Genomic DNA, 55,727 nt, shown 5'->3' on the forward strand with positions numbered 1-55,727 from the left:
TACCTGAAATCTATGACATGCAGGCGCGCGCCATTTTCGAGGCCACGATCGAGGCCAGCCGCGAGGGTGCGCCGGTCGAGCCCGAGATCATGATCCCGCTGGTCAGCGCCCGCCGCGAGGTCGAGTTGGTCAAGTCGCGCATCGATGCGGTGGCCGCCGCCGTGCGGGCCGAGAAGGGGCGCGACTTCGTCTACCAGCTGGGTGTCATGGTCGAGACACCGCGCGCCGCGCTGCGCGCCGGCGAGATCGCGCAGCATGTCTCGTTCCTCAGTTTCGGCACCAACGACCTGACCCAGATGACCTATGGCCTGTCGCGCGACGATGCCGGGCGCTTCATGTCGGCCTATGTGCAGAAGGGCGTCTTTCCCGAAGATCCGTTCCACGTTCTGGATATCGATGGTGTGGGCGAATTGCTGAAACTGGGCGCCGAACGGGGGCGCGCGGCGCACCCGGGCGTCACGCTTGGAATCTGCGGTGAGCACGGGGGGAATCCCGAATCGATTTCCTTCTGCCGCGAGGCCGGATTCGACTATGTCTCCTGCTCGCCGTTCCGGGTTCCGGTGGCCCGCCTGGCGGCCGCCCAACTGGCAATTTCGCACCAGATTGGCCAGAAAACCGTCGCAAAATAACATCATCTAGACGTCAACCCGCAAGGCCGTTTTTTGGTAAAACCGGCGGATAGTTTCTCATTTCGCCATGAATTTGGGCGAAACTGGACGTATCCGAACCTTTCGGTTATGTGTCCCGGGGTTTCCGCCATGGGGGTGGGGAAACACGCTGCCAAGTTTGCAAGATACGAGGTCACCATGTTGAGAGCCGTTCGCGTGCTCGCATGCATCCTGGGTTTGAGCCCAGTCGTCGCCTTTGCGGCCGATGCTGAATTGAAAGCCCTGATGAACCAGGAGCGCACCCGCCTCATGGCGCTGCCCACGGGCCATGTCGCCGGGCTGGTCTCCGCTCCTGGCGGCGGAGCTGCAACCGCCAAGGGCCGCGCCGCGCGCAACGGATTGTCCGACGTTCAGTCCGTCGAATTCTCGCGCAACTGGGTCGATGCGCTGCCCGAAGCCGACGGCGGCAAGGACTGGGCCTGCCTGTCCGAGGCGCTGTATTTCGAGGCCCGCGGCGAGACCGTGAAGGGCCAGTTCGCGGTGGCCGAGGTGATCCTGAACCGCGTCGAGAGCGGCCGCTTTCCGAACAGCGTCTGCGGCGTCATCCACCAGGGCACGGGCAAGCGCTACCAATGCCAGTTCACCTATACCTGCGATGGCCGGGCCGAGCATATCGCCGAACCCGCCGCCTATGACCGGGTCGCCAAGGTCGCGCGGCTGATCCTCGACGGCAAGAGCCAGGCGCTGACCGATGGCGCAACGCATTATCACACGACAAACGTGAATCCGCGCTGGGCGCGCGTCTACAAGCGCACCGCGAAGATCGGCGTTCACCTGTTCTACCGCGACAACTACCGGACCGCCGACAACAGCTGAGGCTGGGCGTGGCGCCGCGAGGAAACCGCCGGCCGGCTGGAATTTGCCGGTCAGCGCTTCCCCCGAAGGGGCGTCCCTGTTAACTGATCTCAACCCGCGCCGGGGCCCGGCGCGGGTCTCGCTTTACCTGCAGGATCGCATGAGCTCAGACATCCATCTCGCCTTCGCCTCGCTTGCGGAACGCGCAGCGGCCTCTGCCACGGACGGCCCGGCCGACCGGATTTCGGTCCGCGACCATGTTGTCGAGGTCGAGATCGGCGCCTTTCAGGCCGAACGCGGCGCCACCCAGAGGGTGCGCTTCAACGTGGTGGTCGAAGTCGAACCGGTCACCGTTGCCGTGGATGACGACGTGGATCGCATCCTGTCCTACGACCGCATCACCGAGGCAATCGACGAGAGCCTCGCCGAAGAGCGGCTGAACCTTCTCGAAACCCTGGCCGAACGGGTGGCCGAACGGGTGCTGGCCGCGCCGCGCGCCGCCCGGGTCTTTGTCCGGATCGAAAAGCTCGACCGCGGGCCCGGCGCCCTGGGCGTCGAGATCGTGCGCGACCGCAGCTGGCATCCGGGCGAGGCGCGGGCCGAGGGGCGGCCGCAACCGCGGCTGGTCTACCTCTCGGACGCTGCCATCGCCGCGCCGCACCTGCCGCACTGGATCGACACGCTGCAGGCGCAGGGGCGGCCGGTGATCTTCTGCGTCGGCGCGGGCGCGGGGCCGGTGCCGCAGACCGGTCACCGCATGACCCAGCGCCGGATCGACCTGCTGGCGATCGAACAATCCGCCTGGCGGCTCGCCGCGCGCGATGACCGCTGCGTCGTCGTCTCGACCCGGACAGAGCTCGACTGGGCCATGCGCCACGGCCAGATCTGCGTCTGGGCGCCGTCCAAGATTGTGCTGGACACGGTGAACGGACCGCCTGTCGCGGCCGGGGACACGGTGGCGCTGGCCGTCTGGTTCGCCGAGCTGGTCGAGGCCGAGGACCTTCTGGTGGTCGCGGCCGACCTGCCCGAGGGCGAAGACGCCGGCGTCCGCCTGCACGCCATGTCGGCCGAGGAACGCGATATTCCATGACAGACCTACTGTACCGGCCGATCGTCCGGGCCGACGGGCCCCGGTCCGAGGATGCCTTGCCCCTTGCCGGGGGGCCTTTCTGGTTCTCCGAAGCGCTCTGTCTGCCGCGCCACGGTGCGCCAAGCCGCATCGCGGCCCGGGACCTGCCCGAGGCGACGCGCGACCGCCTCTCCGGGCCCCGCGCGCCCGTGGCCGGGCTGACGATGGATCGGCCCCAGATCATGGGCATCCTGAACGTCACACCTGACAGTTTCTCGGACGGCGGGGCGCATTTCGACCCCACAACTGCCATCTCGACGGTAGGAGCGATGCTGGAGGCCGGCGCCACGCTGATCGACATCGGCGGGGAGTCCACGCGGCCCGGCGCGGTGCTGGTCCCGGCCGAGGAAGAGGCCGCGCGGATCCTGCCCGTGATCGAAGGATTGCAACAGGTTACAGGCGCCGTGATCTCTGTCGACACCCGAAAGGCCGCCGTGGCGCGGCCGGCGCTGGCGGCCGGGGCGCACCTGATCAACGATGTCTCGGGCTTTGCCTTCGATCCCGATCTCGCGCCGCTCTGCGCCGAGACGGGCGTGCCGGTCTGTGTCATGCACAGCCAGGGCGATCCGGAAACGATGCAGAACAATCCCAGCTATGACAGCGTCTTGCACGATGTCTTTGACGCGCTGGACGAACGGATCCGCCTGCTGGAAGCCGCCGGTATCCCGCGGTCGCGCATCATCGCCGATCCGGGGATCGGCTTCGGCAAGACGCTGGAGCACAACGTGGCGCTGTTGCGCGATATCTCGGTCTTTCACGGGCTGGGCTGCGCCATCCTTCTGGGCGTGTCGCGCAAGGGCTTCATCGGCCGGATTGGCAAGGAACCGCGTGCCGATGCGCGGGCGCCGGGCTCGATCGCCGTTGGGCTTGCCGCATTGGGCCAGGGTGTGCACATTCTCAGGGTACATGACGTGGCCGAGACGGCCCAGGCGGTGCGGCTCTGGCAGGCCGTCCAACACCCCGCCTGATCCCGTCGGAGAACCGCGAAAACAGCAGGCCGGGCGCCGGAACCCTCCGCGCCGGGCGTGCATAACGGGCGACAGACCAAGGGGCGCAGGAGCAGCATGCGGAAGCTATTCGGAACCGATGGCGTGCGGGGCACGGCGAATACCCACCCGATGACGGCGGAAATGGCGCTGAAGATCGGCGCGGCCGTGGGCCATTACTTTGGCCGCGACGCCCACGGGGTGCACCGGGTGGTGATCGGCAAGGACACGCGGCTGTCCGGCTACATGCTGGAAAACGCGTTGACGGCGGGGCTGACCTCGACCGGCATGTCCGTGCTGCTGATGGGTCCGGTGCCGACCCCGGCGGTGGGGCTGCTGACGCGGTCGATGCGCGCCGACCTGGGCGTGATGATCTCGGCCAGCCACAATCCGGCCGAGGACAACGGCATCAAGTTCTTCGGCCCCGACGGGTTCAAGCTGTCGGACCAGGTGGAAAGCGAGATCGAGGCGCTGATCGAAAGCGGCGTGGACCTTGCGCCCGCCGGCCAGATCGGCCGCGCCAAGCGGATCGACGACGCGCGCTTCCGCTATGGCGAACGGATCAAGGCCTCGCTCCCCCGGCAGATCCGGCTGGACGGGCTGAAAGTGGTGGTCGATTGCGCCAACGGCGCCGCCTACCGCGCCGCGCCCGAGATCCTGTGGGAACTGGGCGCCGACGTGGTGCCGGTGGGAACCTCGCCCAATGGGTACAACATCAACGACGGCTGCGGGTCGACCAACCCGCGCGTGGCGGCCGAGGCCGTCGTCGCGCATGGCGCCGACCTCGGGATCTGCCTTGACGGCGATGCCGACCGGGTGATCCTGATCGACGAGGCCGGGACCGTGGCCGACGGCGACCAGATCATGGCCCTGTTCGCCAGCCGCTGGGCGGCCGAGGACCGGCTGGCCAAGGACACGCTGGTGGCGACGGTCATGTCGAACCTCGGGCTGGAGCATTTCCTGCAGGGCCACGGGCTGAGCCTGGAGCGCACCAAGGTCGGCGACCGCTACGTGGTCGAGCGGATGCGCGAGGGCGGCTTCAACCTGGGCGGCGAGCAATCGGGCCATATCGTGATGAGCGATTTCGGCACCACCGGCGACGGGCTGATGGCCGGGCTGAACTTCGTGGCCGAGATGATCCGCTCGGGCGAGCCGGCCAGCGCGCTGGCGCGGCAGTTCGAACGGGTGCCCCAGCTGCTGAAGAACGTCCGCTACGACGCCGGGCAGGAGCCGCTGAGCGCCGCGCCGGTGAAGGCCGCGATTGCCGAGGCCGAGGCCTCGCTGAACGGCTCGGGCCGGCTGCTGATCCGCAAGTCGGGGACCGAACCGCTGATCCGCGTGATGGCCGAATGTACCGACGAGGCGCTGCTGGGCCAGGTCGTCGACGGGATCGTGGCCGAGATCGAATCCGCCCGCGTTCCGGCCTGACCCTGCACTTCGGACAGGCCGGCCTGTCCGTCCGGATTAACCCTTTGTTCATGTTCACCGCTGGGCGTGCCGTCGGTCTGCTAGGATTCGCGTGATTCACATGCGAGTTCTGGGAGATCCGGCGAATGCCCCGGCGAATGATCCTGTTTTTGGCCATGGTTGTGGCGCTTCTGGTCCTGGGCGTTCCGCTGTTCGCGGGCGGCCTGAAGGTGGAGCTGATGGAGCCCTGGAACGGCCGGCGCATCCCCGAGGGCCAGCAATGCCGGCTGTTCGGCGGCGACGGATGGACGCCGCCGATGCAGGTCGGGAACATCCCGCCCGGCACGGTCTGGATCGTCGCGCATTTCAACAACAAGTCCTACAAGCCGCTCTCGCGCGAGGGCGGGCTGGGCCAGATCGCCTGGCCGGCGAAATGGCCGGTGACCTATCTTTACCCGATCCCGGGCATGGCCGGCCTGCCGAAGTGGGGCGCCTTCGTGGTGCGCCCGGCGCGCACGCTGGAAGGCTATGCCTCGCCCGGTTACCTGCCGCCCTGTTCCGGCGGACAGCGGCACAAGTACAGCGTCGATATCATGGCCGTGGACGAGAACGGCGAGGTTCTGGCCCGGCGGCGCAACGTGAAGCTGGGCAAATACTAGGGCGCGAGAGACCCGCAGAATAAAGGCGGCCCGGTGCGGGGCCGCCTTTGCTGTTTCAGGGATCCGTCGCGGACCGGTGTCAGACCTTGTCGCGGCCCATGGCCAGGATGCAGGCCATGGTGATGGCGGCGGCGGCAAGCATGTAATAGCCCACGTGCGCCATGCCATAGGTCGCCTGCAGCCAGGTCGCGATATAGGGCGCCAGCGAGGCGCCGAAGATGCCGGCGAAGTTGAAGGTCAGCGAGGACCCGGTATAGCGCACCTCGGTCGGGAAGGGGGCGGCCAGGGCCGCGCCGATCACGCCATAGGTCAGGCCCATCAGGAACATGCCCAGCGTGACGAAGGTATAGATCCCGCCGATCCCGCCTTGCAGCAGCGGCGACAGGCTGAACGAGAACAGGCCGATCAGCGCCGTGAGCACGATCAGGAAACCATAGCGCCCGACCCGGTCGGCCACGCGGCCGGCGATCACGATCGCGATGGCGAAGATCACCGAGCCGTAGATCTGGATGCGCAGCGCCTCGAGGAAGGGGATCTCGATCACCTTCACATTGTAGGACAAGAGCCAGGCCGAGCAGATGTAGAACAGCACGAAGGTGACCAGCGCCACGAAGGTGCCAAGCGCCAGGCTGCGCTTGTGATGGCGGAAGATCTCGGCTGCGGGGACCTTGACGCGTTCCTTCTTGGTGACGGTCCTGGCGAATTCCGGGGTCTCCGAGATCGACAGCCGGACCCAGAGGCCAAGGCCGATCAGCACGATGGACACCAGGAACGGCAGGCGCCAGCCCCAGGTCAGCAGCGCGTCCTGGTCGATGAAATGCAGCAGGATCCAGAAGACGCCCGACGACAGGAACAGGCCCACGGGCGCGCCCAGCTGCGGGAACATGCCGTACCAGGACCGCTTGCCCGGAGGCGCGTTTTCCGTGGCCAGCAGCACCGCGCCACCCCATTCACCGCCCAGGCCAAAGCCCTGGCCGAACCGGCAGAGCGCCAGCAGCAGCGGAGCGAAGACGCCGATTTGCGCATGCGTCGGCAGCAGGCCGATGATGACGGTCGACACGCCCATGGTCAGCAGCGCCGCGACCAGCGTCGCCTTGCGGCCGATCCGGTCTCCGAAATGGCCGAAGACCAGCGCGCCCAGGGGCCGCGCGAAGAAGGCGATCGAGAAGGTGGCGAAGGAAGCCAGCAGGGCCGTCATCGGATCGGCGCCGGGGAAGAACAGCGTCGGAAAGACCAGAACGGCGGCGGTGGCGTAGATGTAGAAATCGTAGAATTCGATCGTCGTGCCGATCAGGCTGGCGAGCAGGACGCGGTGCGGCTTGTTCAGGGGCCGGTGGGCCGCCGCGGCGGGGTCGAGTGTGGAGGAGGCATCGGTCATGGGAGAGTTCGGGTAATTTTCTTTCGTGATTGCGCCCATAGTTGCGCGGAGTGTTGCGTGGGGTTCGGTATGCCTTTGCCATTCCGGTGGAAAGGTCCGGTTGGGGCCTGATTGACGGGGTTGCGGAATGTGCATGGCTGGACGCTTGAACGCAAACGAGCGGCCCCGGGGGCCGCTCGTCCTACCTGGTGTCACCATCTCCCCGGCGCGGGGCCGGGGCGTGGTGCCTGTCCGGATCGGATCAGTTCTTGGCCTTGTCGACCATCTTGCCGGCCGAGATCCACGGCATCATGCCGCGCAGGGTCTCGCCCACAGCTTCGATCTGGTGCGCGTCGTTGTTGCGGCGGGTCGCCTTGAACGACGGCTGGCCGACGGCGCATTCCTGCATCCAGTCGCGCACGAAGCGCCCCTGCTGGATGTCGTCCAGAACGGCTTTCATGCGTGCCTTGGTCTCGTCGTAGGGCAGGATGCGCGGGCCCGAGACGTATTCGCCGTATTCCGCGGTGTTCGAGATCGAGTAGTTCATGTTCGCGATGCCGCCTTCGTAGATCAGGTCTACGATCAGCTTCACCTCGTGCAGGCACTCGAAATAGGCCATTTCCGGCGCGTAGCCGGCTTCGACCAGAGTTTCGAAACCCATGCGGATCAGCTCGACCAGGCCACCGCAAAGAACCGCCTGCTCGCCGAAGAGGTCGGTTTCGCATTCTTCCTGGAAGTCGGTTTCGATGATGCCCGAGCGGCCGCCGCCGATGGCAGAGCAATAGGACAGGCCGATTTCCAGCGCCTTGCCCGACGCGTCGTTGTTGACGGCCACGAGGCAGGGCACGCCGCCGCCCTTGACGTATTCGCCGCGCACGGTGTGGCCGGGGCCCTTGGGCGCCATCATGATGACGTCGACGCCGGGCTTGGGTTCGATCAGGCCGAAATGCACGTTCAGGCCGTGAGCGAAGGCGATCGCGGCGCCGTCCTTCAGGTTGTCATGCACGTATTTCTTGTAGGTCTCGGCCTGAAGTTCATCGGGCATGGTGAACATGATCAGGTCGCACCAGGCGGCCGCCTCGGCGATGCCCATGACCTGCAGGCCTTCGCCTTCGGCCTTCGCGGCCGAGGCCGAGCCTTCGCGCAGGGCGACGACGATGTTCTTGGCGCCAGAGTCGCGCAGGTTCAGCGCATGGGCATGCCCCTGGGAGCCGTAGCCCAGGATGGCGACCTTCTTGTCCTTGATCAGGTTGATGTCGCAATCGCGGTCATAATAAACGCGCATCTTCGTATCTCCTTCCGGTCTTGTTGTTATGGCGCGGTTCTACCAACCGCCGTGCGGATTGTGATTGCAGCGATTTGAGGTATTTTCCCCAAAGATGAAGAATCATTCGCGAGAAGTTCGTTGAGCGAGAAGATCATTCTGGATGACCTGGATCGGCGCATCCTTCGCCAGTACCAGGCCGATCCAGAGGCCGGCACGGCCGAGCTGGCGGAGCGCTGCGGCGCGACCTCGGCCACGGTCTGGCGGCGGCTGGAGCGGATGCGCGAAGGCGGGATCCTGAAGGGCGTCGAGGCGGTGATCGACTGGCAGGCGCTGGGATACGCGGTCGAAGTGTCGCTGCGGGTGACCCTGGACAAGACGGTGGCGCGGGCCTACGACGATTTCCTGATCGCGGCGCGCATGGTGCCGGAAGTGCTTGAAATCCAGACCTTCCTCGGCCGGGTCGACGTGCGGTTGTCGGTGATCGCGCGGGACCTGGCGCATTACCAGGTGCTTTACCGCGATCGCATCCTGACCCTGCCGCATATCGCCGATATCGAGACGCTGATGCATATCGCCCGGGTCAAGAGCGAGGAGGCGCTGCCGCTGTGATCGAACTGGACGCCATCGACCGCCAGCTGCTGCGCGCGCTGACCCAGGACGCGACGCAAAGCGCGGGGGCGCTGGGCCGCCGCTTTGGACTGTCGCAGCCTGCCACCTGGCGCCGGATCCGGCGACTGACCGAGGCCGGGGTGCTGAAAGGCCGGCGGCTGCGGCTGGATGCCGAGGCGCTGGGGTTCACCGTCAGGGTCTTTCTGGGGGTAAAGCTGTCGCGCAAGGGACAACTGAGCCTGGAGGATTTCGAACGCGCGGTCAGCGCCATCCCCGAGGTGCAGTCGGTCGAACATGTGCTCGGCCTGTTCGACTATCGCCTGCGCGTGGTGGCGCGGGACCTGCCGGATTTCGAACGGGTCCTGCGGCGCCGGATCATGACCCTGCCCGGAGTGGGCGAGGTGGAGGCAAACGTGCTGCTGAGCGAAGAGCGTCGCCCGGGCCCGCTGGGGGCCGAGGCCGATCCCGTCAGGCCGTGAGCAGCCGCGCCTCGTACTGCTTCAGGCAGCGGCGGGCGGCAACCGGGTCCTGCTCGTGCATCCGAGCGAGTTGCGGAAAGAGCTCGAGCAGTTCGGCGAGGCTCTCGGCCTGGTCCTCATCGTTCACCTCGGCCCCGGGAAAGAGGCTTTCGGAAATCATGCCATTGGCCCAGATCAGCTCATGCTGGTCGAAGAGGATGTGGATGTATTCCACCGTCCCGCCGCTCTGGATCGTGACATTGCGGTTGTCGACCAGGTGTTTGGCGGCGACGAGGACCTCGGTCTCTTCGAAGAGCATCTCGATCGCGGCGCCTTGGCGCAGTACGCGGTGGTTGGGTGACACCACCAGACGGTCATGATCCCCGAAGGTTCCGGCGGCGATGACCACCGGGGCAAAACGGCCGTTGGCCGCGACCCGGCGCCGCCCGATCCAGCGGATCACCTGTGGCCCGTGATCCAGCGTCAGGACACGGTCGCCGTGGACCAGGTCCTCGATCGGACGCTCGCCCGACGGCGTGCGGATCATGGTGCCCCGGGTGAAACAGATGACCGGCGTGGTGTAGTCGCCCGCGTAGAACTTTCCGTTGGCCTTTTCGAGCGGGTCGCAGGTGTCCCCGTCGCCGTTCAGGTCCATGTCCTGGTAATGGTTCACCGTGATACCGCCCGGCTGATGCGCGGTATCGGCAAGGTCGGTGCCCGGTGCCACGAAAAGCCGGTTGGTATAGGGCCCGCCATCGGTCGGAACCAGCACGTTGGAGTTGAAGCCGACATAGCCGTCGCCCAGCCCGCTGATATCGCTTTGCACGGTCGCGGTCTGGCCCGGGTTCATCGGCTTGTAATTGTACTTGACGATACCGGCCTCGTAATCGGCGCGGCTGTCGTAGACGGTCATTCCGCTGATCGCGCTGCCCTGGGTGATTTCGCCCTCGTGGGTGGTGTCGACCGCGGAGAACACGATCACGTCGTCATCGTCGAAGGGCTGCGATCCGCCGGTCACCGTCGCGGTGCCCTCACCTTCGTAGCCAGCCGTGGAATTGGTCGAGACGGCCGGCGCATCCAGCACGTCGATTCCAAAGACGATGAAGTCATGTGTAAGCATGGGGGCACCCCTTAAGTTTGCACACGGCCGTACCACGACCTGCGCATTGCATGATTCCCCCCAAGCCCCTTCGGAGGAAGTGCCCTTCTGGCAGGGACTTAACGGTATGTGAATGCCGGTTTTCCGAAAATGGTTTACCGGCCGTCGGGAAAGGCTGTGACGCTGCGTCAGGCCGTCCCGGGACACTGCCTGCTGCCTGGCGGGCAGGCAGCTTTCGCGGCGCGGGCGATGGGGCTATGACTTCGGCGCGCGGAGGGGTATGTCCGCGCCGGGAGAGACCGAAGGAGACCATGATGACCGCTACAGCCGCCGCCACCCCCGCCCAGCCGGTCGATCCCGGCGGGCTCGACGAATTTTCGGTGGTCTTCACGGACCGCTCGCTCAACCACATGTCGGCCGCCTTCCAGGCGGTGATGCGCGACATCTCGGGCATGCTGCGCGAGGTCTATGGCGCGGACGGCGTGGCGCTGGTGCCCGGTGGCGGCACCTATGCGATGGAGGCCGTCGCCCGGCAGCTGGCGCAGGGCGCCGACGTGCTGGTGGTGCGCAACGGCTGGTTCTCCTACCGGTGGAGCCAGATCTTCGAGGCGGGCGGGATCGCCGCCAGCGCCGAGGTCATGAAGGCGCGCCAGACGGGCAACGAGAGCCCCGCGCCCTTCACGCCCGCGCCGATCGAGGACGTGGTCGCGCGGATCCGCGATCTGAAACCCCAGGTGGTCTTTGCGCCGCATGTCGAAACCTCGGCCGGGGTGATCCTGCCGGACGATTACGTGACGGCGATGGCCACGGCCGCGCATGAGGTCGGGGCGCTGATGGTGCTGGATTGCATCGCCTCGGGCTGTGCCTGGGTCGACATGAAGGCCACCGGCGTCGACGTGCTGATCTCGGCCCCGCAGAAGGGCTGGAGCGCGTCGCCCTCGGCCGGGCTGGTGATGCTGTCGGACCGCGCGCTGGCCCGGGTGGCCGAGACGACGTCGGACAGTTTCGCGATCGACCTGAAGAAGTGGCTGACGATCATGCAGGCCTATGAGAACGGCGGCCATGCCTACCACGCGACGATGCCGACGGATGCGCTGCGCGCCTTCCGCGACACGATGCTGGAGACGAAGGATTACGGCTTTGAACGTCTGCGCGAACGGCAATGGGCCCTGGGCAACGCCGTGCGGCAGATGCTGCGGGACAAGGGCGTCGTTTCGGTCGCGGCCGACGGGTTCGGTGCGCCGGGCGTGGTGGTGAGCTATACCGACGATCCGGAAATCCAGTCTGGCAAGAAGTTCCTGGAGCAGGGGATGCAGATCGCCGCCGGCGTGCCGCTGCAATGCGACGAGCCGGCCGATTTCCGCACCTTCCGGCTTGGGCTTTTCGGGCTGGACAAGCTCTATGACGTGGACGGGACCGTGGCGCGTCTCAAGCGCGTGATCGACGCGGTTCTCTGAGATCGGTCCGGGGCGGCGGCGCGCCTCCCGCCCCGGCCAATCCCTGTTCTGGCTGCGGATGTTGCGCGGCCCACCCCCGGCCCGCCGCCGCCCCTCAGCGCAGGCCCAGGCCAAGCTCCATCAGGGCCCGGCGGATCGGCGTGATGTCATGCAGCGCTTCGACGCCCCTGGCGCGCAGGTCCTTCAGCGGCTGGAACGGCAGCATGGAGGCGCGGTTCAGCAGATCGACCCCGGTGATGCGCAGGCTGATGTCCATGTGGCGCCTGCGGGCATAGGTATCCAGCATGGTCTGGTTGCCAAGCGTCTCGGGCGCGGCTGTCGCAAGGTCGAGCAGGCATTGCAGGTCGCCCAGCGACATGTTCAGCCCCTGAGCCCCGATCGGCGGGATCACATGCGCGGCCTCGGCCATCAGGGCCAGGCGCTGCGCGGTCAGATGCCCGGCCCGCAGGGCGATGATCGGCCAGGCCTGTCGTTTGCTGGCCAGCCGCAGGGGCCCCAGGATCCCGGCGGAGCGGTCGGTCATCGCCGCCTCGAACGCGGCGGCTTCCAGCGCCATCAGCTCACGCGCGCGGCGACCATCTTCCATCCAGACGACGGCCGAGGACGGCTCGCTATCCTGATCGGGCAGGGGGACAAGGGTGAAGGGTCCGCCCGATCGGTGCACCTCGGTCGAGACGTTCTGATGCGGGATCGCGTGGGTGACGGCAAAGACCATGGCGGTCTGGCCATAGCGCCGCGTCTGCACGTCGATCCCTGCGGCCTGGCGCATGGGCGAATTGCGCCCGTCCGCCGCGACCACCAGCCGGGCGCGGACCTGTGTGCCGTCGGTCAGGCCGACGCGGGCCTCGGCCTCGCGCGTGAGAAGGGTGCGGGTGCCGGTGCCGGGGCGGAAGTCGACAGTCGGCAGTTCGGACAGCCGCGCGACCATCTCGCGCCGCAAAAGCCAGTTGGGCAGGTTCCAGCCAAAGGGCTGGTCCGAGATATCGGCGGCGTCGAAGTCGCGGATCACCCTTGCGTCGCCCTCGGGCCCGCCGGCATCGACGATGCGCATGACCTGCAGCGGCATGGCGAAGGGCGCGAGATGCGCCCAGAGCCCGGCGGTTTCCATCAGCGCCCGGCCCGGCTGCAGGATCGCGGTGGTGCGCAGGTCGGCGCCCTCGGCGTCGCGGTCGGACACCGGCAGCGCGGGATCGACACAGATCACCTGGAAGCCGGCGCTGCCGAAGGCCGCCGCGGCGGTCAGCCCGGCGACACCGCCGCCGGATACCAGGATGTCGCAGGTCTCGGCCATTGTGCCTCTCCTTGGCGCGTCGGTTGGGGTGGAAAATCGCATGCCCACTGCCGCTCAAGGTAGGGCGCGCGGTGTGCGGAGGCCAGAGCCCGCGGCGTCTTGCGTCACTCTGTCAGAAGCCGCAGGAATTCCGTCAGGTCGTCGGTATGGTGGTGGATGTGATCGGCATCAAGCTTCTCGGGCGCGACATGAACCGTGCGCATTCCCATCTCGTGCGGCGCGGCCAGGTTGCGCGGATCGTCCTCGAACATCGCGCCGATGCTGGTGTCGAGCCCGTCGAGGGTGAAGACCGTGTCGAAGGCTTCGCGCCGGGGCTTGGGGTGAAAGCCCGCATGTTCGACGCCGTAGATCGCGTCGAAGAGCCCGGCGAGGCCGCGCGCCTCGAGCACGCGTTCGGCATAGGGCGCCGTGCCGTTGGTATAGACGATCCGGCGGCCCGGCAGCTCGGTGATCCGGGCCGCAAGGACGGCATCGGGCTCCAGCGGGTGGAAGGAGATGTCGTGCACATGGGTCAGATAGGGGTCGGGATCGACGCCGTGGAGCTCCATCAGCCCGGCCAGGGTGGTGCCATAATCGGCCCAGTACTGCTTGCGCAGGCGGTTGGCTTCCTCGGCCGTGACGCCCAGGGAGTCCTGGACATAGGCGGTCATCCGGACCTCGATCTGGTCGAAGAGCCGGGCCTGCGGCGGGTAGAGCGTGTTGTCCAGGTCAAACACCCAGGCGCGCACGTGATCGAAGGATTGCTTTACCATGCTTTCCTCCTAGGCCCCGGGGCTGCATCGTGCAACCAATGGCGCACTTGATTGGCCCTGCACGGCCTCGATAAATTCCGCGGATGGGGGACAGCAGCCGATGAGCCAGACCAGGACGACACAGACGGATGCCTACAGCCTGATCCTCGAGGCGATCGACGTGGGCATCTACAAGCCCGGCGACCGGCTGGTGGAAAGCGACCTGGCCGAGCGGTTCGGCGTGTCGCGGACACCGATCCGCGAGGCGTTGCAGCGGCTTGAGACGCAGTCGCTGTTGGAACGCGACGGGCGGTCTCTGATCGTGGCGTCGCTGGATCACAACCAGATGGCGGAGCTCTATGTCGTCCGGCGCGAGCTGGAGGGGCTGGCCGCGCGGCTGGCGGCGCGTCATGCGACCGAGGAGGAGATCCGGGTGCTGCGCGACATGGTCACGGCGGATGATGCGCTGGTGAACGATCCGGCGGCGCTGTCGCGGGCGAACCGGCGGTTTCACAAGCAGATCCACCTGGCCTCGCACAACCGCTACCTGGTGCAGCAGCTGGACCTTGTGCACCGGACCATGGCGTTGATGGCGACCACGTCGCTGGCCGCGCAGGGCCGGGGGGAGATTGCGCAGAGCGAGCATGACGGGATCGTCCGCGCGATCGAGGCGCGGGACGAGGACGGGGCGGGCAAGGCGCTGCAGGAGCATATCTCCATCGCCTTCATGACGCGGCTGAAGCAGGATGCCGGGCGGCGGGAGCGGAGCTAGGGCGCCGGCGGGCGGTTCGGACCGTTTCCGGGGGCGTCGGGGTCCGGGTCGGCGGTGTCTTTGGTCCGCGGGGCGTGTTCCTCGGCATCGGGGTTTTGATCTTCGTTCGCTGAGTGGTCGGAGAGGCCTTCGGCCTCTGCGTCTTCGTTGCCTGGCGCTGGGTCAAGGGCGGTGTCGTGAGGCGGGTCCGGTTCCGTGATGTTCCGGGTTTCGACGTTGTTCGGGCTCATTTCTGCGCTGTCGCTGGTCTCTTGAGCGTCAGGCTCGGTCGTGCTCAACTCATTGGTTGGCGGTGTTTTTTCAGGTCCGGCGCGGCCCCGGGGCTTTGCGCCGGGCTCAAGGTCTGTCCGCGTCGCCGCGCGGGATGTCTTTCGCGGTTTGTCCCGGGGGGCCCGTCGCCTGCCTTTGCAGGCAGTCTCCGTCGGGGCGGGCGCAGGGCGACGTGGGGCATCCCGGGGCGCATTTGATCGAGGGGCCGGATCCAGGTCCCGCGTGGGGACGTCCCGGTCGTCCGTTCCTTCGGCCTGTGCGCTCCTGTCCTCCGGCTGCGCCTCTGCCCAGTCCAGATCGTCGCGCGCCGCCGACCACCTCTCCTGCGGCTCCGCAAAGCCGAGGCCCGCCCCGGCGACCGGCCCGGCAAACCGGTGCTCCGCCGTCCTGACCGGCCTTGCCTCGCCGGTCTTCGCCTGCGGATCGACGCCATGCTCGGTCTTGTCCCAGAAATAGGGATCCGTCGCCAGTTCCCACAGCGCCTTGTAAGAGGCGACGGCTGCCAGCGGGTAGTAGAAGATCATGCTGGGCACCCAGGCCGTCAGGTGCCGGTGCGCGCGACCCTGCACGGCGACGAACCCGGTGCCCACGTTGATCGTCCCGGCATAGAGCAGCAGCGCCAGAACCGCCGCCGTGCTGTCGGCGGGTAGCACCGTTTCGACCGGGTGCGGCAGCCCGAAGGTCAGCACCCAGAAGGACCACAGCACCGGCGCCATCACGAATTGCGACACCGTCCCAAGGAAGAACGCCTGCACGCTGAAGAACCGCGTCGGCCCCAGGTCGCGCCACAGCCGGCGCGGGTAGCGCATGTGGACCAGGTAGGTGACCATGAACCCCTTCAGCCAGCGCGAGCGCTGCTTGATCCAGGGCCAGAGGCGGTAATTCGCCTCTTCCCGCGTGACGGTCGGCATGATCTCGGTCGTGTAGCCGAAGCGGACGAGGCGCACGCCCAGGTCGGCGTCCTCGGTCACGTTATGCGCGTCCCACGCGCCGACCCGTTCCAGCGCGGAGCGCCGCACGAACATCGTGGTCCCGCCCAGCGGCACCACCAGCCCCATCCGCGCGATGCCGGGCAGGGTGACGCGGAACCAGCTGGCGTATTCCACGGTGAAACACCGCGCCAGCCAGTTGCTGCGTGGGTTGTAGAAATCCAGCACCCCCTGCAGGCAGGCCACGTGCCGCGGCGCACGGGCAAAGCGGTAGGCGACCTGTTCCAGCTGGTCGGGGGAGGGCGCGTCCTCGGCATCCCAGACGCCGATGATGTCGCCGTCGCAGAAATCCAGCGCGAAGTTCATCGCCCGCGGCTTGGTCGTCAGCCCGCCGTAGGCCGGCACCGTGACGACCCGCATCCAGGGCGGCAGCTCGGCCCGGGCGAGGGTGGCGCGGGTGACGGTGTCATGTTCCTCGAGCACCAGCAGGACCTGCAGCAGCGCCTTGGGATAGCTCAGCTCCTTCAGGCGGGCGATCAGCGTTTCGGCGACCGCCTCCTCGCGGTAGAGCGGCACGAGGACCGAGAAGCGCGGCCGGTGCCGGTTGTCGCCCGGCATCGGGATCCGCGCCGGGCGGTCCAGCCCGCTACGGCCCAGGCGCCGCCGTTCGCGATGCGGGGTGGTGACATAGGCCATCAGGCCGATCGTCTTCAGCAGCGCGATCAGTGTCAGCGAGGCGATGGCGACCAGGCTGAGCGCGGCCGCCGCCTGGTGCGGCATGGCCAGGAAGACGCCGAGCGCGGCAAGCGTCAGCGCCAGGGGCACCCTCTGCCAGGTGCGCGCCGCGCGCCAGGAGCGGCAGCTGAAGTCGGGCGGCACCCGCGACAGGGAGCCGGCCGCCAGCCGGGGCCGCAGCAGCCGTGCGAGATGAACCATGACCTGCCCTGCATCGGCGATCATCGTGATGACAGGCATGCCGGGCCCCAGCGCGGTCTGCACGTTGGCCGCATCTTCCGGATCGGCCGAGACCACGACCAGCGCGTTGTCCAGCCGGGCCCAGGGCAGGGTGCGGTGCTTCATCCAGAATTGCGGTGGGCGCAGGCCGATCAGGCCGGGATCGGGCGGGTGTTCGGCCAGGTCGACATGGGTGATGCCCAGCTGGTCCGACAGGGCGACCGCGATGTCCTTGTCGCGGGTCCAGCCCTCGGCCCGGAGGATATCGGCGAGCCGCGCGGGCACATCGCGCTGGATGTCCAGCGCACGCACCAGCTGGTCGTTGGTGAGAACCCCGGCCTCGACCAGGTGGCGGCCCAGCGGTTTGCGCGCGGCGGCATGCGCGGCGCGCGGCGGGCTGTTGACCAGTTTCAGGTGGGACTTGCTCATTCGGACCCGGCGTGACCTGCTTTCGCAGGAGCATGCCGGGCACCGATTAAGGAAGCGTAAACCCTGTTCGGGCCAGGGTCAGGTCAGGTACTTTGCAAGTCAGGTGCTGTGCCGGTCTCAGTCGACTTTTGCCCTGCGCGCGGCCATGGCGGCGGCGAAACGTTCGAAGAGGTAATAGCTGTCCTGCGGCCCCGGGCTGGCCTCGGGGTGGTATTGCACGGACCAGACCGGGCGGTCCGACATGCGGATCCCGCAGTTCGACCCGTCGAAGAGGGAGCGATGCGTTTCGGTCACGCCGGCAGGCAGGGTCTGGGCATCGACGGCGAAGCCATGGTTCATCGAGGTGATCTCGACCTTGCCGGTCTCGAGGTCCTTCACCGGGTGGTTGGCGCCGTGGTGGCCGTGGTTCATCTTGACCGTCTTCGCACCAAGCGCCAGCGCCAGCATCTGGTGACCTAGGCAGATGCCGAAGACCGGAAGATCGGTCCGGTCCAGCACGTCGCGGATCATCGGCACGGCGTATTGCCCGGTCGCAGCGGGGTCGCCCGGACCATTTGACAGGAAGACCCCGTCGGGCTCATGGGCCAGCACCTCATCGGCGGTGGCGGTGGCGGGCAGCACGGTCACGTCGGCGCCGGCCGAGGCCAGGCAGCGCAGGATGTTGCGCTTGGCGCCGTAATCGATGGCGACGACCTTGTGGACGGGATCGGTCTGCTGCGGATAGCCGTCGGGCCAGGCCCACCGCATCTCGTTCCAGCGGTAGGATTGCGGGCAGGTGACCTCGCGCGCGAGGTCCATGCCTTCGAGACCGGCAAAGCCGCGGGCGGCGGCGACCAGCTGTTCGATATCGAACTGGCCGTCGGGATTGTGTTCCAGCGCCACGTGGGGCGCGCCCTGCTGGCGGATGGCCCGGGTCAGGCGGCGCGTGTCGACACCGCCGATGGCCATGCGTCCGCCACGGGTCAGCCACGCGTCCAGCTGCTCGCCGCTGCGCCAGTTCGACGGCTCGGTCGGATCCCACTTCACCACCATGCCTGCGGCGACGGGGGTGTTGGCCTCGTCGTCTTCGACGTTAACCCCTACGTTACCAATATGGGGAAATGTGAAGGTGACGACCTGCCCGGCATAGGAGGGATCGGTCATGATCTCCTGGTAGCCCGTCATCGCCGTGTTGAAGCACAGCTCGGCCACGGTGCGCCCGGTCGCGCCGAACCCCCGTCCGTAGAACAGGGTTCCGTCCGCAAGCGCGAGGCAGGCGGTCGGCCGGGAGGGGGCGAGGCGGGACATGGGCGGGCTCCTGCGGGGTTCGGCGGATCAAATCGGCGCAGGTCTAAGGGAGCACCCCGAACGGGTCAAGGCCCGGGCGGCGCGACCGGGATGTGTCGCTAACGGAACGGAAAGGGACTTGAATGGTTGAGCAGCTACATCAATTTGTGTAGTTTCCATGTTTTGCAGATCCTTGGGATGGGATGAAACTTATGGACATGCGTGCGCGGGTCAATACGGCCCTGAAGCAGGCGATGAAGGACAAGTCCGCAGACCGGCTTGCCACCCTTCGCCTGATATGTGCAGCGATCAAGGACAGGGAAATCGCGCAGCGCGGCGATGGCGAGGACAACGCCGTCGGCGATGCCGAAGTGCTGGCGATTCTGGGCAAGATGGTGAAACAGCGCCAGGAAAGCGTGCGCGTCTACGAAGAGGGCGGCCGGCTGGACCTGGCCGAACGCGAGGCGGCCGAGATCGAGGTGATCGAGGAATTCCTGCCCAAGCCGCTTGCCGAGGAAGAGGTGGACGAAGCCATCTCGGAGGCCGTGGCCTGCACGGGAGCCTGCTCGATTCGCGACATGGGCAAGGTCATGGGCGAGCTGAAGTCGCGCCACACCGGGCGGATGGATTTCGGCAAGGTGGGCCCCAAGGTCAAGCAACGGCTCTGCGCAAGCTGACGCGCCGGGGCAGGGAACGGAAGCGGAGCGCTTTCGGTCCGGGGTCCGCCCGATGGCGGGCCTGTGCGATTCGGTCCGGCGGTGGTGCCGACCGGAGAGGGTGAAGGGGGCGCTGCCCCCGTCGCGGCAGGCCGCGACTCCCCCGGAGGTATTTTTCCAAAGGTGAAGACATGGGATGGCGCCTGGTGGACGGGTCGCCGCAGGGTCCCGGCGCGTCGATGGCCCTGTGCGTCAGGGGTGGCGGAGGAGCGCGGCGAGCTCGCCGTAGAGCGCCTTGCGTTCGTCCTCGGAGAGGAAGGCGCCGATCTCGACCTCGCGGCCGGCTCCCCTGAGGGTCACGTAATTCGGCACCGGTCCCCCCTGGATGTGCAGTTCGGGCCGGGCCCAGTGGCGATTGCTTTCCCATTCCTGGACGTCCCCGCGCGGGTTGCGGCGTGTGAGCCGGGCGGTTTCGTCGGACAGGGTAAAGGTCTCAAGGATCCGGGCGCGGCGCTGGTTGGTCGAGATCGCGAACCAGACACCGGCGAGGGCCGTCATCAGGAAGGGCAGCAGAAGCCACAGCAGCACCGTGCCGATCAGGGCCATCAGCGGGATCAGGAGCAGGGCGAAGGTCACGCCGATGAAGATGACAAAGCCCCCCGGCGTCATCGACTGATGCGGCCAGAGATGCAGCTCGCGGCTTTCGGGCCGGTCGTTATCCGTCCAGCGGTAGGGCATGAGGTCGATAATATCCCGGCCCGCGATCATGTCGAGACCGGCGCGAGGCCTGGCAAACGAAAACCCCGGCCGAAGCCGGGGTTTTGCATGTTTCGGGGCTGGTGAGACCGGATCAGTGGGCGTGGCCCTTGTCCCAGTCCTCCTGCTTCGGCAGCTGCTCGAAGGTGTGCTCCGGCGGCGGCGAGGGCAGGGTGAACTCCAGCGTGTCGGCGTATTCGTTCCAGTAGTTCGGGCGGTTTTCCACGGCGCCCTTGCGGACGGTCCAGATCACGATGCCGAAGAACAGCAGGAACGACGAGAAGCTGATCAGCGCGCCGATCGACGAGAACATGTTCCAGAAGGCGAAGGCCTCGGGATAGTCGATGTAGCGGCGCGGCATGCCCTGACGGCCCAGGAAGTGCTGGGGGAAGAAGGTCAGGTTGACGCCGATGAAGAACAGCCAGAAGTGCAGCTTGCCCAGGTTCTCGGGGTACATGCGGCCGGTGATCTTGGGCAGATAGTAGTAGCAGCCCGCGAAGATGGTGAAGGCCGCGCCCATCGACATCGTGTAGTGGAAATGCGCCACCACGTAGTAGGTGTCGTGGTAGTACCGGTCCACGCCGGCCTGGCTCAGCACCACGCCGGTCACGCCGCCGATGGTGAACAGGAACAGGAAGCCGAAGGCGAACAGCATCGGCGTCTTGAACTCGATCGAGCCGCCCCACATCGTCGCGATCCACGAGAAGATCTTGATCCCCGTGGGCACCGCGATGACCATGGTCGCCAGCATGAAGTAGGCCTGCTGGTTCAGCGTCAGGCCGACCGTATACATGTGGTGTGCCCAGACGACGAAGCCGATGGCGCCGATCGCGATCAGGGCCCAGACCATCGGCAGGTAGCCGAAGACCGGCTTCTTGGCGAAGGTCGCGATCACGTGGGAGATCAGGCCGAAGCCCGGCAGAACCACGATGTACACTTCCGGGTGCCCGAAGAACCACAGGATGTGCTGGTAAAGCACCGGGTCACCGCCGCCGGCCGGATCGAAGAAGGTGAAGCCGAAGTTACGGTCCATCAGCAGCATGGTGATCGCGCCGGCCAGGACAGGCAGGGACAGCAGGATCAGCCAGGACGTGACGAAGATCGACCAGGCGAACAGCGGCACCTTGAAGAGCGTCATGCCCGGGGCGCGCATGTTCAGGAAGGTCGTGATCATGTTGATGGCGCCCAGGATCGACGAGGCACCCGACAGGTGCACCGCGAAAATGGCGAAATCCATCGACATGCCGGCCTCGTTCACCGACAGCGGCGGGTACAGCACCCAGCCCACGCCGGAGCCGGCCTGGTCGTTGCCGCCAGGCGCGAAGACCGAACAGACCGCCAGCGTGGTCCCGGCAACATAAAGCCAGTAGCTGAGGTTGTTCATCCGCGGGAAGGCCATGTCCGGCGCGCCGATCTGCAGCGGCATGAAGTAGTTGCCGAAGCCCCCGAACAGCGCCGGAATGACCACGAAGAACATCATCAGGATGCCGTGGCCGGTGATCAGAACGTTCCAGAGGTGACCGTTCGGCGTACATTCCGCCGAACCCGGGAACAGCCGCGCGCCTTCGAGGCACATGAACTGAACGCCGGGCTCCATCAGCTCCAGACGCATGTAGACGGTGAAACTCACCGAGATCAGCCCGACGATCGCCGAAGTGATCAGGTAGAGAATCCCGATGTCCTTGTGGTTGGTCGACATGAACCAGCGGGTGAAAAAGCCCCGCTCGTCTTCATGCTCGTGACCGTGAATGGCTGCATCTGCCATCTGGAGACCTCCTGTTGCGTCACGTCACGGGGCCACCCCCGAGGGTGCCGCGATATTCATTCAGGTTCTAGAATGCCAGTGAGTGTGCTTCAATGCCGCAACTTGACCCAGATCAAGAAAAATTGCCGCGCCCCCCTTGGGGAAGCGGCACCTTTGTCGCCCTTGGGGCCTGTTCCCGGCCCTTGCGGGCGGTGGCTTGGCGGCTTTGGTGCCGCGCGATCCGACCGGCACCCGCGATCCGGTGGCGACTCGGGCCTGATTCAGTCATGGGGCGAGTCGCCGGGCGGCCCCCCGCAGGCAGGCGGCGCCGGGTTCCTTGACCTCGTGCCGCGCCCAACGCACAACCATGGCAACACCTCAACATGGGAGCGCCCCCGCCGATGGATTACAATCCCGAGCCCTATGACGACGACAATATCTTCGCGAAGATCCTGCGCGAGGAGATCCCCGCCTTCCGGGTCTACGAGGATGCCGATACCGTGTGTTTCATGGATATCATGCCGCGGGTCGACGGCCACATGCTGGTGATCCCGAAGACACCGTGCCGCAACGTGCTGGACGCCTCGCCCGAACAGCTGGCGGCCTGCATGAAGACGGTGCAGAAGATCTCGCGCGCGCTGATGGGCGCGCCCTACGGGGCCGACGGGATCACGCTGCAGCAGTTCAACGAAGGGGACGGCGGGCAGGAGGTCTTTCACCTGCATTTCCACATCCTGCCGCGCCGCGCCGGCGACAGCCTGCGGCCGCCCCGGACGGCGGCCGACATGGACGACGTCAAGGCCGAGGCCGAGCGGGTCCGCGCGGCGATCGAGGCGGCCTGAGACCGGCAAGGCCCGCGCGGCGCCCATCGGCTCATGCCGGGCACCTGGCCCCGCCATGAGCCGGGCCGCGATGCAGTGCTTTGCCGTGTCCGGTTGCCGTGGATGCCCGGGCCTCTAGGGTTAGCGAGACCCGGACCTGGGCCGGGCGCAGAAAGGCGGGGCAGGCGACATGCCGCATGATCATCACGGGGCACACCATGGGCATTCCCATGGACACGGCCATCATCACCACGGGATCGACGCCGGCACCGGCGACCGGCGCCTGGCCTGGGCCGTGGTGGTCAATATCGGGCTGACGCTGGCCCAGGTGGTCGGCGGGATCCTCTCGGGCTCCCTGGCGCTGATCGCCGACGCGCTGCACAATTTCTCGGACGCCGTCGCGCTGATCATCGCCGTGCTGGCCCGCCGCATTGCGCGCCGTCCGGCCGATGCCGAGATGAGCTTTGGCTATGGCCGGGCCGAGATGGTGGCCGCGCTGGTCAACTACACCACGCTGGTGCTGCTTGCGCTTTACCTCGCCTACGAGGGGATCATGCGGCTGATCACGCCAGAGCCGATCGCGGGCTGGACCGTGGTCTGGATCGCGGCGCTGGCACTGATCGTGGACGTGATAACGGCGCTGCTGACCTTTGCCATGTCGCGCCAGTCGCTGAACATCCGCGCGGCCTTCCTGCACAACGTGGCCGATGCGCTGGGGTCGGTCGCGGTGATCGTCGCGGGCGCGCTGGTTCTGCTGTACGAATGGTACTGGGTGGATGCGGTCGTCACGCTGATGATCTCCGCGTATATCCTGATGCATGTGCGGGCCGATGTCGGCGAAGTGATCCGCGTGCTGATGCTGGCCAGTCCTCGCGACCTGGACATGCACGAGGTCATCGCCACGGTGACCGACCTGCCCGGGGTCGAAAGCCTGCACCATGTCCATATCTGGCAGATGCAGGAGCGCGACGCGGCGCTGGACGCCCATGTGGTGGTCGAGCACGGGGCCTGGGACCGCGCGGACGAGATCAAGGCATCGATAAAGGTGCGTCTGAGTGAGGCCTACGGGATCACCCATGCCACGCTGGAACTGGAATGTGCCCGCCATGCCTGCCTGGATGCGCAGAAGATCGGGCATTCGGTCTGACGCGGTGCCGGAAGAGGTCCTGTGATCACAGGGTGGTCCGGCGGGTGTGATCACAATCCCCGCCCGGTGATCCGGGGTGGTCTCAGGCGGCGGGGCCGGCCACTGCCTCTGTCCCGGTCTCGGGCAGGTCGCCCATGACACTGTCAAAGCTGCGGCGCAGGGCGACGTCGAGATCCTCCATCGTCACCGGCAGGCCAAGATCGACAAGGCTTGTCACGCCGTGTTCGCTGATCCCGCAGGGGACGATGCCGCTGAAATGCTCCAGATCCGGGTCCACGTTGATGGATATGCCGTGGAAACTGACCCACTTGCGGACGCGGATGCCTATGGCGGCGATCTTGTCCTCGACCACGGCGCCGGTCACGGCGCGCGGCTTTTCGGGCCGTTCGACCCAGACGCCGACGCGGCCGTCGCGGATATGGCCGGTCACGTTGAACTCGGCCAGGGCGGCGATGACCCAGGCTTCGAGGTCGGCCACGAAGCGACGCAGGTCGTGGCCACGGCGGCCGACGTCGAGCATGACATAGACCACGCGCTGGCCGGGGCCGTGATAGGTGTACTGGCCGCCGCGTTTCGTGACGTGCACGGGGAAGCGGTCGGGCTGGACCAGGTCCGTGTCCCGCGCGCTGGTCCCGGCGGTGTAAAGCGGCGGATGTTCGACCAGCCAGACGCATTCGGTCGCCGCACCCTCGGCGATCCGCGCGGCGCGGTCCTCCATGAAGGCGACGGCGGCGTCGTAGCCGGTCAGGCCGTCCGTTGTGATCCATTCGACCATGCGCGTCTCCTGCCCTGATCGCCGCTGTTTCGCGGGCGTTCGCAGGGCCGCTCGCCGGCCTTGACCGGCCGTCTCGCTGCCCGCGGCCCCAGTGTTTCACATGCCATGACCGCCGCGCGGGCCGCAAGCCCGGGGAACCGGCGAAGCTTCGCCCGCGTTCAGCGACGGAATGGGCGATTTGCCGCGTGTAACGCGGACGACGCCCGCGATCCGGCTGACACGGCCGCCCCGCAGGCTAAGACGTAACCCGAGGCATGACCAGAAAGGCACGATGACGATGAAACGCGCGCTGACCTATACTTTGGCCGGGGCCATGGCCCTGGCACCGCTGACCCGCGCCACCGCGGATACCGGCAGTTTCGTTGCCGGCGCCGCCATTGGCGGGCTTCTTGGCCACCTGGCAACCCGCAGCTACCAGGGGCGTCAGGCGCAGCCGCTTATCGTGCCCCCCTCCGACAGCAGCCGCGTCCAGCACAACACGCCCGGCACCGTGGCCAAGGCGCCGGTCAGCCGGTCGCCCTCGATCCCGGCGTCCCAGACCGGCCGCGACGTGCAGCGCGCGCTGAACTATTTCGGCTTCTCCGCCGGCGGTGTGGACGGCCAGATCGGCCCGCAAACGCGCGAGGCGATCTCTGACTACCAGGCCTACATGGGCTATCCCGCCACCGGCGAGCTGACGGATTTCCAGCAGGATTTCCTGTTCGAATCGCACGAGCGCGCCGCCGCCACCGCCGCCGACCCCGGCTCGGAAGACGCGCGCCGCCTGCTGCGTTTTTATATGGCCGGCGTGTCGGAACCCCAGGCACGGCCCGAGGCCCGGCCGGACGGGCAGGCCCAGCTGCCCAGCTTCCAGGTCTCGGCCACACCCGATTCGCTGGCCGTCCATTGCGCCGCCGTCTCCGAGAAGACGCGCGCCAACGGCGGCTACCAGACGCTGCGCACGATGCAGGCGCCGGTGGACGTGCTGCACGAACAGTTCTGCATGGCCCGGACCGAAAGCATCGCGACCTCGCGTGCGCTGTCGGCCAAGGTCTCGGACGTGGACGAGGCCGGGATCGCCAGCCAGTGCGCCGGCTTCGGCCCGGTGATGGCGCCGATGGTCACCGGCCTCGCGACCGAGCCGCGGCAGGAGATCGTGCGCCAGACCGCGCTGGTGCTGGCCGAATCCGGCAGCGACGCGGCGCAGATGATCGACGTGGGCGAAATCTGCCTCGGCGTCGGCTATGAACAGGACGACATGGCCGTGGCACTGGGCTCGGCCCTGGTGCTGGTGGCGCTGGGGCAGGGCGGCTATGGCGAGCTGGTCGGTCACCACCTGGCCGGCGGCTTCGGCACCCCGGTCGCGCCGGGGCAGGCCGTGACCTGGTATGACCGCGCGATGGAGGCGACCCGGAACGGCCAGTCGGTGTTCGTCGACAATGGCGCCGAGGCACAGGAGCGCGCGGCGCTGGTGCGCGCCGCCGTGGACCAAGCCTATGACGTGCCGCCGCGCCCGCAGCAGGTCTCGCAGGACGCGTCGTCGCTGCCGAACTTCTCGACCTCGGACTGAGGTCCGCCGGGTCGCTCAGGCCCTGGCTTCGATTAGGGGAATGGGGGCGCCGGATCCGGGCGCCCCTTTCTCGTACCGGTCATTTTCGGCTCAGACCGCTGGGATCTGCGCGCTTGCCCGGATCGCGTCGGCATAGACCGAAGCCTCCTGCGCGCCGGTCAGCACGATCTTCCCGCCGATGCAGATCGTCGGCACACCCTGTATCCCGTTCTGCATCCAGTAATTTTCCTTCTGCCGCACCACGTCGGCGCGTTCGTTCGTCTCCAGAGCCTCGCGCGCGGGCCCGGCATCCAGCCCGACCTCTTCGGCCACGTCCACCAGCACGTTGATGTCCGACACATCCCGCGCATCGGTGAAATGCGCCTTGAACAGCGCCAGCTTCAGCGGATGCTGCAGGCCGCGTTCGGCGGCCCAGTCCAGCAGCTGATGCGCGCGGAAGGTGTTCACCATCCGGGTCTCGTCGGTGAAGTTGAACGCAAAGCCCAGCTCCTGCCCGATCGCCACCAGCTGCGCGCGAGACGCCTGGCTCTGCTCGGGCGTGGCGCCGTATTTCTCGACGATGTGCTCGGTCAGGTTCTGCCCCTCCGGCGCCATCCCGGGGTTCAGCTCGAACGGATGCCAGCGGATCCGCGCGCCCAGCCCGGTCATCTCCAGCCCCTTCCTGAGCTGCAGGAAGCCCACGATGCACCAGGGGCAGACCACGTCCGAGACGATCTCCACCTCGACGACGTGCACGATGTCGGTCTGATCCATGAGAGGCTCCTTTCGGGGGGCGCGTGACGGCAACCTGAGGTTCGCGCGAAAAAACGTCAACCCCGGGCCGGAAGCGTGGTTTTGCCCCTTGAGGTGCCCGGAGCGCTCGTCTATACGACGCCGACACCAAGCCTGACAGTGCGGTCGTGGCGGAATTGGTAGACGCGCAGCGTTGAGGTCGCTGTGGGGTAACTCCCGTGGAAGTTCGAGTCTTCTCGACCGCACCATCATCCCGACAGATCGGTCAATATCACCCGCTTCGCGGGACCGGATGTGGCCTGCTGGCCATCCAAGACTGATCCGGATGCCGCGCCGTGGCGTATCCCCCTTGTGACCATCCGCGTATCCCGCGCGCAGACCGGCCGGCATCGCAGCCCGATGGACAGGATCCGGCCGAAATCCTGTGTGTCCGGGGCGTTCCGGTGTAGACTGCGCCGCGCGACGCCGGGAAAATTCGGTAAGCACACGAAGAGTTTGGTTGCCGCAGCGCGGCATCACCCGCATCATCTTCGGAAAGCCGCGCAAGCCGGGCGCCAGCGCGTCGATCCGATCCGGAGAGCCAGGTATGAAACAACTCCGACTCCTGTTCGGTTGCGCCCTGCTGGGCGCCGCGGCGATCGGCGGCTTCCGGTATACCGACGACATGCTGGCCGCCACGCCGCCCGGCTCCTCGGGCCGGCCCGGCGGCGGGGATGTCGCCGTTCTCACCCAGCCGGTTGAAACCCTGACCTTTTCCGAAACGGTCGAGGCGGTCGGCACCACGCTCGCGCGGCAATCGGTGGTCCTGCGCCCCTCTGCCGCCGGCCGCGTGACCGAGGTTTCGTTCGAGGCGGGCGACCGGGTCTCGACCGGCGACGTGCTGCTGCGGCTCGACGATGCCGAGGCGCGCGCGGCCCTGGCCTCGGCCGAGGCAACGGTGTCCGAGGCAAGCGCCGCCTTCGAGCGCCAGCAGCAGCTGCAAGAGCGCGGCAGCGCCGCCGAGGCCACGCTGCAATCCGCCCGCGCCGCGCTTCTGCGGGCCGAGGCGGAGCGCGACATGGCGATCAACACGCTGCAGGACCGCGTCCTGCGTGCGCCCTTCGACGGGCTGGTGGGGCTGACGGATATCGCCCTGGGCCAGCTGATCGACAGTTCCGACGAGATCACGACGCTGGACGATCTGTCGGTGGTCGAGGTCGCCTTCAACGTGCCCGAACGCTTCATCGCGCGGCTGGCGCGAGGGCAATCGGTCTCGCTGACCTCGCCGGCCTACCCGGACGAGACCTTCGAGGCCACGATCGGGGCCATCGACACGCGGGTCGATCAATCCACCCGCTCCATCGCGCTGCGCGCCACCGTGCCGAACGACGACGGGCGGCTGACGGCGGGGATGTTCATGCGCGTCTCCCTCGTGCTCGACCGGCGCCAGGCCCCGGCTGTGCCGGAACGCGCGCTCTCGGTCGCGGGGGCGATGTCCTATATCCACGTGGTCGAAGGCGGCACCGCCCGCCGCGTCGCCGTCTCGGTCGGCGCCCAGCAGGGCGACATGATCGAGGTCTCGGGAGAGCTGGTGGAGGGCACAGCGGTGATCGTGTCGAACCTGCACCGCGTGGATGACGGCATGACCGTCGAGCTGATCGAACCGGCCAGCACCGAAACACTGGCCTCGGACGGCGAATCATGACGCTGCCCGACCTGTCGATCCGGCGGCCGGTGCTGGCCTCGGTGCTGAACCTGCTGATCGTGCTGATCGGCGCCGTGGCCCTGACGCGCCTGCCGGTGCGGGAGCTGCCGCAGACCGACAGCGCGCGGATCACCGTCATCACCAATTACACCGGCGCCGCGCCGGACGTGGTCGACAACCAGGTCGCCTCGATCATCGAGGGTGCGCTGGCGGGGATCTCCGGCCTCGACAGCATGGACACCGAAAGCGAGCGCGGCCGCGCCCGCACCGTGCTGATCTTCGATCCGTCCCGCGACATCGACAACGCCGCCAACGACGTGCGCACCGCCATCGACCGCGCCGCGCGCGACCTGCCGGATGGCGCCGACGCGCCGGTCGTGCGCAAGAACGACAGCGAGAGCGACCCGGTCGTCCGGCTCAGCCTGTCCTCGACCCGGCTGACCCCGCTGGAGCTGTCGGACTACGCCGACCGCTACATCATCGACCGGCTCGCGCGGCTGCCCGGGGTGGCCAACGCAAGCATCTACGGCGAACGGGCCCCGGCGATGCGGATCTGGCTGGATGCCGACATGATGGCCGCCCATGGCGTGACCACCGGTGACATCACCTCGGCCCTGCAATCCAACAATGTCGAACTTCCTGCGGGCGAGATCCAGACCGGCGCGCGCCAGCTGCAGCTTCTGGCGCGCACCCGCTTCACCTCGGCCGAGGAATTCTCCGGCCTTGTCATCCGCGACGATGACGGCCCGCGCCCGCTGCGGCTGGGCGATGTGGCGCGGATAGAACAGGGCGCCTCGCAATCCGAAAGCATGTTCCGCACCAATGGCGTCGTCGGCCTTGGCATCGGGATCCAGCCGCAGGCGCAGGCCAACACGGTCGCGATCTCCAACGCGGTGAAGGCCGAGCTGGAAAACATCCGCACGACCTTGCCCGAGGGCATGTCGCTGAGCGTCACCACCGACGAGGCGCTGTTCATCGAAACCGCCCTGCGCGAAGTGGTGCAGGTCTTTGCCGAGGCGGTGGGCCTCGTGGTCGCGGTGATCTTCCTGTTCCTTGGCTCGGCGCGGTTGTCGATGGTGCCCGTCGTGACGATCCCGATCTCGATCCTGGGCGCGGCCATCGCCATGATGATGCTGGGCTTCTCCATCAACATCCTGACGCTCTTCGCGATGATCCTGGCCATCGGACTGGTGGTCGACGACGCAATCGTCGTGCTGGAGAACATCCAGCGCCACCGCGCCATGGGCGCCACCCGGGCCGAGGCAGCGCGGCGCGGGGCCAACCAGGTGAATTTCGCCGTCATCGCCACAACAGCCGTGCTGATCGCCGTCTTCCTGCCGGTCAGCTTCATGGAAGGCGAGATCGGCCAGATCTTCGCCGAGTTCGGCATCGTGCTGGCCGTCGCCGTTTCGGTCTCGGGCCTTGTCGCGCTGACCCTGTCGCCGGTGCTGGCCGCCCGGCTTATGCCGCGCGACGACCGGGCCAACCTGCTGACCCGGCTGGTCAACTGGATCATCGGCGGGGCCGAGCGCTTCTATCGCGCGGCGCTGACCCGGTCGCTTCGCGCGCCCGAGATCCTGCTGGCCGTCGCCGCCTTCGCCATCGCCGCCTCGGTCGCGATCTACCAGTCGCTCCCGCAGGAGGTTACCCCCGACGAGGACCGGGGCCAGCTGCGCATCTACGTGACCGCGCCGCAGGGCTCGAACCTGGACTACACCGATTCCGTCGCCCGCAAGGTCGAGGCCCTGCTTGCCCCGCTGCAGGAGCAGGGCGTGGTCGCCAATGTCACCACCATCGTCGGCATGTGGGGCGAACTGCGCCGGTCGATGTTCTTCGTCAACCTCGTCCCCTGGGAGGATCGCGACCAAAGCGTGCACGAGGTCGTGGCCTCCCTGCGCGGACCGCTGATCGAGATCACCGAGGCCGCGACCTGGATCCGTGCCTCGGGGGGCCTGGGCATTGGCGGCGGGCGCGGGGGGCTGCGCTTCATGCTGGGCGGGCCGGATATCGACCGCGCCGCCGAATGGGCCGAACAGCTGGCCGTCACGCTCGAGGCCGATCCGGATCTGAGCGGGGTCGAGGTCAGCTATGCCGCCAACCAGCCCGGCGCGACGCTGACGGTCGACCGGTTGCGCGCGCAGGATCTGGGCCTCGACGCCGAAGCCGTTTCCTCGACCTTGCGCACGCTCATCGCCTCGCGCACCGTGGGCGAGTTCAGCGACGATGGCCGCCAGTATCCCGTGATCCTGCAGGCCGCGCCCGAGGACCGCGACAGCCCCGACGACCTGATGTCGATCCTGCTGCGCAACGACCGGGGCGACCTGGTGCCGCTCTCGGCGGTGGCCAGCGTCGAGACCGCCGCGCTGGTGCCGGCCATCGAACGCTATAACCGCGTCCATTCGGTCGAGGTCGAGGCCGACATGGTCGAGGGCGCCGACCTTGCGCAGGTGATCTCGCGCGTGGAACGGGCCGTGGCCGAGCTGCCGGCCGGCGCGCAGATCGGCTGGAAGGGGCAGGCGGCGGATTACCTGAAGACCTCGGGCGGGATGACCATGGTCTTTGCCATGGCGCTGGCCATCGTCTTCCTGGTGCTGGCCGCGCAGTTCGAAAGCTTCCGCACGCCGCTGGTGATCCTGCTGACCGTGCCGCTGGGGCTGGGAGGCGCGGTGCTGACGCTTTGGCTCGCCGGGCAATCGGTGAACATCTACAGCCAGGTCGGGCTGGTGCTGCTGGTAGGGCTGATGGCCAAGAACGGCATCCTGATGGTCGAGTTCTCGAACCAGCTGCGCGAAGAGGGCATGGCGCTGCGCGAGGCCGCGATCGAGGGCGCGGTCACCCGGCTGCGGCCCGTGACCATGACCACCATCGCCACCGTGCTGGGCGCCGTGCCGCTGGCCACCGCCGCCGGCGCCGGGGCCGAAAGCCGCACGGCCATCGGGCTGGTCATCACCGGCGGGCTCAGCTTCGCCTTCGTGCTGACGCTGCTGGTGACGCCGGTGATCTACTTTCTGATCGAAGGGCTGCGCCGCGATCCGGAGCCCGAGGCGGCGGCCACCCCGGCCGAATAGATCGTGCCGGGCCGCGCGCCCGGATGACCTGAGGAGGAGGACGACCCATGACCGACCAATCCCCGACGACAAGGCGGATGACGGCGAAGGATTTCAGCCCGGAACTGCTGGAGCTGTACGATTTCTATGCCCATGGCATCATCACCAAGCGCGAGTTCCTGGACCGCGCCGGGCGCTATGCCGCGGGCGGGCTGACCGCGGCGGCGCTGCTGGGGGTCATGTCGCCCGATTATGCGCTGGCCGAGCAGGTCAGCTTCAACGATCCCGACATCACACCGGAATGGATCACCTATCCCTCGCCCGAGGGCCATGGCGAGATCCGCGCCTACATGGTCCGTCCCAACGGGGTGGAGACCGCGCCGGGCGTCGTGGTGGTCCACGAGAACCGCGGCCTGAACCCCTATATCCAGGATGTCGCGCGGCGGGTGGCCAAGGCCGGTTTCATCGCGCTGGCCCCCGACGGGCTGACGCCCATGGGCGGCTATCCCGGCAATGACGAAGAGGGGCGCGCGCTGCAGAAGCAGGTGGACGGCGAGAAGCTGATGAACGATTTCTTCGCCGCCGTGGCCTTCCTGATGGATCACCCGGAGGTCAGCGGCAAGGTCGGCATCACCGGCTTCTGCTATGGCGGCGGCGTGGCCAACGCGGCGGCGGTGGCCTTCCCCGAACTGGGCGCGGCGGTGCCCTTCTACGGGCGGCAGGCCGACGCGGCGGACGTGCCCAGGATCCAGGCGCCGCTGCTTCTGCATTACGGAGAGCTGGACGAGCGGGTGAACGCCGGCTGGCCGGCGTACCAGGCGGCGCTGGACGCGGCCGGCAAGACCTACGAGGCCTATATCTACGAGGGCGCCAACCACGGGTTCCACAACGATTCCACCCCGCGCTACGATCCCGAAATGGCCGAGCTGGCCTGGGAGCGCACCATCGCCTGGTTCCGCACCTACCTGAGCTGAGGCGCGGGCGGCGTCCTCACCGGACCCGGGCGGGAATGGCTCGGGAGGTCCTGGCGATGGGGCCGGGGAGCCGGCCGTCCCGCACCGTTGGGGAGCCCGACCGGGGGGCAAGAAGCCCTCCGGGCCCGCCCTTTAACAAACCGGACCACGGCGCAGACCCTCCGATCCGCGCTCAGACGCCGCCATATCGCCTGCATCTGTGCGCCTGGGCGGAACACCCGTGCATCCAGCGCCAGTTGTGGGATGCCCCATCGATGCTACCTTTCCCGCATCAACCCCGTGGAGGACATCATGAGCTGGAACCCCGCGCTCGATCCAAGCTGCCCGACCGGCGACGCCGTCGATCAGATCGAAACCCTCATCGTCCCGCGCGCCCGCGATCTTGGCGATTTCGAGGTCCGCCGCGCGCTGCCTGCACCAAAGCGGCAGATGGTCGGCCCCTTCATCTTCTTCGACCAGATGGGGCCGGCGGAATTCGTGACGGGGCAGGGGATCGACATCCGTCCGCATCCCCATATCGGGCTGGCGACCGTCACCTATCTTTACAAGGGCAAGTTCCATCACCGCGATTCCCTGGGCACCGACCAGTGGATCGAACCCGGCGCCGTGAACCTGATGACTGCCGGCCATGGCGTCACCCATTCCGAACGCGTCGATGGCGACATGCTGAAGGCGCCCTATGACCTCTTCGGCATCCAGACCTGGATCGCCCTGCCCAAGGACCAGGAAGACAATCCCGCCGATTTCGTCCATGTCGGCAAGTCCGAACTGCCGCTGCTGGAAGGCGAGGGCAAGCAGGTCCGCCTGATCCTCGGCTCCGCCTGGGGCGAAACCGCCCCAGCCGCGACCCCGTCCGAAATGTTCTACGCCGACGCCACGCTCGAGGCCGGCGCGACCCTGCCTTTGCCCGACAATCACGAGGACCGGGGCATCTACGTGGTCGACGGCTCGGTCGAGATCGCGGGCACCTCCTATGATCCCGGCCAGATGATGGTGTTCCGCCCCGGCGACCGCATGGGCGTGCGCGCCGGTCCCGCCGGTGCGCGGCTGCTGCTGCTGGGCGGGGCGACGCTGGAAGGGCCGCGCCACATCTGGTGGAACTTCGTCGCCTCGTCGAAGGAACGGATCGAGGCCGCCAAGGAGGCCTGGCGCGAAGGCGACTGGGAACATGGCCGCTTCTCGCTGCCGCCGACCGACAAGGACGAGTTCATCCCGCTGCCTTGACAGGCCCTGGCCGGGCCGGTCCCGCGCGGGCAGGGCTGCCCCGATCCGGTCGCGATCCGGCGCTTTGGCGAAAAACTGCACCGGGCCTGCGGAAATGCGCTTGACCCCGGAGGCGGGGGGGCCTATCCCCCGCTCCACCACTGGCGGATGCCGGTGGCCAGCGCGGTTGTAGCTCAGTTGGTTAGAGTACCGGCCTGTCACGCCGGGGGTCGCGGGTTCGAGCCCCGTCAACCGCGCCACTTTCTTCCATTTCGTACGAAATGCGCAGGCGCCTTCGGGCGCTTTTGTGCGTTTTGTACAATATTCTCCGGTCCGCATGGTCGCTGTTTTGATGCCGATCCGGGGCGGCCGGTTGCGGTCGGGCAGGGGCGTCAGATGGTGATACCAAGGGCGCGGAGCAGCGGCGCGAGCCATGGCCATTCGGTGGCCATCCGGCTTGCCAGCCCTGCGAACTCGGCGGCCTTGAGTGTGAAATAACCGACCGCAGTGACCGAAACGGCTGCGCCGACCGACTTTGCGATTGCCTGCTTGGTTTCCTCGACGCTCATCCGGGCGAGATCGAGTCCCTGGTTCCGCATCCATCTGGCACCGGTCAGCGCCATCGCACCCATGGCGGAGATGACATTTGCCGCGCTGGCTCTCAGGCCCTTTGCCGCAACCGGGTCATCCGGGGCTTCCTGCGCGAAGGCCATGATATCCTCCATGGCCAAGGTCACGTCCGGCGAAACGAATGGTTCTTCATCCAGATCACCGAGCGCCTGTTCGACCTCCTGTGCGAGGGCTTCGGTCTCTTCCACGGTTGGTATCGCGGAGACTGCGTCCGCCTTGTAGGCCAGCCATTCCGGAAATCTCTCCAGCAACAGGGCCAGGGATGCCGCAAAGGCTTCGACATCGGCGGCATCCTCCTCCATCAGCACCTCCCGGGCTTCGGCGGATTGCCGGATGACGCGGTCGCCATGGGTGCCCAGGGCGATGGCGTTGACGTTGTCGTAATCCTCGCCAAGTGCGGCCGCCAAACGATCTAGCGCCTTTGCAAGACGCGGCATCGAATTGCCAATCCTTGGGCGTTGGTCTTCAAGATCGTCCAGAAAATCCTGCAAGGCGGTCCAGCCCTGTCGCGCCCGCAATTCCACGGCGCTGTCCGCGGCATGATGCGCGGCGCTCAGGCCAATGCGGTCATCGTGAATGACAACCTCGACCGGTGCGGGCTGTTGTTTTGGTAGGTCTGGTTCGGCGTTTGCGCCGGCCATTGCTTGCCCGCGCTCCCAGGTCTTGGGCCAAGGCGGAAGTGTCTTCAGGTAAGCTAGCGTCTCGGCAGTTCGCTCCGCATCATCTTCGATGCGCGATAGTTCTGCCAGCTCCGGCGTTGAGATCGCGGCAGGCGTCCCCGCGAAGTGCAGCCCCCGCCTGCGCTCGCCACCCACCCGGTCGAATTTTACCTTTGCAATGGCTCTCAGATCCGAAACCTTGCTGCCGGTAAGGTCGAGCGCTTGCAAGTTGTACAGCGCCCTCAGAGAGCCGATATCCTCGACCTCTGTGTTGCTCAGATTGAGCGTTTCAAGGCTGAGCAAGAACTGGAGTTGTGTGACGTCCCACAGTGGTGTGTCTGCCAGCGACAAGTTCAACAATCCGGAGGGTTTTTGGGATTTTCGGAAGTTGGGAATTTGTTCAACTTGGGTCCCGCTTAGGTTCAGCGTCTCAAGGCCGGGGGTTTCGAAAAGTGGTTTCGCATTCGCCACGGGACTTCCGTTAAGCCGCAATGTCTTCAGCCGTGGAAGGTGTTTGATCCGTTCAACGTCGGTTATTCGCGTGCCACCAAGCTCTAGCTCTTCCAGCGTCGATATCCGTGAGATCGTGTCTGGAAGCGTCTCAAGATCTGTCAGTTCGTTCAGGGACAATCGCGTTGCGTTGTTCTCGATTGCCCGGCTCACCAGCCGCTCCGCCTCCGCGTAATCGTCTTCCGCACTCATCACCTGCCCCACGTCACCGCCGCGCAACCTGACCCGCCAAGAATCCACCCGTCAACCTGACAAAACCCGCTTGACGCCTCCGGCCACACCCCCTATGTCCCCCTCCTACGCGCGGTTGTAGCTCAGTTGGTTAGAGTACCGGCCTGTCACGCCGGGGGTCGCGGGTTCGAGCCCCGTCAACCGCGCCACTTTCCCCCTGCCCATGATGTGCAGTGCATGGCCCAAAGGGCCGTCGACGCCATGTGCTCGCAGCGCATCGACCCGGTGCAGGCACGTACATCCCCATGGCCCCGGCCAATCCCCCGCACGCGCGCGCTCAGTAGCTGTAGCCCAGAGCGCTCTCCAGCTCCGCATCCACACGGGACCGCAGGTAGGCCATGTCCGCCTCCGTCCAGCTTGCGGGCGTCTCCGGCCGCTCCGCCACCGCGCCCTTGAACTTCGCGCCCAGCCGTTTGACCACGGGCCGGAACGCCGTCCTGGGGGGCAGGTCAAGCCCGGCCTCCAGCGCATCCAGAAACGCCTCCGGCGCCGCCACGGCCTGTTCCATCCGCACCAGCACCACGCCTTGATGCCGCTGCAGCAGGCCCAGGTGCTGCGCCAGCTTGCCCCGCCGCAGCGCGAAGAGGTCCTCGTAGATCTCGCCCGTCAGCGGATCGCGGTCCGCCTGCAACGGCTGACCCACCAGTTCGCGCACGCCGTCGATGTCGAAATAGCGCGGGCGGTCGATCACGCTGTCCCAGGGCGCGCGGATGAAATCGGAAAACGCCATCGCCTGCAGCGCCGCCACCGCATGCCAGGGCTTGGCATGCATCGACCGCGCCCAGTCCGCCGCCCCCCTGACACACACCACCACCACCAGATCCGCCGGGATCGCCAGCGCCTGCACGCCGCCATGCTTCCACCCCAGCGCCTCGACCGGCCGCAGCGGGGTGTTCCGCCCGATCAGCCGCTTGACGAAATTCGTCCCCGATGACCGTTCCCCGAACACCTGCGCCCGGCGCGGCGCGACCGGCCCGGGCCGGACGAACAGCCCGCTGTCACTGAAGCTTTCCGGCACCCATTGGCGGTTCATCCGGCGCGGTCCCCCGTTCTGCAATTCTCAATCCCCCACATGCTACGCTAAGGATTGGCAAAACAAGGGCAGAGCAGGGGCATCGCCATGCAGACCGCGGCAGCACTGACCATGGTGCGCGACGACGCCTTCTTCCTGAAGGCCTGGCTGGCCCATTACGGCACGCTTCTGGGGCGCGAGAATTGTTACATCGTGAACCACGGGCGGGGCGGGATGGTGGCCGAGCTGGCGCAGGGCTGCAACGTCATCGGCCTGCCCGGCGATCCGCACAGGAATTTCGACATCAAGCGCTGGCGCCTGCTGAACGGCATCGTGCAGGGCTTGCGCAACTATTACCGGCACGTGATCGTGGGCGACGTGGACGAGCTTGTCGTGCTGGACCCGGCCGCGGGAACCGATCTGCTGTCCTTCCTGGCCGACACGCCGGCCAAGCGCGTGCTGACCCCCCTGGGGCTTGAGGTCATCCACCGCATCGATATCGAACCCGAGCCGATCACCGGCCCGATCCTGGGGCCCCGCCGCCATGTCCGCCCGGCGCCGCATTACTCCAAGCCCTGCATCGTCTCGGTGCCGACCAAGATCGCGCGCGGCGGCCATTACACCCAGTATTCCAGGATCCACACGCCGGATCACCTGTACCTGTTTCACCTGAAGTTCTGCGATTTCGACGCCTATTGCGAGGTCATGAACCGCCGCAACGACACCGTCGCGGCGACCGGCGGCACGGTGAAAGAGGTCTCGATCGGCCGCCACTGGTTCGCCGAGGCCCGCGGCGAGGACCGCGCCGTGTTCGAGGCCTTCGCCGCGCTGCCCCTGCGCGAAGGGTTCGACATGAGCGCCACGCGCCGGCGGATGCGCCGCAGCTTCGGGCCGCGTGGCGAAACCGGCTATTTCCACTTCGACCGCCCCGAGGACGCGGCGCAATTTGTCCTGCCGGACCGGTTCTCGGGCCTGATCTGACACCTGACCCGATCCGCCGGGAGGCCCCCCGGACGGATCCCGGATCGCCCGACCCGCCCTGACCGCCCGCCCAGACCGCCCGTCCTGATCACCCGGTCAGGCGCATGGCCTGCCATTGCGGCGTGAAACCGGCCAGGGCGTGCGACGGCAATAAATCTTCACAGATTGTTATCCATGTCACAATGTCGCCGTCTTTTCGGCATTCCATGCAGTGGGAGGCCGGGCTTTGGGCCGGGACTTTGGCAAGACCCCGGTGCGTGCGGGGCAAAAGTATTTGGTTGGCAGATTTAATGAGGCTCATCAAAAACCTGATCGCGGGCGTGAATGTCTGGACATTCGTGGCGGCGCTGGCCCTCCTGTCTCTGATCGGGTTGTCCTGGACGGCCCTCCGGCAGGAGGCCGAGCTTCACCATGCCAACCTGCGCGGGCAGGTCGCGGACGTCGTGCACGAGATCGCGCACACCATCGGACGCAAGCTCGACTCGGCCGACGTGGTGGCAGACCAGCTGGTCCGCGCGGCCGGTGGCGCCGCGCGTCCGCCGCAGGATCGCGTGGCCGAGGCCGAGGCCGCGCTGAGGGCGCATAACCCCCGCGTCACCCGCGTCGCCATCGACCTCGTCGGCGCGGATGCCACGACCACCGCGCCGGACGGTTCCGTATACCGGCCCGGGGAGGTCGTGCTCGAGGGGCCGGTGACGCTGCCCGACGGGGGTGACGGCGTTGCCCTGCATCATCCGTTTTTTGCGCCCCCGGATCCGGGCGGCGCCCCGCGGCTGCTGGGCGTCATCACCTTCACCCTGCCCGAGGCCGAGCTTCTCGCGCTTCCCGAAGACAGCGGCGGCGCGGCGGGGCCGCTCATGGTCGGGCTGCGTGTCACCGGGGCGGATGGCGCCGACATCTTCGGCACCGTCGCCCCGCCCGAGGCCGCGCCGGTGATCCAGACGATCCGGCTGCCCGGCCAGACCTGGGAAATCGTCGCCAGCCCCAGGGCGGGCTGGCCCGGGCTTGTCCATCGCTACGACGGGGTGCTGGTGCTTGTCTTCGTGCTGGCCGTCTCGACCGTGGCGGGCATCGGCGGGACGCATTTCCTCTTTCACCAGCGGGACCGGTTCCACAAGATCCTCGCCAACGCGGTCGAGTCGCTGGATGTGGGCTTTGTCCTCTTCGACGAGAAGGACAGGCTGCAGATCTGCAATGCCGAGTTTCGCGATCACCTTGGGTTCGACGGGCGGTACCTCGTGCCCGGCACGGGCTATGACACGATCCTGCAGCAGACCGGGGAATTCATCGCCTCCCGGGCCGACACCGAGACCGCGCGCGACTGGGTGGCGCAGCGCATGACGGACCACGCCGGGGGGCAGGAATTCGTCATCGAAGGCCCTGACGAGACCTGGCTGAAGATCTCCGAAACCCGCACGCCCGACGGGTTTTCCGCCGCCGTCGTCACCGACATCACGGACCAGAAGAAGGGTCAGCTTCTGGCCGAGGCCGCGAACCGCCAGAAGACCGAGTTCCTCAGCAACGTCACCCATGAACTGCGCACGCCGCTGACGGTGATCGGGGGCTATGCCCAGCTTCTGTCCGACAACTGGCTGCTGCCCCAGCGCGTCGATCTCATGGACCTGATGGACGACTGCGAAAAGGGCGACGCTGCGATGCGGGAACGCGTCGCCGAATGCCGTGAAACCGTGCTCGACTACGACACGGCGGTGAAGGAATACAGCGGCAAGATCGCCGGCTCGGCGCGGCACATGCTGGCCATGATCAACGATCTGCTCGACTGGACCCGGCTGGAACGCGAGGCGGTCGAGCTGGACCGCGACTATGTCGATGTGGCCGGCTTCGTGACCGCTGCGCTTGCCGACATGCACCCCCTGGCCGAGGCGAAGGGGCTGGAGCTGACCGGCGCGCATGACGATTGCGTGGTCCTGGCGGATGTCCGGCGCCTGCGGCAGGTGCTGTTCAATCTGGTCGGCAACGCGGTGAGGTTCACCGAAAACGGGAGGATCCGGATCGAGGCGCGCCTGCGCGGCGAGCGTCTCGTGCTCAGCGTCGAGGACACGGGCTGCGGCATCCCCGGGCCCGAGCTTGACCGGATCTTCGAGCGCTTCCACCGGGTCGACAATTCCGACACGCGCGAACATGGCGGCTTCGGCATCGGCCTCTCGATCGTGCGCGAGATCGTGACGCGCCATGGCGGCTCGATCACCGTGGAGAGCCGCCTGGGCGAGGGCAGCCGCTTTACCGTCGAGCTGCCCGACGCCTCCGTCGCCGTCCCCGATCGGGACCGGATGGTCTGCCGGTCCTGACCGGCGGGCAAGGGGAGGCCTTTGCGCGGGGGAGGCCGGGACGGGCGCCCCCACTCGCCCCCGGCCGGTCAGGGCCTCTGGCCCGCAGCCACAGCTCCAGGACATCATGGGGCAGGCCGGGGCCCAGAGGCCGCAGCCGCTGCACCCCGCCCCGCAGCGCGCGTGTCCGGCTGGGTGCCCGAAGGCGTCACACCTCCTTGCGCTGCGCCTGCGGTCCGGGTCAGGCCCGGGCCCAGCCGCCACCATTCCCTAACACTTGGTAAATCCGTGGCTGCAACCCATTGAAAACATTAAGGCCAACAGATGTCCCACGCGTGGGACACCCCCGGCCTCATGTCGACCCCAGGAAGGCCCTGAGCGCTGCCAGCGTCTCATCCGGAGATTGCTCGATGAAGAAATGCCCGCCCGGGATCGCCTCGGTCTGCATGTCGCTCAGCCGCTCCGTCCAGGTGGCGGGCACGTCGTAATGCCGCGCCATCGCCCCCTGCGCCCCGTAAAGCACCAGCGCCGGGCAGGGCACCCGCCGCTTCAGGTCCTTCCGGTCGGCCTCCAGGTCCAGCGTCAGCGCCGCCCGGTAATCGTCGCACATCGCCGCGATCACCACCGGCCGCCGCCAGCTCTGCCGGTACAGCTCCAGCGCGGCGGCCGGGAAGTCCGACAGCTCTGCCTTTCCGAAGCCCAGCAGGCAGCGTTCAAAATACCGATCCGGATCGGCCGCGATCATCTGCTCGGGAAACGGCGCCGGCTGGGCCAGGAAGAACCAGTGATAATAGGCCGCCGCTACCTCCGCCGTCAGATGCCTCAGCAGGTGACGGGTCGGCACGATATCCATCAGCGTCAGGCTCAGCAGCCGCTTTCCATGATCCAGCCCCATCCGGTGCCCCGTCCGCGCGCCCCGGTCATGGCCCACCAGGTGGAACCGCTCGAACCCCAGCGCGCTCATCAGCGCCGCCTGGTCCGCGGCCATCTCGCGAAAGGTCATCCCCTCGACACCCCCGGGCGCCGAGCTTTCGCCATAGCCCCGCAGATCCGCCGCGATCACCGTGTAGTCCCGCGCCAGCTTCGGCGCGATCTCGCGCCACATGGCCCGCGTCTGCGGAAACCCGTGCAACAGAAGCACCGGCGCGCCCTGACCGCCCCGGGAATACCCGATCCGCTGCCCGTTCACCTCGGCCACCTCGTGGCTGAACCCCGGGATCACCTCCATCATGCGCGCCTCCTTTCTGCATCCGTCCGAAGGTGCCCTTCCGCCACCGCCCGGGTCAATGCACCATGACCCCCCAAAAAAAACGACAGAAGCAGCAGAGAGACCCCCTGCTGCTTCACCTTTGTCCAAATACTCATGCCCCGCAGGGGCACCCCGTCACTCCGACAGGGCCGCCAGCACCCGCGCCCAGGAACGCGTGCCCTTGTGGAAGCTCTCCACGTCGTATTTCTCGTTCGGCGAATGGATCTGGTCGTCGTCCTTGCCGAAGCCGATCAGCATCGGCGTCACGTCCAGCAGCCGGGCGAAATGCCCCGCGATGGGGATCGACCCGCCGCAGCCGATGAAGGCCGCCTCGTCCGGCCATTCGTCCGACAGCGCCCTGCGCGCCGCCTCGAAAGCCGGGTCCGACGTGTCGAAGGCCCCCGCGCGCGAGGCGCCGTGGGCCTTGAATTCCACCGAGCAATCGGGCGGCACCATCCCCTTCACCATCGCGCGGAAGTTTTCGCGGATTTCCAGCGGGTCCTGGTCCCCCACCAGCCGGAACGAGATCTTGGCGGAGGCCTGCGACGGCAGCACCGTCTTGAAGCCGTCGCCGGTATAGCCGCCGATGATCCCGTTCACCTCGCAGGTCGGCCGCGACCAGATCTGCTCCAGCGCCGAGAAGTCCTTCTCGCCCGCCGCCTCGCTCAGGTCCACGCCGCCCAGGAAGGACCGCGCGTCAAATCCCAGTCCCGACCATTGCTCCTTCTGCTCTTCCGAAATCTCCGGCACGCCGTCGTAAAAGTTCGGCACGGTGATCCGGCCGTTCTCGTCATGCAGCGAGGCGATGATCTTCGACAGCACCCGGATCGGGTTGATCGCCGGCCCGCCGAACATGCCCGAATGCAGGTCCTTGGACGCGGCGGTGATGGTCAGCTCCTCGCCCAGCAGCCCGCGCAGCATGGTGGTGATCGCCGGCACGCGGCTGTCGAAGAGGCCGGTGTCGCAGATCAGCGCGAGATCCGCCTTCAGCTCCTCGGCGTTCTCTTTCATGAAGGGCACCAGCGAAGGCGAGCCGCTCTCTTCCTCGCCCTCGAAGAAGAAGGTGATGCGGCAGGGCAGGGTGCCGTTGACGGCCTTCCAGGCGCGGCAGGCCTCGACAAAGGTCATCAGCTGGCCCTTGTCATCGGCCGCACCGCGACCGCGGATGACGCGGCCTTTCGCGGTGTCCTGGATTTCCGGGTCGAACGGGTCCCGGTTCCACAGGTTCAGCGGATCGACCGGCTGCACGTCATAGTGTCCATAGAACAGCAGATGCGGTCCGTCGCCCTCGACGTGGCCCACCACCATCGGATGGCCCGGCGTCTCGCGCTTGCCGGCCGCCACGCCCAGCGACTTGAGATCGGCCACAAGCCAGTCGGCGGCGCGGTCGCACTGATCCTTGTAGGCGGGATCGGTCGAGATCGAGGGAATGCGCAGCAGCTCCATCAGGCGGTCGAGGGAAGCGTCGAGATCGCTGTCGATTCGGGACAGCACGGCGTCGAGGGACATGAGCGAAACCTATCGTTGGTGGAACGCGGCGACCCTATCAGGCCCGCGCGCCGCGTCCAGTGGGCCGGCCCGGCGCCGCGCCGTCAGGCGGGGCGCCGGGCGGGGCAACTGGGCGCCGGGCGGGGCGGGGGCCGTCCGTCCCCTTTCCGCGCCGCCTGTTTCCGATCGGAACGCCAGGTTTCTTCATGCGCTCCCGGGACGATTGATCCACGTCAAGGATGCGACATAGGTGCAGGGTCTACTGACTTGCTATCGAGATACCGGATCTTTAGGTATTTCGGAGTTTACAAGCCACGGGTCCCGCCGATTGCGGCGGGAAAGGGTGAGAGCCCGCAGCAGGAGACGAGACGTTGGACTATGCCGCCCAGCTTGAAAGCGCCATCGACCGCTTGCACGAGGAAGGGCGCTATCGCACCTTCATCGATATCGAGCGTCATCGCGGCGACTTTCCCCACGCAACCTGGACCCGCCCAGACGGGACCCAGCACGATGTGACGGTGTGGTGCGGCAACGACTACATCGGCATGGGCCAGCACCCCGTCGTGCTCGACGCGATGCACGAGGCGATCGACGCCTCGGGCGCCGGCTCCGGCGGGACGCGCAACATTTCCGGCACCACGGTCTTCCACAAGAGACTGGAGGCCGAGCTTGCCGACTTGCACGGCAAGGAATCGGCGCTGCTCTTCACCTCGGCCTACATCGCCAACGATGCCACGCTGTCGACCCTGCCAAAGCTCTTCCCGGGCCTCATCATCTATTCCGATGCGCTCAACCACGCCTCGATGATCGAGGGGGTGCGCCGCAACGGCGGGGCCAAGCGGATCTTCCGCCACAACGACCTGGACCATCTGCGCGAGCTGCTTCAGGCCGATGATCCGGCTGCGCCGAAACTGATCGCCTTCGAGTCGGTTTATTCGATGGACGGCGATTTCGGGCCAATTGAAGCAATTTGTGACCTCGCCGATGAATTTGGTGCCCTGACCTATATCGACGAGGTTCACGCCGTCGGAATGTACGGCCCGCGCGGCGCCGGGATCGCCGAACGCGACCGGCTGATGCACCGTCTCGACATCATCAACGGGACCCTCGCGAAGGCCTATGGCGTGATGGGCGGCTATATCGCGGCCAGCCACAAGATGTGCGATGCGATCCGGTCCTATGCCCCCGGGTTCATCTTCACCACCTCGCTGCCGCCCTCCGTCGCGGCCGGTGCGGCGGCCTCGGTGGCCTTCCTGAAACGTGCGCCGGAGCTGCGCGAGAAGCATCAGGAACAGGCCAAGATCCTGAAAACGCGGCTGAAAGCCCTGGGTCTGCCCTTTATCGACCATGGCTCGCACATCGTGCCCGTGATCGTCGGCAACCCGGTGCACACCAAGATGCTGTCGGACATGCTGCTTTACGATTTCGGCATCTATGTCCAGCCGATCAACTTCCCCACCGTCCCCCGCGGAACCGAGCGTCTGCGTTTCACGCCCTCGCCGGTGCACAGCCCCAAGGACATGGACAGGCTGATCGGCGCGCTGGATTCGCTCTGGGCACATTGTGCGCTCAATCGCGCCGAATTGGCCGGCTGACGCCGCGACTTCTTCGCAGCAACATGGGCCTGTGTTAACGTCCCCTTAAAACAAGGCGGTATCGAATCGAGATCTGATTCGAGCGTCATGGGACATGGGGCATACTGGCAATGATCGGGCGGCGTGATCCACGCAGGACTACCGAACATCCGGACGGCGAGGTTGCCGACCGGATCAAAAGCTTTGATGATTTCGAGCTCAAGCTCGGAGACGTCATGCGGGGTGAGCGGGCCACGATGGGCAAGTCCCTTCTGGACGTTCAGCGCGAGCTTCGCATCAAGGCCACCTACATCGCCGCGATCGAGAATTCGGATCCCTCTGCCTTCGACACGCCGGGCTTCATCGCGGGCTACGTGCGATCCTACGCGCGCTACCTGAACATGGACCCGGAACAATGCTTTGCCGCCTTCTGCGAGGAAAGCGGCTTTTCCGTCGCCCATGGCATGTCGGCCGAGGCGTCTAGCGTGCGCAAGACACCGGTGCCGATGCGGGTCAGCCGCCGGAAGGCCCAGGTGGAAAACGACCCGTTCCTGTCGCCGAAGCTGCCCTTCGCGCCGTCCGGCTCCAGTTTCTGGTCCGATTTCGAGCCGCGTGCGCTGGGTTCGATGCTGGTGCTGGTCGCGCTGATCGGCGGGATCGGCTACGGCGGCTGGATGGTGCTGAAACAGGTTCAGCAGGTGCAGCTTTCGCCGGTGGAACAGACCCCGGTGGTGCTGTCGGATCTCGATCCGCTGGACGCGGCCGCCGCCCGCAGCGGGGGCGCCGAGGATCCCGCGACCGCCGCCGCGCCCACGGCCGAGGCGATGGACCGGCTGTATCGCCCCGCCGCGCTGGATCTGCCGGTTCTCGTGGCGCGCGACGCGCCGATCTCGACCCTGGACCCCGACAAGGTCGGCACCCTGATGCCAAGCGCGCTGCCAGAGGTCGACCTGGCCGATGCCACCCCGCAGGGTCCGCATCCGCTGCCGGCCGGCGCGACCCCGCAGGTGGTCGAGGATGCCGCGCCGACGCTGGTGATGGTGGCCGTGCGCCCGTCCTGGGTAAGGGTCCGCAGCGCCGACGGCTCGGTGATCTACGAAGGCATCATGGAGCCCGGCGAAACCTATGACGTGCCCGCAACCGAAGAGCCGCCGACCCTGCGCGCCGGTGAATCCGGCGCCGTCTACTTCGTGATGAACGGCGCGCATTACGGCCCGGTGGGTCCGTCCGGCACGGTCACATCGAACATCCCGCTCTCGATTCCCGAAGTGTCGGATCGCTACCAGGTCGCCGATCTCGGTGCCGACAGGGACCTGGCCCGCGTCGTGGCCGAGGCGCAGACCATCTCCGTGGAGCCCTGACCGGTTCCCAGGCCACGTGGGGCTGCCACAGCGCGGCCCCGGATCCATATGGCAAGCCATTGACCGTGCACCGGTCTTCGCCAGCCCGTTTCATCCCATGACAGACACCCGTTGACCAGCGCCCCGACCCGGGCGCCTGCCGTCACCGAAGCCGTGTGGCGTCGCCAAGGCGGCGGGCGCCGATCCGAAGGCGCTCATTGCCACGCGCGGCCTTGAAGACTATCTAGCGGGTAAGCATTCCGAGGAGGCGCTCATGTCGCTGAACCACGTCCGCCCGTGGCGCAACATCTACCGCCGCACGTCCCGGCAGATCATGGTCGGCAACGTCCCAGTGGGGGGCGATGCGCCGATCTCGATCCAGACCATGACCAACACGCCCACCACCGACGTGGCCGCCACCGTGGCCCAGGTGCAGGCAGCGGCTGAGGCAGGGGCGGATATCGTCCGCGTCTCGGTCCCGGACGAGGCGTCGTCCAGGGCGCTGAAGGAGATCGTGCGGGAAAGCCCCGTGCCGATCGTGGCGGACATCCATTTCCACTACCGCCGCGGGATCGAGAGCGCGGAGGCGGGCGCGGCCTGCCTGCGGATCAACCCGGGCAATATCGGCGACGAGAAGCGGGTAAAGGAGGTCATCGCGGCGGCGCGGGACCATGGCTGTTCGATGCGGATCGGGGTCAACGCCGGCTCGCTGGAGCGGCACCTGCTGGAGAAATATGGCGAACCCTGCCCGGAGGCGATGGTGGAATCGGGGCTGGAGCATATCCGGATCCTAGAGGACAACGATTTCCACGAGTTCAAGATTTCGGTGAAGGCCTCGGACGTGTTCCTGTCGGCGGCGGCCTACCAGGGCATCGCCGAGGCGACGGACAAGCCGATCCATCTGGGCATCACCGAGGCGGGCGGGCTGACCAGCGGCACGATCAAGTCGGCGATCGGGCTGGGCAACCTGCTGTGGATGGGGATCGGCGACACGCTGCGGGTCTCGCTCTCGGCGGATCCGGTCGAAGAGGTCAAGGTCGGCTACGAGATCCTGAAAAGCCTCGGGCTGCGGCACCGGGGGGTCAACATCATCTCCTGCCCGTCCTGCGCGCGGCAGGGGTTCGACGTCATCAAGACGGTCGAGGCGCTGGAAAAGCGGCTGGAGCATATCAAGACCCCGATGAGCCTGTCGATCATCGGCTGCGTGGTCAACGGGCCGGGAGAGGCCCTGATGACCGACGTTGGATTTACCGGCGGCGGGGCCGGGTCGGGGATGGTGTACCTGGCCGGCAAGGCAAGCCACAAGATGTCCAACGAGCAGATGATCGACCATATCGTGGAAGAGGTCGAGAAGAAGGCCGCCGAGCTGGACGCCGCGCCCGAAGCGGCCGAGTGACGGACACTGTCCCACGCGTGGGACACTTGGCGGGTTTAATGATTTCAATGGCTTGCAGTCGCGCCTTTACTTTTCGTTAAGATCTGGCCCGTCAGCAGGATGGGTCTGTCGCCGGCACCAGTCGGCGCGCTGCGCGCCGGCATCCGCGCGAAATGCGCGCCCGACACGCGGGGCGGCGGACCGGACAGGACCGGCCGGGGCGGGTGCGCACGTCCGGGCGCCAGTGCGGTCCCGAACGATGCCCTGCCACTTTATACCCTGACGGAAGGGAACGCAGCGGCGGTTCGCGGGTTTGTCTTCAAAGGAGGCGCCCATGACCCGCACCGTATCCCGTATCACGTCCCATGCCGAAGACATGCTGCCCGAGCGGCTGCGCGACCCTCTGCCCGAGGCGCGGCCGCACCGTATCTCTCCGATTGCCTATGCCGGTGGCATGCTGGCGCTGGGCGCCGCGCTGCTGATCGCCAAGCCGAAGATCGGCCGGGTGCCGGAGCCGAAACAGGGCGGAGATGTCCCGCGCCGCAGCCGCGTGCGCCGCGCCGCCCAGGTGGGCCGCGACGGGGCGCAGACCTTTGCGCCCTCGAACGTCACCGATTCCATCGGGCGGTCTCTGATGATCGGCGGCACGGCCCTGCTGCTGACCCGGATCCTGGACGAGATGAGCGGGCGGGACGGGCAATAAGCCCGGGCAGGACGCCGCGCCCGCGCCGCATGAAGGCACACACAGGAAGGCCGCACCGTGACATCCGGCGCGGCCTTTGTTCCTTGTGGTCCCTGGCGGCCGGGCGCGTCATCGGGCGAAGAAATCGAATACGGCAGGTTCGGAGGGCGTTGTACGGGGTCAAATGTGCCACGCCAAGCGACGTGATGCCGCCCCTGTGACCGGACCTGCGGTCTGTCCGGACGTGAAGAGGCCGATCCCGACAGAGAGGGCCGGTACAGAGTGGCAGATATACAGGGCAGGTACATGGTAGGCCCGGCAGGACTTGAACCCGCAACCAAAGCGTTATGAGCGCTCTGCTCTAACCAATTGAGCTACAGGCCCGCCTGACCCATTGGGGTAGCATGATCGCCGGCGGCGTCAAGCCTTGACGCGCGCCTTGGCATTGCAAGCCTGCGGCCAATGGACTACGCCGCGCCGGTAGACGTGAAAACAGCCCGACCGGGGCAGGAGAGCCGCGATGAGCGAGACCAAGAACGGGATGACCTATGCCGAGGCAGGGGTCGATATCGATGCGGGCAACGCCCTGGTCGACCGGATCAAGCCGGCGGCGGCCTCGACGAACCGCGCCGGGGTGATGTCGGGCCTGGGCGGGTTCGGCGCGCTGTTCGACCTGAAGGCGGCGGGCTACGACGATCCGATCCTGGTGGCGGCGACCGACGGCGTGGGCACCAAGCTGCGCATCGCGATCGACACCGGAGAGGTCGACGGCGTGGGCATCGACCTGGTGGCCATGTGCGTCAACGACCTGGTCTGCCAGGGGGCGGAGCCGTTGTTCTTCCTGGATTACTTCGCCACCGGCAAGCTGGAGACCGAAAGCGCCGCGCGCATCGTCGAGGGCATCGCCGAGGGCTGCCGCCAGGCCGGCGCCGCGCTGATCGGCGGCGAGACGGCCGAGATGCCGGGCATGTACCCGGCGGGCGATTTCGACCTGGCGGGCTTTGCCGTGGGCGCGATGGAGCGCGGCTCGGCCCTGCCGGCGGATGTGGCGAAAGGCGACGTGCTGCTGGGGCTGGCCAGCGACGGGGTGCATTCGAACGGCTATTCGCTGGTGCGCCGGCTGGTCGAGGCCGAGGGCCTGCACTGGGAGGCCGCGAGCCCGTTCAGCAACGGCCGGCTGGGGGCCGCGCTGCTGGCGCCGACGCGGGTCTATGTGAAGCCCTGTCTTGAGGCGATCCGCGCGGGCGGCGTGCACGGGCTGGCGCATATCACCGGCGGCGGGCTGACCGAGAACCTGCCGCGCATCCTGCCCGAGGGGCTGGGCGCGGAGATCGACCTGGGGTCGTGGAAGCTGCCCCCGGTGTTTGCCTGGATGCAGGGCGCGGGCGGCATCGCCGAGGCCGAGATGCTGAAGACCTTCAACTGCGGCATCGGCATGGTTTTGGTTGTGGCCGCCGACCGGGCCGAGGCCCTGGCGGATCTGCTGGGCGAGGCCGGAGAGACGGTGCACCGGCTGGGCGAGGTCACGGCCGGCGAGGGGATCCGCTATACCGGCACGCTCGCATGAGCGGGGCGCGCGTTGCCATCCTGATCTCGGGCGGTGGCACCAACATGGCGGCGCTGGTCGACAGCATGGGCGAGGACCATCCGGGCCGCCCCGTGCTGGTCGTGTCGAACCGGGCCGATGCCGGAGGGCTGGAGAAGGCGCGCGCGCGGGGTGTCGAGACCGTCGTCGTGGATCACCGGGGCTTTGCGGATCGCGAGAGTTTCGAGGCGGCGGTGACGGCGGAGCTGGAGAAGGCGGAGGCGGACGTGGTCTGCCTCGCCGGGTTCATGCGGGTGCTGACGCAAAGCTTCGTAAGCCGGTGGGAGGGGCGGATCCTGAACGTGCATCCCTCGTTGCTGCCGAAGCACCGGGGGCTGAACACCTATGCGCGGGCGCTGGCGGCCGGGGACACGGAATACGGCGCGACGGTGCATGTGGTGACGGCCGAGCTGGACGACGGGCCGATCCTGGGGCAGGTGCGGCTGCCGATCGAGCCGGGGGACACGGCCGAGGAGATGAAGGCGCGGCTGGGGCCCTGGGAGCATCGGCTGTATGTCGCGGTGCTGCGCCGATTCGCGGGCGGAGAGCCGGGCGTGGTGCAGTTGCCCTAGGGGCACAATACCCAAGCTTTTCAAATTGCCTTGAATGCCTTATTAAGAGCCCGGTTGGACGGATGCGTCCCGCGGGCCAAAGGGCTGTGCGACGTGCCCCGGCCGACGAGAAATGCGGATTGCATTGGGCCGGGACCGAACGCGCGCCCAGCGGACCGATACCCGATACGTACCCCAGGGCCGACCGTTTGAACGTCCCCCGGGGCCGCTGACAGACAGGCCCCTGCGGGCTGATAACAAGAACGAAGTAGACCCATCGCGCATGAAGACAATCACGAAGACCGAGGAGCTGGCGGCGTTCTGTGAAACTGCGGCGGAGCAATTCTATGTCACGGTCGACACGGAGTTCCTGAGGGAGCGCACCTATTATTCGAAGCTCTGCCTGATCCAGCTGGCGCATCCCGGTGAGGGCGACAACGCCGTGCTGGTCGATCCGCTGGCCGGCGAGCTGGACCTGGAGCCGCTTTACGCGCTGTTCCGCGACACCTCCGTGGTGAAGGTGTTCCATGCCGCGCGCCAGGATCTTGAAATCTTCTGGGTGGCCGCGGGGCAGTTTCCGACGCCGCTCTTCGACACGCAGGTCGCGGCGATGGTCTGCGGCTTCGGCGAGCAGGTGGGGTACGAGACGCTGGTGCGCAAGATCTGCAAGCAGTCGCTGGACAAGACCTCGCGCTTTACCGACTGGTCGCGGCGGCCGCTGAGCGAGGCGCAGAAGACCTATGCGCTGGCCGATGTCACGCATCTGCGGCAGATCTACGAGTTTCTCCGCGATGAGCTGGAGCGCACCGGGCGCACGGCCTGGGTCGAGGAAGAGCTGCAGATCCTGACCCATCCCGACACCTACGAGGTCGATCCGCAAAGCGCCTGGCAGCGGATCAAGACGCGGACGAATTCGCCGCGCTTCCTGGGGCTGGTGCGTGAGCTGGCCGCGTTCCGCGAGGATTACGCGCGGACCAACGACGTGCCGCGCAGCCGGGTGTTCAAGGACGACGCGCTGATCGAACTGGCCTCGACCAAGCCGAAGACGATGCAGGACCTGGGCCGGTCGCGGCTGTTGCTGCGCGAGGCGCGCAAGGGCGTGATCGCCGACGGGATCCTGGCGGCGGTGGAGCGTGGCCTGACCATGGACAATGCCGACCTGCCCGCGCCGGACCGCTCGCGCGAGAAGCTGCAGGTGAACCCGGCGCTGGCGGACCTGCTGCGGGTGCTGCTGAAGGCCAAGAGCGAGGCGTCGGACGTGGCGCCGCGCCTGATCGCGCCGGCGGCGGAGCTGGACGCGATCGCGGCGGGGCAGCGGGATCTGCCGTCGCTGCGCGGCTGGCGCCGCGATGTCTTCGGCACGGATGCGCTGCGGCTGTGCGAGGGCGAGATCGCGCTGGGCGCCAAGGGCGACCAGGTCAAGATCGTGGAACTGGCGCGCTAGAGGCGCGCCGGTCCACCGCCGCGTCGCGGCTGCCTGTCATGCAGAGGGCCCCTTCGGGGCAGGCAGGGGCGCGGTCCGGGTCTAGCGGCGGCGGGATTCGCGGGCGTTCTGGGCGCCGGTCACGCGGATGACGCTGGCGGCCGAGAGATGCTGCTGCGTCACCGTGCGGGCGACCGAGACGGTGCGCGTGGCCTGGTCGCCGAAACCCGTGGCCTCGTTGGGGTATTTCACCACGAAGCGATAGCTCAGCACGCCGTCGACGGGTTCTTCGTCGTAGGTGTCGGGGATCAGGCGGGCATCATAGGCGCCCTGGCGCGAGGCCAGCCCTTCGACCCGGATGATGGCGCCGGCGACCGTGCGCTCTATCTCCATCGAGACGATCTGGTCGATCGGCACCCCGTCCACGGCGACCTGGTTGCCGGCGAGGAATTCGCGGGCGCTCTTGTTGTCGGGAAGCAGCGGGTTGGTGTTGGTGGTGAACTCGGCCGGGCTCACCTCGGCCGCGCGGGAGCGGCCGAACCAGTTCGACGGGTTCACGCGGGCATCGCTCCAGCCGGAGCAGGCCGAAAGCGCGGTAGCGGCCGCCAGAAGTGCAAGCACCGTGGCGCGCGTGGCCGGTCGTGTCATGTCGTGCCCCTGTCTTGGTCGTGGTCTCTGGCCTAGCGCATCCGCCCCGCCTTGAAAAGCGCCAAGACGGGTTGTAGGGGTCGGACGGTGCGCCGGGACGGTCGGTTCCGGCCGGCGGCAGGGGAGATCCGGGCATGGCCAGTCAAGCCTTTGAAGCGATTGTCGAAGATTTCGAGTTCCTCGAGGACTGGGAGGACCGTTATCGCTATGTCATCGAACAGGGCAAGGCGATGGAGCCGCTGGACGACGCGCTGAAGGTGCCGGCGACCAAGGTCGAGGGCTGTGCGAGCCAGGTCTGGCTGCACCCGGTGATCGAGGACGGCAAATTCCATTTCGACGGCGACAGCGACGCGATGATCGTGCGCGGGCTGATCGCGGTTCTGCGGTCGCTTTACAACGGGCTTGAGGTTGCCGAGGTGCCCGGCGTGGATGCCAGGGCCGAGATGTCGCGCCTGGGGCTGGACGAAAACCTGTCGTCGCAGCGCTCGAACGGGCTGCGCGCGATGATCGAACGGATCCGGACGGTCGCGGCCGCGGCCTGATCCGGCGTTGGTGTTTCTGGCTGGCCGGTGATCCGGGGGCGCTGCCCCCGTCCTCCGTTGGAGGACTCCCCCGGAGGTATTTGGGCAAAGATGAAGATGGACGCCGGACCTTGCTCCAAGCGTGGGATGGTGCGGCCTGCTTTTGCAATCAAGAGGGTGCAGCGTCGGATTAACGATACGTCCCGGAGTCTTCGTGGAACGCTCCTGTCTTCATCTTTGTAAAAATACTCAATCCGTCCTCTCCGGCAGCACAGGCCTCGGGTCAGAGCGCGCCGAGCGCTGTCGTGAGGTCGCCGTAGCCGGTAAAGCGCCGTTCGAAGGCGAGGCCGAGGCGGTCGGCGCAGGCGCGGGCCTTTTCGGTCAGGGCCGGGTCGTCGGTCTGGGCCTGGTAGACCAGTTTCGTGTAATGGCCGAAATACATCTCGCGCAGTTCCGGGTGACGGTCGAGGCCGAGCGGTTTCCAGACGAAGGCATCGAATTGTCTGACCAGGAAATCCGTGAGGTAGAAGGCGGTGAATTCCTCTTCGGCGCGGGCCTGGAAGGCGCTATTGCCTTCGAAGAAGCTGTAGCAATGGGGGCCTTCGACCATCTCCAGCCCCAGTCGGTCGCACAGCGCGCGCAGCTGGCCGCCGGTCCCGCAATCGGCGTAGACGACGAAGATGTCGTCATAGTCGGCGCGGTATTTCGCGACCGCCGCTTCGACGGCCGGCGGGATGCGGTCGGGGTGGTTGTGCAGGATCGCGGGCAGGCAGGCGAGGTCCAGGTGATCCCAGCCGTTTGCCGTGGTCAGATCGAGTATCTCGCGCGCGAGAGCCCCGCAGGCCAGCAACAGGACGCGGCCGTGACGGGCGGGCGCCATGCCGTCGCGCGTCAGGCGATCGGGGTCGGGCAGGGGGCCCTGGGGGTGGATCGGCTGGTCTGACACAATTCTAACCTCTCCGTGCACGGAATGTCGTGTTTCTTGGCTTTGCGCTACGTCACCCCAGATGGGGTCCACCGGGATGTTCCGGACGCCAGGAGTTTTGCACATGACCGAAACAACAGCCACCGCCCGCCCGCTTTTCCCGAAACCCGGCATCGCCGTGCTGGGGGCGATGTTCATTGCCGGCGCCGCGGCCACCATGGCCTTTGACCTGTGGGGGCAGCTGATCAGCCCCGGGATCGGCTGGGCCGCGTTGTCGCCGCACGGGCTGGCGCGCAGCCTGCTTGGGAGCTTCGGCCTGCCGAACGGCGATTTCGCGGGCTACTTCGTCCATTTCTACCTTGTCGGCCTGCTGGGCTATCCGCTGGGCTGGCTTTACGTGTTCCGCCCGGCCTGGCGCCTGGTGATCGGTGAGCGGCTGGCGTGGATCGTGCCGGCGGCGGTCTATGGCTTCGGGCTTTGGGTCTTTGCCATCGGCGGGATCACGGCGGTGGCCGGGTTGCCGTTCTTCCTGAATTTCACCGGAATCACCTGGGTCGCGCTGATCGGGCATGTTCTGTACGGCGTGGTCCTTGTGGCGGTGCTGCGCCTGATCGGGCAGCGCTGAAAGATCCCGTCATGTCCCGGGCAGGAAGCGGTCGAGCAGGGCCTCGGCAACGAGGGCGACCGTGGCCCGGGCCGTGTCGGGATCGGTGCGGGCGATGTCGAAGAGGGCGATCATCGCCTCGCTGCCCGTGGCCAGTGTCAGGGCCGTGACCAGCGCGTCGAGCTCGGGCTCGGGCAGGCCGGCATCCTGCAGGGCGGCGCGGAACATCTGTACCCGGCGCGCGCCACGGCGCTGGCGCGGCGCGCCGTTCTCGGCCGCCCAGGCATCGAGGTTGCGCGCCAGGAAGTTGCGGAAGGCCGCCTCGTGCGCCACCGAGAGGTCGAAGATGTAGAGGCTGACCGCCAGAGCCCGGGCGCGCGGCGTGTCGCAGCCGGCGACGACATCCTCGTAGGGGGCCACTTCGAGCGCGAGGCCGGCCTCGGCAACCAGCAGGCTGGGATCCGAGAAATAGCGATAGGCCGTGGCCTTCGAGATGCCGGCCTCGTCGGCGGCGCGCTGCACGGTGACGGGGATGCCATCGGCGATCAGGCTGCGCGTGGCGTCCAGCAACGCTTCGCGCGTACGGGCCTTCTGGGCAGTGCGGGGGCGGGTCATGGGGGACTTTCGGCTTTATGAGACTATTGTCTCTTAAAGAGACATGTGTATCATAAAGGAATCGTAGCACGTTTCAACCGAGGCCAGAGATGCTGGACAGCAATCACAGAACTTACGAGACGCTGGGAATTCTCATGAAGTTTCATGCCTTCCCGGCGGAGGTGATGGGGAAATTCTGCCTGGTGGAGGCGGTCGTGCCGCCCGGGCTGGGGGCGCCGCCGAACCATCACGCGGGTGAGACGGAGGCGTTCTTTGTCCTGGAGGGGGCGATCGACTTCACCGTGGAGGGGGAGCATCGCCATGCGACTGCCGGGGAGTACGTGGCGATCCCCGACGGGGCGGTGCATGCCTTCCGCGCGGCAGGAGAGACGCCGGCGCGCGTGCTGATCCTGAATGCGCCGGGCAACATGCACGAGGCGTTCTTCACGCAGCTGGGCACGCCGGTGGATGCGGACAAGACGGCGCCTGACCCCATGGACGGACCGCCGGACGTGGCGGCGGTGGCGCGCATTGCGACGGACGTGGGCATGACCATCCTGCCGCCGCGGGGCTGAGGCCTTGCCGTCGGGGGGGGCATCGCCAAGGCGCCCCGCGACGGGGCGCTGAAACGCAAACCGGCGGCGAAAGGGCCGCCGGCTGTCATTCCGGAAAAGACCTGCGGTCAGGGGCTGCCGTCAGCCGGCGGCCATCTGGTTGTGCTTGCGGGCGATGAAATCTTTCGCCGTCTCCACCGCCACGGCGGCATCGCGGCAATAGGCGTCGGCGCCGATCGCACGGCCGAATTCCTCGTTCAGCGGCGCGCCGCCCACCAGCACGATATAGTCGTCGCGGATGCCCTGTTCCTTCATCGTGTCGATCACGACCTTCATGTAGGGCATCGTCGTGGTCAGCAGGGCGGACATGCCGAGGATGTCGGCCTCTTCCGCCTTGATCGCCTCGATGTAATCCTCGACCGGGTTGTTGATGCCGAGATCCACGATCTCGAACCCGGCGCCTTCCATCATCATCGACACGAGGTTCTTGCCGATGTCGTGGATGTCGCCCTTGACGGTGCCGATCACCATTTTGCCCATGCGCGGCGCACCGGTCTCGGCCAGCAGCGGCTTCAGGATGAACATGCCACCCTTCATCGCGTTGGCCGCCAGCAGCACCTCGGGGACGAAGAGGATCCCGTCGCGGAAATCGTTGCCGACGATGGTCATGCCACCGACCAGC

49 protein-coding genes and 4 tRNA genes (2 of these 53 cut by a window edge) are annotated in these 55,727 nt (G+C 67.3%); 33 read left to right on the plus strand and 20 right to left on the minus strand.

All coding sequences use genetic code 11. The features are described from left to right. From ATO3_RS16280 to ATO3_RS16305, 6 genes are all read left to right on the plus strand, one after another. Window positions 1-629, plus strand: partial view of a putative PEP-binding protein gene (locus ATO3_RS16280; RefSeq protein ID WP_332888703.1) — the 3' end only. The gene continues 1,927 nt to the left of window position 1, outside the view; 629 of the gene's 2,556 nt are visible here — the last part of the coding sequence; the start codon falls outside the window, past its left edge; it ends in the stop codon at window positions 627-629. 264 nt (window positions 630-893) lie between these two features. After that, window positions 894-1,484: a cell wall hydrolase gene (locus ATO3_RS16285; protein WP_088650937.1), complete on the plus strand. Its 591-nt coding sequence runs from the start codon at window positions 894-896 to the stop codon at window positions 1,482-1,484. A gap of 139 nt (window positions 1,485-1,623) precedes the next feature. After that, the gene (locus ATO3_RS16290) at window positions 1,624-2,553 is read left to right on the plus strand and encodes a dihydroneopterin aldolase (protein ID WP_088650938.1); all 930 of its coding nucleotides are present in this window, start codon (window positions 1,624-1,626) and stop codon (window positions 2,551-2,553) included. Beyond that, a complete protein-coding gene (gene folP / locus ATO3_RS16295) occupies window positions 2,550-3,560 on the plus strand; it encodes a dihydropteroate synthase (protein ID WP_088650939.1) in 1,011 nt (336 codons plus the stop codon). The genes ATO3_RS16290 and folP overlap by 4 nt, the downstream gene beginning before the upstream one ends. 96 nt (window positions 3,561-3,656) lie before the next feature. Continuing rightward, the gene (gene glmM / locus ATO3_RS16300; protein WP_088650940.1) at window positions 3,657-5,006 is read left to right on the plus strand and encodes a phosphoglucosamine mutase; all 1,350 of its coding nucleotides are present in this window, start codon (window positions 3,657-3,659) and stop codon (window positions 5,004-5,006) included. Between the two features lie 125 nt (window positions 5,007-5,131). Continuing rightward, window positions 5,132-5,644 (plus strand): hypothetical protein, encoded by a 513-nt coding sequence (locus ATO3_RS16305; RefSeq protein WP_233152181.1) that lies wholly within the window; start codon window positions 5,132-5,134, stop codon window positions 5,642-5,644. Window positions 5,645-5,723: 79 nt separating this feature from the next. Here ATO3_RS16305 and ATO3_RS16310 read toward each other — a convergent pair whose 3' ends face one another. Both ATO3_RS16310 and ilvC read right to left on the minus strand, forming a co-directional pair. After that, the gene (locus ATO3_RS16310; protein WP_088650941.1) at window positions 5,724-7,022 is read right to left on the minus strand and encodes an MFS transporter; all 1,299 of its coding nucleotides are present in this window, start codon (window positions 7,020-7,022) and stop codon (window positions 5,724-5,726) included. A gap of 241 nt (window positions 7,023-7,263) precedes the next feature. Beyond that, window positions 7,264-8,286, minus strand: a complete 1,023-nt coding sequence (ilvC, locus tag ATO3_RS16315; protein ID WP_088650942.1) for a ketol-acid reductoisomerase — start codon at window positions 8,284-8,286, stop codon at window positions 7,264-7,266. A gap of 135 nt (window positions 8,287-8,421) precedes the next feature. Between ilvC and ATO3_RS16320 the strand changes: the two genes are divergently transcribed. Both ATO3_RS16320 and ATO3_RS16325 read left to right on the plus strand, forming a co-directional pair. Continuing rightward, a complete protein-coding gene (locus tag ATO3_RS16320; protein WP_088650996.1) occupies window positions 8,422-8,877 on the plus strand; it encodes an Lrp/AsnC family transcriptional regulator in 456 nt (151 codons plus the stop codon). Continuing rightward, window positions 8,874-9,356, plus strand: a complete 483-nt coding sequence (locus ATO3_RS16325) for an Lrp/AsnC family transcriptional regulator (protein WP_088650943.1) — start codon at window positions 8,874-8,876, stop codon at window positions 9,354-9,356. The genes ATO3_RS16320 and ATO3_RS16325 overlap by 4 nt, the downstream gene beginning before the upstream one ends. On the opposite strand, the gene ATO3_RS16330 is transcribed toward ATO3_RS16325, so the two are convergent. After that, the gene (locus ATO3_RS16330) at window positions 9,346-10,455 is read right to left on the minus strand and encodes a Hint domain-containing protein (protein WP_088650944.1); all 1,110 of its coding nucleotides are present in this window, start codon (window positions 10,453-10,455) and stop codon (window positions 9,346-9,348) included. The two genes, ATO3_RS16325 and ATO3_RS16330, sit on opposite strands and share 11 nt — an antisense overlap. 293 nt (window positions 10,456-10,748) lie before the next feature. Here ATO3_RS16330 and ATO3_RS16335 point away from each other — a divergent pair, with 293 nt between their 5' ends. Next, window positions 10,749-11,891: an aminotransferase class V-fold PLP-dependent enzyme gene (locus ATO3_RS16335; RefSeq protein ID WP_088650945.1), complete on the plus strand. Its 1,143-nt coding sequence runs from the start codon at window positions 10,749-10,751 to the stop codon at window positions 11,889-11,891. A 94-nt stretch (window positions 11,892-11,985) separates the two neighbouring features. Here the strand turns inward: ATO3_RS16335 and ATO3_RS16340 are convergent, their stop codons facing one another. Together ATO3_RS16340 and ATO3_RS16345 are read right to left on the minus strand one after the other, a co-directional pair. Then, window positions 11,986-13,182, minus strand: coding sequence for a UbiH/UbiF family hydroxylase (locus ATO3_RS16340; protein WP_088650946.1), 1,197 nt, complete (start codon window positions 13,180-13,182; stop codon window positions 11,986-11,988). Between the two features lie 104 nt (window positions 13,183-13,286). After that, the gene (locus tag ATO3_RS16345) at window positions 13,287-13,934 is read right to left on the minus strand and encodes a pyrimidine 5'-nucleotidase (RefSeq protein ID WP_088650947.1); all 648 of its coding nucleotides are present in this window, start codon (window positions 13,932-13,934) and stop codon (window positions 13,287-13,289) included. 100 nt (window positions 13,935-14,034) lie between these two features. On the opposite strand from ATO3_RS16345, the gene ATO3_RS16350 reads away from it, so the two are divergent. Next, window positions 14,035-14,685 carry a GntR family transcriptional regulator gene (locus tag ATO3_RS16350; protein ID WP_088650948.1) on the plus strand — a complete coding sequence of 217 codons (651 nt, stop codon included), beginning with the start codon at window positions 14,035-14,037 and terminating at the stop codon, window positions 14,683-14,685. Here ATO3_RS16350 and ATO3_RS16355 read toward each other — a convergent pair. Both ATO3_RS16355 and carA read right to left on the minus strand, forming a co-directional pair. Then, window positions 14,682-17,267, minus strand: coding sequence for a glycosyltransferase family 2 protein (locus ATO3_RS16355; RefSeq protein WP_088650949.1), 2,586 nt, complete (start codon window positions 17,265-17,267; stop codon window positions 14,682-14,684). The two genes, ATO3_RS16350 and ATO3_RS16355, sit on opposite strands and share 4 nt — an antisense overlap. A gap of 117 nt (window positions 17,268-17,384) precedes the next feature. After that, window positions 17,385-18,554 (minus strand): glutamine-hydrolyzing carbamoyl-phosphate synthase small subunit, encoded by a 1,170-nt coding sequence (gene carA / locus ATO3_RS16360; protein ID WP_088650950.1) that lies wholly within the window; start codon window positions 18,552-18,554, stop codon window positions 17,385-17,387. Between the two features lie 191 nt (window positions 18,555-18,745). Between carA and ATO3_RS16365 the strand changes: the two genes are divergently transcribed. Further along, window positions 18,746-19,210: a GatB/YqeY domain-containing protein gene (locus tag ATO3_RS16365; protein ID WP_088650951.1), complete on the plus strand. Its 465-nt coding sequence runs from the start codon at window positions 18,746-18,748 to the stop codon at window positions 19,208-19,210. A 231-nt stretch (window positions 19,211-19,441) separates the two neighbouring features. On the opposite strand, the gene ATO3_RS16370 is transcribed toward ATO3_RS16365, so the two are convergent. Both ATO3_RS16370 and ctaD read right to left on the minus strand, forming a co-directional pair. After that, window positions 19,442-19,927 (minus strand): DUF2244 domain-containing protein, encoded by a 486-nt coding sequence (locus ATO3_RS16370; protein ID WP_088650997.1) that lies wholly within the window; start codon window positions 19,925-19,927, stop codon window positions 19,442-19,444. Between the two features lie 112 nt (window positions 19,928-20,039). Further along, window positions 20,040-21,710 carry a cytochrome c oxidase subunit I gene (ctaD, locus tag ATO3_RS16375; protein ID WP_088650952.1) on the minus strand — a complete coding sequence of 557 codons (1,671 nt, stop codon included), beginning with the start codon at window positions 21,708-21,710 and terminating at the stop codon, window positions 20,040-20,042. A gap of 380 nt (window positions 21,711-22,090) precedes the next feature. On the opposite strand from ctaD, the gene ATO3_RS16380 reads away from it, so the two are divergent. Both ATO3_RS16380 and ATO3_RS16385 read left to right on the plus strand, forming a co-directional pair. Continuing rightward, window positions 22,091-22,531 (plus strand): HIT family protein, encoded by a 441-nt coding sequence (locus tag ATO3_RS16380; RefSeq protein ID WP_088650953.1) that lies wholly within the window; start codon window positions 22,091-22,093, stop codon window positions 22,529-22,531. A 169-nt stretch (window positions 22,532-22,700) separates the two neighbouring features. Continuing rightward, complete coding sequence (locus ATO3_RS16385; RefSeq protein WP_088650954.1) at window positions 22,701-23,657, plus strand: cation diffusion facilitator family transporter; 957 nt, start codon at window positions 22,701-22,703, stop codon at window positions 23,655-23,657. Window positions 23,658-23,739: 82 nt separating this feature from the next. Here the strand turns inward: ATO3_RS16385 and lipB are convergent, their stop codons facing one another. Next, complete coding sequence (gene lipB, locus ATO3_RS16390) at window positions 23,740-24,477, minus strand: lipoyl(octanoyl) transferase LipB (protein WP_269845416.1); 738 nt, start codon at window positions 24,475-24,477, stop codon at window positions 23,740-23,742. A gap of 226 nt (window positions 24,478-24,703) precedes the next feature. On the opposite strand from lipB, the gene ATO3_RS16395 reads away from it, so the two are divergent. Continuing rightward, the gene (locus tag ATO3_RS16395; RefSeq protein WP_158217987.1) at window positions 24,704-25,981 is read left to right on the plus strand and encodes a peptidoglycan-binding domain-containing protein; all 1,278 of its coding nucleotides are present in this window, start codon (window positions 24,704-24,706) and stop codon (window positions 25,979-25,981) included. A gap of 90 nt (window positions 25,982-26,071) precedes the next feature. Here ATO3_RS16395 and ATO3_RS16400 read toward each other — a convergent pair whose 3' ends face one another. Beyond that, window positions 26,072-26,734 carry a DsbA family oxidoreductase gene (locus tag ATO3_RS16400; protein WP_088650957.1) on the minus strand — a complete coding sequence of 221 codons (663 nt, stop codon included), beginning with the start codon at window positions 26,732-26,734 and terminating at the stop codon, window positions 26,072-26,074. Window positions 26,735-26,874: 140 nt separating this feature from the next. On the opposite strand from ATO3_RS16400, the gene ATO3_RS16405 reads away from it, so the two are divergent. The 6 genes from ATO3_RS16405 (at window position 26,875) to ATO3_RS16430 (ending at window position 33,881) form a co-directional block, all read left to right on the plus strand. Next, window positions 26,875-26,961 (plus strand) — tRNA-Leu (locus ATO3_RS16405). Between the two features lie 338 nt (window positions 26,962-27,299). Further along, the gene (locus ATO3_RS16410; protein ID WP_143747291.1) at window positions 27,300-28,397 is read left to right on the plus strand and encodes an efflux RND transporter periplasmic adaptor subunit; all 1,098 of its coding nucleotides are present in this window, start codon (window positions 27,300-27,302) and stop codon (window positions 28,395-28,397) included. Then, on the plus strand, window positions 28,394-31,465 hold the full coding sequence (locus tag ATO3_RS16415; protein WP_088650959.1) for an efflux RND transporter permease subunit: 3,072 nt from the start codon (window positions 28,394-28,396) through the stop codon (window positions 31,463-31,465). The genes ATO3_RS16410 and ATO3_RS16415 overlap by 4 nt, the downstream gene beginning before the upstream one ends. A 47-nt stretch (window positions 31,466-31,512) precedes the next feature. Beyond that, window positions 31,513-32,418 carry a YghX family hydrolase gene (gene yghX, locus ATO3_RS16420; RefSeq protein ID WP_088650960.1) on the plus strand — a complete coding sequence of 302 codons (906 nt, stop codon included), beginning with the start codon at window positions 31,513-31,515 and terminating at the stop codon, window positions 32,416-32,418. A gap of 291 nt (window positions 32,419-32,709) precedes the next feature. Further along, entirely contained in the window at window positions 32,710-33,642 is a 933-nt protein-coding gene (locus tag ATO3_RS16425; protein ID WP_088650998.1) for a pirin family protein, read from the plus strand. 162 nt (window positions 33,643-33,804) lie between these two features. Continuing rightward, window positions 33,805-33,881, plus strand: a tRNA-Asp gene (locus tag ATO3_RS16430). Between the two features lie 132 nt (window positions 33,882-34,013). On the opposite strand, the gene ATO3_RS16435 is transcribed toward ATO3_RS16430, so the two are convergent. Continuing rightward, window positions 34,014-35,612: a leucine-rich repeat domain-containing protein gene (locus ATO3_RS16435; RefSeq protein ID WP_143747292.1), complete on the minus strand. Its 1,599-nt coding sequence runs from the start codon at window positions 35,610-35,612 to the stop codon at window positions 34,014-34,016. A 111-nt stretch (window positions 35,613-35,723) separates the two neighbouring features. Here ATO3_RS16435 and ATO3_RS16440 point away from each other — a divergent pair. Next, a tRNA-Asp gene (locus ATO3_RS16440) sits at window positions 35,724-35,800 on the plus strand. A gap of 128 nt (window positions 35,801-35,928) precedes the next feature. Here the strand turns inward: ATO3_RS16440 and ATO3_RS16445 are convergent. Continuing rightward, the gene (locus ATO3_RS16445; protein WP_143747293.1) at window positions 35,929-36,684 is read right to left on the minus strand and encodes a hypothetical protein; all 756 of its coding nucleotides are present in this window, start codon (window positions 36,682-36,684) and stop codon (window positions 35,929-35,931) included. Between the two features lie 87 nt (window positions 36,685-36,771). On the opposite strand from ATO3_RS16445, the gene ATO3_RS16450 reads away from it, so the two are divergent. Both ATO3_RS16450 and ATO3_RS16455 read left to right on the plus strand, forming a co-directional pair. After that, a complete protein-coding gene (locus ATO3_RS16450) occupies window positions 36,772-37,644 on the plus strand; it encodes a glycosyltransferase family 2 protein (protein ID WP_088650962.1) in 873 nt (290 codons plus the stop codon). A gap of 290 nt (window positions 37,645-37,934) precedes the next feature. Then, window positions 37,935-39,953: a sensor histidine kinase gene (locus tag ATO3_RS16455; protein ID WP_088650963.1), complete on the plus strand. Its 2,019-nt coding sequence runs from the start codon at window positions 37,935-37,937 to the stop codon at window positions 39,951-39,953. A gap of 331 nt (window positions 39,954-40,284) precedes the next feature. Here the strand turns inward: ATO3_RS16455 and ATO3_RS16460 are convergent, their stop codons facing one another. Beyond that, the gene (locus ATO3_RS16460; protein WP_088650964.1) at window positions 40,285-41,163 is read right to left on the minus strand and encodes an alpha/beta fold hydrolase; all 879 of its coding nucleotides are present in this window, start codon (window positions 41,161-41,163) and stop codon (window positions 40,285-40,287) included. A gap of 153 nt (window positions 41,164-41,316) precedes the next feature. Further along, window positions 41,317-42,690 (minus strand): M20/M25/M40 family metallo-hydrolase, encoded by a 1,374-nt coding sequence (locus ATO3_RS16465; RefSeq protein WP_088650965.1) that lies wholly within the window; start codon window positions 42,688-42,690, stop codon window positions 41,317-41,319. Between the two features lie 350 nt (window positions 42,691-43,040). On the opposite strand from ATO3_RS16465, the gene hemA reads away from it, so the two are divergent. From hemA to ATO3_RS16485, 4 genes are all read left to right on the plus strand, one after another. Beyond that, the gene (hemA, locus tag ATO3_RS16470; RefSeq protein WP_088650966.1) at window positions 43,041-44,264 is read left to right on the plus strand and encodes a 5-aminolevulinate synthase; all 1,224 of its coding nucleotides are present in this window, start codon (window positions 43,041-43,043) and stop codon (window positions 44,262-44,264) included. A gap of 110 nt (window positions 44,265-44,374) precedes the next feature. Further along, on the plus strand, window positions 44,375-45,604 hold the full coding sequence (locus ATO3_RS16475; protein WP_088650967.1) for a helix-turn-helix domain-containing protein: 1,230 nt from the start codon (window positions 44,375-44,377) through the stop codon (window positions 45,602-45,604). 253 nt (window positions 45,605-45,857) lie between these two features. Further along, window positions 45,858-46,979 carry a flavodoxin-dependent (E)-4-hydroxy-3-methylbut-2-enyl-diphosphate synthase gene (gene ispG, locus ATO3_RS16480; protein WP_088650968.1) on the plus strand — a complete coding sequence of 374 codons (1,122 nt, stop codon included), beginning with the start codon at window positions 45,858-45,860 and terminating at the stop codon, window positions 46,977-46,979. A 313-nt stretch (window positions 46,980-47,292) separates the two neighbouring features. Further along, entirely contained in the window at window positions 47,293-47,661 is a 369-nt protein-coding gene (locus ATO3_RS16485; protein ID WP_233152182.1) for a hypothetical protein, read from the plus strand. Window positions 47,662-47,947: 286 nt separating this feature from the next. Here the strand turns inward: ATO3_RS16485 and ATO3_RS16490 are convergent. Further along, window positions 47,948-48,024, minus strand: a tRNA-Ile gene (locus ATO3_RS16490). Window positions 48,025-48,160: 136 nt separating this feature from the next. On the opposite strand from ATO3_RS16490, the gene purM reads away from it, so the two are divergent. From purM to rnd, 3 genes are all read left to right on the plus strand, one after another. Then, complete coding sequence (purM, locus tag ATO3_RS16495) at window positions 48,161-49,207, plus strand: phosphoribosylformylglycinamidine cyclo-ligase (RefSeq protein ID WP_088650969.1); 1,047 nt, start codon at window positions 48,161-48,163, stop codon at window positions 49,205-49,207. Next, on the plus strand, window positions 49,204-49,797 hold the full coding sequence (gene purN, locus ATO3_RS16500) for a phosphoribosylglycinamide formyltransferase (protein WP_088650970.1): 594 nt from the start codon (window positions 49,204-49,206) through the stop codon (window positions 49,795-49,797). Before purM ends, purN begins: the two co-directional genes overlap by 4 nt. 262 nt (window positions 49,798-50,059) lie before the next feature. After that, window positions 50,060-51,220, plus strand: a complete 1,161-nt coding sequence (gene rnd / locus ATO3_RS16505) for a ribonuclease D (RefSeq protein WP_088650971.1) — start codon at window positions 50,060-50,062, stop codon at window positions 51,218-51,220. An 81-nt stretch (window positions 51,221-51,301) separates the two neighbouring features. On the opposite strand, the gene ATO3_RS16510 is transcribed toward rnd, so the two are convergent. Continuing rightward, entirely contained in the window at window positions 51,302-51,847 is a 546-nt protein-coding gene (locus ATO3_RS16510) for a hypothetical protein (RefSeq protein ID WP_088650972.1), read from the minus strand. Between the two features lie 134 nt (window positions 51,848-51,981). On the opposite strand from ATO3_RS16510, the gene ATO3_RS16515 reads away from it, so the two are divergent. After that, window positions 51,982-52,389 (plus strand): SufE family protein, encoded by a 408-nt coding sequence (locus ATO3_RS16515; protein WP_088650973.1) that lies wholly within the window; start codon window positions 51,982-51,984, stop codon window positions 52,387-52,389. A gap of 262 nt (window positions 52,390-52,651) precedes the next feature. Here ATO3_RS16515 and ATO3_RS16520 read toward each other — a convergent pair whose 3' ends face one another. Continuing rightward, on the minus strand, window positions 52,652-53,248 hold the full coding sequence (locus tag ATO3_RS16520; RefSeq protein ID WP_088651001.1) for a DUF1638 domain-containing protein: 597 nt from the start codon (window positions 53,246-53,248) through the stop codon (window positions 52,652-52,654). A 169-nt stretch (window positions 53,249-53,417) separates the two neighbouring features. On the opposite strand from ATO3_RS16520, the gene ATO3_RS16525 reads away from it, so the two are divergent. After that, complete coding sequence (locus ATO3_RS16525) at window positions 53,418-53,918, plus strand: hypothetical protein (RefSeq protein ID WP_088650974.1); 501 nt, start codon at window positions 53,418-53,420, stop codon at window positions 53,916-53,918. Window positions 53,919-53,927: 9 nt separating this feature from the next. Here the strand turns inward: ATO3_RS16525 and ATO3_RS29035 are convergent, their stop codons facing one another. Continuing rightward, the gene (locus ATO3_RS29035) at window positions 53,928-54,512 is read right to left on the minus strand and encodes a TetR/AcrR family transcriptional regulator (RefSeq protein WP_088650975.1); all 585 of its coding nucleotides are present in this window, start codon (window positions 54,510-54,512) and stop codon (window positions 53,928-53,930) included. A gap of 89 nt (window positions 54,513-54,601) precedes the next feature. On the opposite strand from ATO3_RS29035, the gene ATO3_RS16535 reads away from it, so the two are divergent. Beyond that, window positions 54,602-55,066, plus strand: a complete 465-nt coding sequence (locus ATO3_RS16535) for a cupin domain-containing protein (RefSeq protein ID WP_088650976.1) — start codon at window positions 54,602-54,604, stop codon at window positions 55,064-55,066. Window positions 55,067-55,186: 120 nt separating this feature from the next. On the opposite strand, the gene ATO3_RS16540 is transcribed toward ATO3_RS16535, so the two are convergent. Further along, a protein-coding gene (locus ATO3_RS16540) for a corrinoid protein (protein ID WP_088650977.1) crosses the window boundary here: on the minus strand, window positions 55,187-55,727 show its 3' portion. The gene runs 164 nt beyond the window's last position; 541 of the gene's 705 nt are visible here — the last part of the coding sequence; its start codon lies off the right edge, out of view; it ends in the stop codon at window positions 55,187-55,189.

It is taken from the genome of Marinibacterium profundimaris (assembly GCF_002210095.1).
GTDB lineage: Bacteria > Pseudomonadota > Alphaproteobacteria > Rhodobacterales > Rhodobacteraceae > Marinibacterium > Marinibacterium profundimaris.

What these genes read in the sequence shown, in the direction of transcription:
- ATO3_RS16385 (WP_088650954.1), top strand. Translation starts at nt 22,701, where the DNA reads ATGCCGCATGATCATCACGGGGCACACCATGGGCATTCCCATGGACAC.
- ATO3_RS16395 (WP_158217987.1), top strand. Translation starts at nt 24,704, where the DNA reads ATGACGATGAAACGCGCGCTGACCTATACTTTGGCCGGGGCCATGGCC.
- folP (WP_088650939.1), top strand. Translation starts at nt 2,550, where the DNA reads ATGACAGACCTACTGTACCGGCCGATCGTCCGGGCCGACGGGCCCCGG.
- ATO3_RS16415 (WP_088650959.1), top strand. Translation starts at nt 28,394, where the DNA reads ATGACGCTGCCCGACCTGTCGATCCGGCGGCCGGTGCTGGCCTCGGTG.
- rnd (WP_088650971.1), top strand. Translation starts at nt 50,060, where the DNA reads ATGAAGACAATCACGAAGACCGAGGAGCTGGCGGCGTTCTGTGAAACT.
- ATO3_RS16465 (WP_088650965.1), bottom strand. Translation starts at nt 42,690, where the DNA reads ATGTCCCTCGACGCCGTGCTGTCCCGAATCGACAGCGATCTCGACGCT.
- ATO3_RS16310 (WP_088650941.1), bottom strand. Translation starts at nt 7,022, where the DNA reads ATGACCGATGCCTCCTCCACACTCGACCCCGCCGCGGCGGCCCACCGG.
- glmM (WP_088650940.1), top strand. Translation starts at nt 3,657, where the DNA reads ATGCGGAAGCTATTCGGAACCGATGGCGTGCGGGGCACGGCGAATACC.
- ATO3_RS16475 (WP_088650967.1), top strand. Translation starts at nt 44,375, where the DNA reads ATGATCGGGCGGCGTGATCCACGCAGGACTACCGAACATCCGGACGGC.
- ispG (WP_088650968.1), top strand. Translation starts at nt 45,858, where the DNA reads ATGTCGCTGAACCACGTCCGCCCGTGGCGCAACATCTACCGCCGCACG.
- ATO3_RS16370 (WP_088650997.1), bottom strand. Translation starts at nt 19,927, where the DNA reads ATGCCCTACCGCTGGACGGATAACGACCGGCCCGAAAGCCGCGAGCTG.
- ATO3_RS29035 (WP_088650975.1), bottom strand. Translation starts at nt 54,512, where the DNA reads ATGACCCGCCCCCGCACTGCCCAGAAGGCCCGTACGCGCGAAGCGTTG.
- carA (WP_088650950.1), bottom strand. Translation starts at nt 18,554, where the DNA reads ATGTCCCGCCTCGCCCCCTCCCGGCCGACCGCCTGCCTCGCGCTTGCG.
- ctaD (WP_088650952.1), bottom strand. Translation starts at nt 21,710, where the DNA reads ATGGCAGATGCAGCCATTCACGGTCACGAGCATGAAGACGAGCGGGGC.
- ATO3_RS16515 (WP_088650973.1), top strand. Translation starts at nt 51,982, where the DNA reads ATGGCCAGTCAAGCCTTTGAAGCGATTGTCGAAGATTTCGAGTTCCTC.
- yghX (WP_088650960.1), top strand. Translation starts at nt 31,513, where the DNA reads ATGACCGACCAATCCCCGACGACAAGGCGGATGACGGCGAAGGATTTC.
- ATO3_RS16355 (WP_088650949.1), bottom strand. Translation starts at nt 17,267, where the DNA reads ATGAGCAAGTCCCACCTGAAACTGGTCAACAGCCCGCCGCGCGCCGCG.
- ATO3_RS16485 (WP_233152182.1), top strand. Translation starts at nt 47,293, where the DNA reads ATGACCCGCACCGTATCCCGTATCACGTCCCATGCCGAAGACATGCTG.
- ATO3_RS16335 (WP_088650945.1), top strand. Translation starts at nt 10,749, where the DNA reads ATGACCGCTACAGCCGCCGCCACCCCCGCCCAGCCGGTCGATCCCGGC.
- ATO3_RS16365 (WP_088650951.1), top strand. Translation starts at nt 18,746, where the DNA reads ATGGACATGCGTGCGCGGGTCAATACGGCCCTGAAGCAGGCGATGAAG.
- ilvC (WP_088650942.1), bottom strand. Translation starts at nt 8,286, where the DNA reads ATGCGCGTTTATTATGACCGCGATTGCGACATCAACCTGATCAAGGAC.
- ATO3_RS16290 (WP_088650938.1), top strand. Translation starts at nt 1,624, where the DNA reads ATGAGCTCAGACATCCATCTCGCCTTCGCCTCGCTTGCGGAACGCGCA.
- purM (WP_088650969.1), top strand. Translation starts at nt 48,161, where the DNA reads ATGAGCGAGACCAAGAACGGGATGACCTATGCCGAGGCAGGGGTCGAT.
- ATO3_RS16305 (WP_233152181.1), top strand. Translation starts at nt 5,132, where the DNA reads ATGCCCCGGCGAATGATCCTGTTTTTGGCCATGGTTGTGGCGCTTCTG.
- ATO3_RS16380 (WP_088650953.1), top strand. Translation starts at nt 22,091, where the DNA reads ATGGATTACAATCCCGAGCCCTATGACGACGACAATATCTTCGCGAAG.
- ATO3_RS16525 (WP_088650974.1), top strand. Translation starts at nt 53,418, where the DNA reads ATGACCGAAACAACAGCCACCGCCCGCCCGCTTTTCCCGAAACCCGGC.
- ATO3_RS16510 (WP_088650972.1), bottom strand. Translation starts at nt 51,847, where the DNA reads ATGACACGACCGGCCACGCGCGCCACGGTGCTTGCACTTCTGGCGGCC.
- ATO3_RS16330 (WP_088650944.1), bottom strand. Translation starts at nt 10,455, where the DNA reads ATGCTTACACATGACTTCATCGTCTTTGGAATCGACGTGCTGGATGCG.
- purN (WP_088650970.1), top strand. Translation starts at nt 49,204, where the DNA reads ATGAGCGGGGCGCGCGTTGCCATCCTGATCTCGGGCGGTGGCACCAAC.
- ATO3_RS16350 (WP_088650948.1), top strand. Translation starts at nt 14,035, where the DNA reads ATGAGCCAGACCAGGACGACACAGACGGATGCCTACAGCCTGATCCTC.
- ATO3_RS16520 (WP_088651001.1), bottom strand. Translation starts at nt 53,248, where the DNA reads ATGGCGCCCGCCCGTCACGGCCGCGTCCTGTTGCTGGCCTGCGGGGCT.
- ATO3_RS16410 (WP_143747291.1), top strand. Translation starts at nt 27,300, where the DNA reads ATGAAACAACTCCGACTCCTGTTCGGTTGCGCCCTGCTGGGCGCCGCG.
- ATO3_RS16340 (WP_088650946.1), bottom strand. Translation starts at nt 13,182, where the DNA reads ATGGCCGAGACCTGCGACATCCTGGTATCCGGCGGCGGTGTCGCCGGG.
- ATO3_RS16450 (WP_088650962.1), top strand. Translation starts at nt 36,772, where the DNA reads ATGCAGACCGCGGCAGCACTGACCATGGTGCGCGACGACGCCTTCTTC.
- ATO3_RS16535 (WP_088650976.1), top strand. Translation starts at nt 54,602, where the DNA reads ATGCTGGACAGCAATCACAGAACTTACGAGACGCTGGGAATTCTCATG.
- ATO3_RS16285 (WP_088650937.1), top strand. Translation starts at nt 894, where the DNA reads ATGAACCAGGAGCGCACCCGCCTCATGGCGCTGCCCACGGGCCATGTC.
- ATO3_RS16460 (WP_088650964.1), bottom strand. Translation starts at nt 41,163, where the DNA reads ATGATGGAGGTGATCCCGGGGTTCAGCCACGAGGTGGCCGAGGTGAAC.
- ATO3_RS16425 (WP_088650998.1), top strand. Translation starts at nt 32,710, where the DNA reads ATGAGCTGGAACCCCGCGCTCGATCCAAGCTGCCCGACCGGCGACGCC.
- ATO3_RS16455 (WP_088650963.1), top strand. Translation starts at nt 37,935, where the DNA reads ATGAGGCTCATCAAAAACCTGATCGCGGGCGTGAATGTCTGGACATTC.
- ATO3_RS16435 (WP_143747292.1), bottom strand. Translation starts at nt 35,612, where the DNA reads ATGAGTGCGGAAGACGATTACGCGGAGGCGGAGCGGCTGGTGAGCCGG.
- ATO3_RS16345 (WP_088650947.1), bottom strand. Translation starts at nt 13,934, where the DNA reads ATGGTAAAGCAATCCTTCGATCACGTGCGCGCCTGGGTGTTTGACCTG.
- ATO3_RS16445 (WP_143747293.1), bottom strand. Translation starts at nt 36,684, where the DNA reads ATGAACCGCCAATGGGTGCCGGAAAGCTTCAGTGACAGCGGGCTGTTC.
- ATO3_RS16400 (WP_088650957.1), bottom strand. Translation starts at nt 26,734, where the DNA reads ATGGATCAGACCGACATCGTGCACGTCGTCGAGGTGGAGATCGTCTCG.